The following is a 57,277-nucleotide window of genomic DNA, read 5'->3' on the forward strand; positions in this document are numbered from 1 at the left end:
CCGCAAACTGGCGCAGGATGGTGGTCTCGTACAGCGCTTCCTCCATCGCCGGGTCGCTGTAGCCAAACCAGTTCTGCATCAGATGAACCCGCAGCATCGCCATCAGCGGATACGCCGGACGACCGCCTTCGCCCTTGGGATAATGCGGGGCGATCAAGGCAACCAAACCCTTCCACGGCACCACCCGATCCATCTCGATCAGGAACAGCTCTTTGCGGGTCTGTTTGCGCTTGCCGGCGTACTCGGCGTCGGCGAAGGTCATCTGCTTCATCGGAAAACTCGGCGGGTGGAGTCCGGGCATTTTGCCAAAATAAGGAAGTCTTCTTCAGAGTTTCCCTAAACCAAAGGAGCAGTCACGATGCAAGTGATGAAGTGGAGCACAATCGCCCTGGCAGTAGCCGCGGGCTCGACGCAGATGGCTTTCGCCTCTAGCCAATCCGAATCGAACGGTTTTATCGAAGACAGCAGCTTCGACATCTTCAACCGCGTTCTGTACATGAACCGTGACCTCCGCAACGGCGCTAGCAACACTGCTGGCTCTGGTAATGGCTACCGCGAAGAAACTGGCTGGGGTCTGCGCACCCTGTTCGAATCTGGCTTCACTCAAGGCACCATCGGTGTAGGCTTTGACGCTCACACTCTGAGCAGCCTGGCACTGGACAGCGGCCGTGGCCGTTTCGGTACTGGCCAGTTCGATCAGTCGAGCGACGGCAGCGCTGAAAAAACCCAGACCGAAGTTGGTGGCGCGATCAAGTTCCGCGTTTCCAACACCGGCCTGAAATACGGTAGCCAGTTTGTTGGCAGCCCAGTGTTCAGCACTGACGACAGCCGCATCCTGCCAGAAGTTGCAACCGGTACTTACCTGGTCAGCAACGAAATCGAAGGTCTTGAGCTGTCTGGCGGTCGTTTCACTGCAATGAGCAGCCAAACTTCGACTGACCGTGACACATTCGAACTGAAAGCAGCCAACATCTACGGTGCAAACTACGCCTTCACTGATAACCTCAGCGCTGGCCTGCACTACTCTGACGTTGAAGACTACTGGAAAAAGACTTACCTGAACGTCAACTGGAACCTGCCGATCGCAGAAGGCCAGAACCTCAACTTCGACGTTAACGGTTACCACACCAAGGGTGACGGCCAGGAACTGGGCGCTACTGACGACGGTAAAGGCGGCCTGTCTACCGATAACGACCTGTGGAGTATCGCAGCAGCTTACGGTATCGGCGCTCACACCTTCACCGTTGCTTACCAGCGCTCTACTGGTGATGCATCCCTCTACAACTACGGTGTAGACGGCGGCGGCACCATCTGGGTTGCCAACTCGGTTCAGTACTCTGACTTCGTAAGCCGTGACGAGCAGTCGTACCAGGCTCGCTACGACCTGAACATGGCTGAATACGGCGTTCCAGGCCTGAGCTTCATGGCTCGTTACATCTACGGTGACAACATCGACACTGGTGTTGCTGGCGAAGAAGGTAAAGAGCACGAGTTCGACTTCGAAACCAAATACGTGATCCAGAGCGGCGCAGCTAAAGACCTGTCGTTCCGTATCCGTAGCGCGATCTACCGTGCCAACGATGCACAGAATGACTTCTACTCTGCTGACGTGAACGATTTCCGTTTCATCATGGACTACCCGCTGGACGTGATGTAATTCAGTCTTGACTGAATAGCAGCACACAAAAAACCCGGCTTCGGCCGGGTTTTTTATTGCTCAAAATTTAAACAAACAGCAATTAAACAGGATTAAAGCGGCAGTGCATAAGTCCCTGTTACATGCGCCACTAATTCGCCTTCATTGCCTGCGCTGTAAAGCAGAACTTCACAAACTGCCTGACGCTTACTTAAGCGCAAGATGCGTGCATCGGCCAATAAGTCTACCGGCTGAGGCTTGACCAGAAAGTTGATATTCAAATTAGAAGTGACTGCCATTTCGACTCGCCCCAGTCGTCCCATCACCACGGCATACATGGCCGCATCGGCCAGCGCCATCATGGTTGGCCCTGAAACAGTGCCACCGGGGCGCACCAATCGGGTGCTGAATGGCACACGCGCCAACACCCCTTCCGAATCCAGCCGCTCAATGCGTAAATCCAGATCCTGCGCCATCGGCAAACCGGCATGAATTACGTCTTGTACTTCTTGTGCTGTTAACACACGCCCCTCCCTATGCCCATCTATAAGCTGCATCCTATACGCAACCGAATCATCACCGTACAATGCCGACCTAATAAAGTCTTTGCAATCGGTAGACCCGCCAATCATGCGTACCAGTCAATTCCTGCTCTCGACCCTGAAAGAAACCCCTAGCGATGCCGTAGTTATCAGCCACCAGTTGATGCTCCGCGCCGGGATGATCCGCAAACTTGCCTCCGGCCTCTACACATGGCTGCCGATGGGCCTGCGCACCCTGCGCAAGGTCGAGAAAATTGTGCGCGAAGAAATGGACGCAGCAGGCGCCCTGGAAGTATTGATGCCCGGCATTCAGCCTGCCGAACTGTGGCAGGAGTCTGGCCGCTGGGAACAGTACGGCCCAGAATTGCTGCGCATGAAAGACCGTCACGGCCGTGATTTTTGTGCAGGCCCGACTCACGAAGAGGTGATTACCGACCTCGCGCGTAACGAGCTGAACAGCTACAAGCAGCTGCCGCTGAACATGTACCAGATTCAGACCAAATTCCGCGACGAAATCCGTCCGCGTTTTGGCCTGATGCGTGGCCGTGAGTTCATCATGAAAGATGCCTACTCTTTCCACGCCGACCAAGCTTCGCTGCAAGTCACTTACGACCGCATGCATCAGGCTTACTGCAACATCTTCAGCCGCCTGGGCCTTGATTTCCGTCCAGTACAGGCTGACACCGGCTCGATCGGCGGCACCGGCTCGCACGAATTCCATGTACTCGCAGACTCCGGCGAAGACGACATCGCGTTCAGCGACAGCTCGGATTACGCCGCCAACATCGAGAAAGCCGAGGCCATTCCACGCGAAACCAGCCGCGGCGCTGCAACCGAAGCCATGCGCCTGATTGATACGCCGAACACCAAGACCATCAGCGCTCTGGTTGAAGGTTTTGATCTGGCCATCGAAAAAACCATCAAGACACTGGTCGTGCATGGCGCCGAAGAAGGCAAGCTGGTTGCGCTCATTGTGCGTGGCGATCATGAGCTTAACGAAATCAAGGCTGCCAACCTAGAGCAGGTCGCCAGCCCGCTGGTTATGGCCAACGAAGATGAAATTCGTGCAGCGATTGGTGCCGGTCCTGGCTCCCTTGGCCCGGTCAATCTGCCAATTACCTGCATCATTGATCGCTCGGTCGCGATGATGAGCGATTTCGCGGCCGGTGCGAACATCGAAGACAAGCACTATTTCGGCGTTAACTGGGAGCGCGATCTGCCGCTGCCGGAAGTTGCCGACCTGCGCAACGTACTGGCCGGTGATCCGAGCCCGGATGGCCAGGGCACACTGGTTATCAAGCGCGGCATCGAAGTCGGCCACATCTTCCAGTTGGGTACCAAGTACAGCCAGGCCCTCAACTGCCAGGTGCTGGGCGAGAACGGCAAGCCCGTTACCCTGACCATGGGTTGCTACGGCATCGGTGTTTCCCGCGTGGTAGCAGCAGCTATCGAGCAGAACTTCGACGAGCGCGGCATTCTCTGGAATGACACACTGGCGCCGTTCCAGATCGCGCTTGTGCCACTGCGTTACGAAACCGAAGTGGTACGCGAAGCAACCGATAAGCTGTATGCAGACCTCACCGCAGCCGGCTTTGAAGTTTTGCTCGATGACCGTGACAAAAAGACCAGTCCGGGCATCAAATTCGCAGACATGGAACTGATCGGCATTCCGCATCGCATCGTGGTCAGTGACCGCAGCCTTGCCGAAGGTAACGTGGAGTACAAGAGCCGTACGGAAACCGAGGCTCAGGTGATCCCCGCCGCAGACATCATGGCGTTTATTCAGGCCCGTATCAGCCGCTGATTTCAGCACCATTACCAAGAGTCATCATGCTCAAGCGAAACACCTTGCACCTGGGCGGCGCAGCACTCTGCTGCGCCCTCTTCCTCAGCGGCTGTGCCAACCAGCTCCCGCAACGCAGCGAACACGAGGAACGCATCGAGCGTAAGTTGCTCGATCACAGCCTGCTAATCGATGCCGGCGAACCCAAGACACTGGGTTTGCCGCAACGGCGCGTGCGTGTGCACGAACAAAAAACCTTTGAGGTAACCGCCTTCGAGGTCACCCGCCGTTATGATCGCTACACGCCTTATCAACCGTGGCGCGAACTGTACGAGATCCCTCTCGGTGCGGTAGCAGTCGTGGCCGGCGTGGGCGCCAACGTATTGAATGTGGTGCTGCTCGGCAGCCTGCCGGATACGGTCACCAAGGACTGGATCAGCTACGGCTTTGCCGGGCTCAACCCGTTCATCAATGCCGAATCCAATGGCCGCTCACAGCAGAATCTGGCGAGTATCGACGAGCAACGCCTGGATACGCGCATGGAGTACACCAGCATGCCGTGGGCTGAGCGCCCGGTCACAGTCACCGCTGCCGGCAAGGATCACGAACTGCTCACCGACCGCAACGGTATCTTGCGCATCAACTTGCTCGACAATCCCTTTGCCGATCAGGACAGCGCTCGCCTTGGCACACTGCTGCTCACCGTCACCGACGAGCAGAGTGATACCAGTGCGCACGCCAGCCTGATTGTCAGCCATACCTTGCGCGGCAAATTGGATGAGGCGCACCGCCTGATCTACGACGACCTCGAAGGCGATGACACCGCTGAATGGGTGCATCGGGTGAAGCGGCTATCCGAACTGGGATTGGAAGAAGAAGCCAGCGAGCTTGAACAAAGCCTGATCGAGCTGACACGCAACGACCCTGAACTTCAGGAAGGCTTTCTGAGAGCCCTGACCCAGGATGCCGGCCGCCTGGTTGCGGACCCTGCATCGCTGTAAACAAGCCAACGGCCCGCGTATCCAGCGGGCCGGTCTCGGTATTATCGACGCACAATGAAGCCGGCAATGCCTTGCAGCGGTTGCTCTGTAAGGCTGACCTCGCTGACGTCAGCTGCTTGCGGCCCTTGCTTAAGCCACTCGACAAACGCCTCGACAGCGTCCTGCTCGCCCTCACATAAAACCTCAACGCGTGAATCTGCAAGGTTACGCGTCCAGCCGTTAAGCTCAAGTTCTTCCGCCTTTTCAGCGGTTGCCTGGCGATAGCCAACGCCCTGCACAAGACCGCTGACAAATCCATGCATACAGATTTGCGTCATACCTTATCCCTCGTCACGCAGTGCTTGCAGGCGCTTGGTAATGCCCGCAGCTGTTTGTTCACCCAGCAGCCGTTCGCGCATCTGGCCCTTATCGTCGACTATATAAGTGACAGGTAATGCCTCGGCGCGCGGCAATTTGAAGCGTGGCGCCGGGTCTTCTTCAAGAACCGTGAACTTGATACCCATTGCATCACTCGCCGTGCCTAGCTCTTTACCGCGCAAGGCATCAAAATTAACCCCCACGACCTGCACGGATTCCTTTGCCAGCTGACTGCTCAAGGCATTAAGCTCGGGGATCTCGGTGCGGCAAGGTGCACACCACTCGGCCCAATAATTAATAACCAGCCACTGCCCTTGCAAACGTTCAGCCGCGACCTTCTGACCGTGTTGATCAAGCCCGACATCGTCGCTGCAGGCGATAAGAATAAGACAAGCAAATACCGTTATGGATGAACGTAGAAACGTCTGGAAAGCATTACCCATGCATTCGATCCTCGTGCGCTCGGGGGTGGCATGACACTCGATGCCTTGCGTCTGGAAGTGGCGGAGATAAGTGAGCAAAACGCCGACTCATTGACTGATCTTAGCCTGCAACTGGCGCAAGCTCGGGAGATGCCGATTGAATCTGCCCTCAGCAGCATCACGCGCTTACTGCACCGCCATAATCGCAGCCCGATGACCTTACTAGAAAGGCAAAGGGCACTGCAAAGTTTCAGTGACGCGTTCCGTCACTACTCCAGCCAGAACTCAAGCCAAATCCGGCTTGGCCAAGCCTTCATCCAACTCTGCGAAGAACTGGCTACGGGCTTTAAAAGACTGCTGTTGCAGATACTTCAGAGCAAGCACCCTTCACGCCCGCATCTGGCGTGGTGCCTGTACATGACGCTGCAATTTCTTGCTCAGAAGATGCTGCGTAACCACCAGCTGTATCAGGAACCGCATCCCAACTTGTGGCGTGACAGTCACATAATCTACTGGCTTGGCGAGCATCAGCAGTGCCTCGACGATCCCATTGCGGCGGCATTCGTACCAACTCCGGCCGACACCTTGCGCGGCCTCTACCAGCAAATGCTGCTTGCCGCGCTGAGCAACCCTTTCCATCTGGCCGAAAACCAGTGCCTGGAACTGTTCAGTGCACTCGCACCGTTAGCTCAACATGCTGTGCTATTGCCTTGGGAGCGTGAAGACGAACCCAGTGGCCCGACAATTGATCTGACTGAATCACAGCCTTATCTGACGCTCACACAAACGCCAGAAGGCAGCGTCGAATATTTGCGTCGCTTTGAATTGGGCGCGCTGTTAATCGCCTTGCAGGAGCCTTCCCCCCTGCAAAGCAGCAAAGAGCACGCATTACTTCAGGAGGTTCAGCAGCACTGGCTGGGCCGCCAGCAACGTCGCCACCAACGCCTTGAGCACGAGCAGACCTGCCATTTGGTCGCCGGTTTGCAGGCTATTCATGCGCAGTTGTTAGAACAACGACCTTTGAAAATTCCGGGACTGATTCAGGATGCCAGCCCAGGCGGCGCCCGACTGCTGTGCAGCGCCGAGCAAAAGACCAAGATCAGCGTCGGCCAATTGGTCATTTTACTGACTGACAGCGTGATCCCGACGCTGGCACTGGTGCGCTGGCGTCACATCAACGCCGAGGGCATGCACTTCGGGCTGCGCTACCTAAAAGGGCTGCCCAAGCCCATCTGGCTGCGGCGCACGCCCAGCGCGCAAACCCATCCGGGCATTTTGCAAAGCACACCGGCGCAAGACAGCGCTTGGCATCATGGTTTATGGCTGCCGACCGGGCAATTTGTCGAGGGCGAAAACGTCTGGCTGCAAATGAACAACATGCATCACCAGAAAATACTGCCGCTGCCAACGGCGAACCTCGAAACTGTTTGCGTCACGCGCTACCCAGTAGTGCTCTGAGGCTCACCTTGTAACCAACTGCTCAGGCTGTCATCAAACAGACGGCCCTGCTCCTCATCAAGCTTGAGCAATGCCTGACGAAATGCCGGATACCAAGGCTCGTCGAGGTTTTCCGGCAGCTGCTCCGGGCGCGGCAACGGCCACGGGCTGTGGTTAATCAGGCGCTGCATGCTGTAGGTATTGATATCGCGGCTCAACAACCAGCGCCCGGCCCCGATTGGTGCAACCAGATGCTGGCGTTCCAGATACTCCAACGCCTCCTCCCATTCATGCTCAGGCAAATTCCAGCCTTGGCGCTGAACATCCCGCAGACGCACCTTCAGGCCGGACTGCTGACGATCATGAAAAACCCGCAGGATACCCAGCACAACCAACAGCTTGGGCATGGCCAACTTGCGCCACTGATACGAGGATGACAGGTTGCAGACCAACTCTGCACCGATCAGCACAATCAGCCAGGACAAGTAGATCCACAACAAAAACAACGGCACGGTGGCGAACGCCCCGTAGATAAGCTGATAACTCGGAAAGATCCGCACATACAAACCAAACAGCGATTTGGCCACTTCGAACAATACTGCCGTGAACAGCCCGCCAATCAGAGCGTGCTTCAACGGCACGCGCGCATTCGGCACTGTGGCGTAAAGCAAGGTGAATGCCGCCGTACTAAACAATAACGGCATAAAGCGCCAGAGCAACTCGGCGTTAATCAACGCATCAGGTCCGGAGAGAAGCGCCAACGAACCCACATAGGTACTGATCGCGAACCCGGCACCGAGCAGGATCGGCCCCAGACTCAAGATCGCCCAATACAGCAAAAAACTCGAAACCCCGCGCCGTGGCTGACGCACGCGCCAAATGGTGTTGAAGGTTTTCTCGATGGTGACCAGCATCAAGAACGCCGTGACCGCCAGAAAAATCACCCCGACCCAGGTCAGCTGCCTGGCCTGTGTAGTGAAGTCGCGCAGATAGTCCTGCACCATCTCGCCGGCGGAGGGTACGAAGTTATGGAAGATGAAAGTTTGTATTTGCTCACTCATGCCCTGAAACGCTGGCACGGTTGAAAGCATCGAGAAGGTCACGGTCATCATCGGCACCACCGCAAACAGCGTGGTGTAGGTCAGCGCGGCGGCATTGTTGGCGCCCCGATCCGCCAGAAATCGCTGAATCAGAAACCGCCAGAATTCGATCCAGTTTTTAAAACGCTGAAGCATGCCCTCTCCTTAGCCAACAGCCATAGCGTTTAAGACACGCAATGCGCCGAGGTGTTCAGACTTACACCCCTCATGAGGTTAGAATAGCCGCCACCTGATGCAACATGCGAGCCCTCTCATGACCGATCTGACGCTATATCACAACCCGCGCTGCTCCAAATCCCGCAGCGCCTTGCAGATACTTGAAGAGCGCGGCCTGACTCCGGCCATCGTGCGCTATCTCGAAACGCCGCCCAGCGCAGATGAACTGACAGCGCTGCTGCGCAAGCTCGACATGCCGGCCCGCAGCCTATTGCGCACCGGTGAAGAAGAATACAAAGCCCTTAATTTGGCTGATGCCACGCTCACCGAACAGCAGTTGATTGACGCTATGGTGGCCAATCCCAAGCTGATCGAGCGACCGATTCTTATCGCCGGTGATCGCGCCATCGTCGGCCGACCGCCAGAGCGGGTTCTGGAGATTCTAGCGTGAGCACACCTTACGTACTGGTGCTGTATTACAGCCGCCACGGCGCAACCAGCGAGATGGCCAAGCTAATCGCCCGCGGCATCGAAAAAGCCGGCATGGAAGCCCGCTTGCGCACCGTGCCCGCAATCTCGACCGAATGCGAAGCGGTTGCCCCGGCAATTCCTGAAGAAGGCGCGTTGTATGCAAGCCTCGACGACCTGAAAAAATGCTCAGCACTGGTGCTCGGCAGCCCTACGCGCTTTGGCAACATGGCCGCGCCACTCAAGTACTTCCTTGATGGCACCAGCAGCCTTTGGCTAACCGGTGAATTGGTCGGCAAACCTGCTGGGGTTTTCACCTCAACCGCCAGTCTGCACGGCGGTCAGGAAACAACTCTGCTGTCGATGATGCTGCCGCTGCTGCACCACGGCATGCTGATAACCGGCCTGCCTTACAGTGAGTCTGCCCTGCTCAACACCCAAGGCGGCGGCACACCTTACGGCCCAAGCCACTATGCCGGCGCAGATGGCAAGCGCGCGCTGGATGAGCACGAGAAAACCCTGTGCCGCGCACTGGGTGAGCGTATAGCCCGTACCGCAATGAAACTGGAGGCCGGTCGTGGCTAAAGCGAAAAAACCACTGCCGAGCCTTGAGTGGCTACAGCCACGTGTGCAAGCCAGCCGCATCATCAGCCTTGTGCTGTTCGTCGCATTGGCGCTGCTCATCGCAGTGTGGAACCTGGGTTTCGCCGATCTGCACGGCGCCCGCACCTGGGTGGTCATGTGCATCCAGTTACTGCCATTGTTGCTGCTTGCACCCGGTATGTTTCTGGGCCATGCACGCGGTCATGCGTGGACCTGCTTTGTGATCAACCTGTACTTCATTCAGGGCATCCTCGCGGCAATCGACCCAAGCAGGGCCGTGTTTGGTGTGCTGGAAACCATCATCAGCTTCAGCCTCTTTTGCAGCGCCCTTCTATACACCCGCTGGAAGTTTCAACAAGATCGCAAGCTTTCTGGTGAGTGATGTAGGAGCCACGGTGAAGGGCTGCGCGGCGCGATTGCGGCGTTAAAAAGCTGCTCAAAATGCTCATTTACTTTACGTAAACTCCGCGTTTGAACAGCTTTTTGCCTTGCACTCCCACCGCTCGCACCTACACAGAGGCTCACCCGAAGACCGCGTGAAGCTGGAAGCTTAATTAAGGGCAGAGGCTTTGGTTAAAAGCAGAGCTTTGGGGTTTAGAAGCTTTCGCATTCTTTTCTTACTGCGAGAACTCGCTGCCGTTTACCGTTATCTCATCCCCAAGCCATTTCCCCCAAAGCCCGCCCTGCTCTGCTTCATAGCTCTCAACCAAAAGCCCTCCCGCTCTCCAGCCCTACGGGGTTTTGTGACGGGGAAAATCTGGTTTTCTGGCGAGGCGAGCGTAGGCTAGGCAAGGCCGATTCGTGGGCGGGGCGCGAAGCTTACTCATGTAAGTGAGCGTTCCGAGCGCTAATCCAACGCAGCATGGCGCAAAGATGGCGCGAGTGCTGCGCCCCCACCAAAAAATCGCGCTTTTGCCTTGAAAGCTCTTAACCAAAAGCCCTCCCGCTCCCCAGCCCTACGGGGTTTTGTGACGGGGAAAATCTGGTTTTCTGGCGAGGCGAGCGTAGGTCAGGCAAGGCGGATTCGTGGGAAGGGCGCGAAGCTTACTCATGTAAGTGAGCGTTGCGAGCGCTAATCCAACGCAGCATGGCGCAAAGATGGCGCGAGTGCTGCGCCCCCACCAAAAAATCGCGCTTTTGCCTTGAAAGCTCTTAACCAAAAGCCCTCCCGCTCCCCAGCCCTACGGGGTTTTGTGACGGGGAAAATCTGGTTTTCTGGCGAGGCGAGCGTAGGTCAGGCAAGGCGGATTCGTGGGCAGGGCGCGAAGCTTACTCATGTAAGTGAGCGTTTCGAGCGCTAATCCAACGCAGCATGGCCAAGCGCAGCCGCCAGAAAACAGATTTTTACCAGCCGAGGGTTTCTTTTAGGAAGGGAATGGTCAATTTGCGCTGGGCTTGAAGGGAAGCATGGTCCAGGCGCTCGAGCAAATCGAACAGCGAGTTCATGCTGCGCTCGCCGCGCGTGAGAATGAAGCGCCCTACTTCATCACTCAGGTGCAGCCCTCGGCGCGATGCACGCAACTGCAGGGCGCGTAATTTGTCTTCATCCGAGAGCCCTTGCAGCTGGAATACCAGCGCCAGGGTCAGGCGAGATTTCAGATCGGGTAGTTTGACAGCCAGTTCACGCGGCGAACTGTTCGCGGCCAGCAGCAACTTGCGGCCACTGTCGCGCAGGCGATTGAACAGATGGAACAGCGCCTCTTCCCAATCCTTGCGCCCAACCACACACTCCAGATCATCAAGGCAAACCAGCTCGCAACGCTCGAGGTTGTCGAGGAGCGACGGGTTGAAGTCATCGACCTGACTGAACGGCAGATATACCGCCAACTCACCACGCTGCTCGAAACGCAGGCATGCAGCCTGGAGCAAGTGACTACGGCCAACACCGTTATGCCCCCAGAGATAGATAAGACTTTCCGCCCAGCCGGCTTCAGCCTCACAAAGACGTTCGACATAGCCTAGCGCCGCAGCGTTAGCTCCGGGATAGTAGTTGGCAAAGGTGGCGTCATCACGTAGACGCACACCGAGTGGCAGCTGAATTGGGTTCATGCGGATTTTGGCGGTTCCTCAGAATCGCCAGCAGGCTCTCCATAAAGTAGTCAAAGTTTATAGGCTTCGGAGGGCTGTGTCATTGCTGAATTTTTCTGCTCGATTCAAAGGCTTAGGCTCTCTAGCTAGCTCAAACTTGGACTATAGCCCCACCGGTTTTAGACGGCCGCCCTCTCAAGAAGGCGACCAGTCAAGCTGCCTGTCGATACAGCAATTAACCCGCCTAAACTCATCCCAATCAGTCGATTGACTCTTCGACTCCATAGGCGCGTGAGTGCTTATAAAAGACATGGGCATGACGTAGCAAAACCATGATAACGGCTGCTGCAGGCAGGGCTAAAAGTACGCCGGTGAAACCAAACAGCTGACCTCCGGCCATAATTGCGAAGATGACCGCCACCGGATGCAGGCCGATACGGTCACCCACCAGCCAAGGTGTGAGCAGCATGCCCTCCAGCATTTGCCCGACAATAAACACGCCCGCGATTGCCAGCAGCGGATAGAGATCAACGCCAAACTGGAATAACCCGGCGGCCATTGCCGCGCTCACACCGACTGCAACGCCCAGATAAGGCACGATACTTGCCAGACCGGCGAGCAGGCCGATCAGTAAGCCAAGCTCCAGGCCGATGCTCATCAGGCCGATCGCATAGATAGTGCCCAGCGCCAGCATGACCATTAACTGGCCGCGCAAGAAAGCACCGAGTACTTCGTGACACTCGCCCATCAAGCCAACTACGCGCTTCTCGCTGGAGCGTGGCAGCATGCCGCGAAGTTTTGCCATCATCACGTCCCAATCGCGCAGTAGATAAAACCCCACCACCGGAATCAGGAACAGATTTGCCAGCCAGGCGACTACTGCCACGCTTGAGGCAGTAACTTTCGACACGATCAGCCCAACGAAATCGGTGGTCTTGCCAAGATTGCCCGACAGCGCCTGCTTGAGTTTGTCGAACTGCCAGAAATCATCGGATAGCCCCAGTTTAAGCTGCAACCACGGCAGTGCGCTGTGCTGAACCCAGTCGATAATCTGGGGAAGTAGTTCGTAAAGGCGCATCAGCTGCTTGCCCAGAAGCGGAATCAGCACTAAAAGCGCGACCATCGTGACCAGCGTGATCAACGCAAACACCACAACTACGCCCCATGTACGGGACATTCCCCAGCGTTCGAACCGGTCGACCAGCGGATCGCCGAGGTAGGCGATAAACATGCCGACGACAAACGGCGACAGGATCGGCAGCAGCAAGTACACCAGCCAAGCCGTCAGTAGCAGCCCAGCCAACCATAGCCAACGTGTTGATTCCTTCATGCAAGCGCCTCAACCGAGTATTAAGAGAAAAGATCATACGACTATAAAAGAAACAAACCGCCAGAGGCTTTCTGGCGGTTTGGGAGAGTCATCACTGAAAACAGTGAATAAGCTGGAAACGACTTACCAACTAAAGCGCAGCACATCGGAGCGCGGCACAATTTGCGGAGCCGGCGCTTCAGGTTGGCCCTGTTTAGCGGAATCTTGCGACGGCTCTTGCACCTCGGGAGCCACTTCATCCGCAGATACTTCGCGCAAATCGAGCAGGCCCAGTTGAGCGCGGAGTTGATCGGCATTGGCCTTGACCCGGTAGATCAGACGATCGCCTTCAACCTTGCTCAACGTGGCGTCGAAAGGCTCAAGTGCCTGTTGCAGTTCGGCATAACGTGAAAGATTGGCGCCTGATATCTCAACTGTCAGCGAGCTTGAAGCACTGGCAGCCACCGCATAGCGTTTGGCCAGACGCTGACTGACTTCAAGCAGCACAGCATCACTCAGTGACGCGAGATCTTGCCCACTGGCATTGCCCTGCTCACGCTCAGTACCGACCCAAAGACTCCATTCGGCGCTCCACTTGTCGGCACTTTGCGTCGCGGTCACCGCCAGTAGAGAATCGGCACCGTAGCGCTCGGAGATCGGCTCTAAGGCATCGGGCTGACTGGCCGCGAGGTTTTCAGGGGTTGCCACCAGTTGCTCGCTCAAATCAGCCAGCGGCATGCGTACCGGCAAACCGCGATGCTGGGCGGACTGGCGAATCGTTTCAGCGCTCTCTATGCCGTCGCCGACCAGCGTATTGCCGTATTCGTCCTGATTGAGCCACCAGATCAGAATCAGCGGACGGTTACTGCCCCACAGCGAGAGGCCGGCCTGACGCAATTCGCGATCGGTGCTGACCGGGTCGAAATCGACCTGCAGACTGCTGCCCTCATAACCGTAACGGCTGATAATTTGCTGCGGGTCTTTCTTCAGCTCCGCCAGAGCCGGTTTCTGCGCAGCATCGGCCTGGCCGGTCAAGCGCAGAACCAGCGTATCGAATGCACGGCCGATGGCTTCATCGCGCTCGGCAGGCTGCTGACTTCTAACCGGCTCAAGGACCTGATAAAGGTCGGTCACCGTTGCAGCAACACCTGTGAGGCTGAACAGCGAACAACTCAGAAGGAGCAAGCGGGCAGTCAGTCGCATGAATAAGGCTCTCAATTGGCGGGTCACGGGTATCACACCGGAATAGAGGATAGTTGGGAACCCGTGAAAAAGTACTGCGCGGGATGCTGGCCTGCGCCGCAACAAGAGCGGCTCAATCTGCACATTGGCATGGGCATGAATCGCAACCGCCTGCTTTACAATCCGTCGCTCGTGACCTTTTCAAGGACTCCATGATTTTTGGCACTTGGCGCGCCGATATAACTTAAAACAGTATCTGGGCTGCTGATTGACCCTCACAACGGCTTTTTGTTCGAGTCTGCAGAAGTAACGTTAGCGACTAAAATTAACATTTTGCCCGACGATATGCAGGCTAAAGCTAAAACAACCACTCGCCCGCTGGCAACCATAGCTGCGCGTGGGTGGCCGCTAGGGGGCAAGCCTGATAAAATCGCGCGCCTCGAAGAGCGGTAGCATCTGCTGCCTGAGCTTATCCGTATTTTCCTTTAAAGGCCTGGATCTATGAGCAAGCAACCCTCCATCAGCTACAAGGACGCAGGTGTAGACATCGACGCGGGCGAAGCCCTGGTTGAACGCATCAAAAGTGTCGCCAAGCGCACTGCTCGTCCGGAAGTCATGGGTGGCTTGGGCGGCTTTGGCGCCCTTTGCGAGATCCCGGCTGGCTACAAGCAACCGGTGCTGGTTTCGGGCACTGACGGCGTGGGCACCAAGCTGCGCCTGGCACTGAACCTCAACAAGCACGACAGCATCGGCCAGGACTTGGTCGCAATGTGCGTCAACGACCTAGTGGTATGTGGCGCCGAACCGCTGTTTTTCCTCGACTACTACGCCACCGGCAAGCTCAATGTTGACGTTGCCGCGCAAGTGGTTACCGGCATTGGCGCAGGCTGTGAACTGGCGGGTTGCTCGCTGGTGGGCGGCGAAACGGCCGAAATGCCTGGCATGTACGAAGGCGAAGACTACGATCTGGCCGGTTTCTGCGTCGGTGTTGTCGAAAAAGCTGAAATTATCGACGGTTCGAAAGTCGCGACTGGCGATGCGCTGATTGCCCTGCCGTCTTCCGGCCCGCACTCGAACGGCTACTCGCTGATCCGCAAGATTATCGAAGTGGCTGGTGCCGACATCGAAAACATCCAACTCGATGGCAAACCGCTGACTGAACTGCTGATGGCGCCGACGCGCATCTACGTCAAGCAACTGCTCAAGCTGATCAAGGACACTGGCGCGGTCAAAGCCATGGCCCACATCACCGGTGGCGGCCTGCTCGACAACATTCCGCGCGTTCTGCCGGAAGGTGCTCAGGCCATCATCGATATCGCCAGCTGGAATCGTCCAGCGGTATTCGACTGGCTGCAAGAGCAAGGCAACGTTGACGAGCACGAGATGCACCGCGTACTCAACTGCGGCGTTGGCATGGTCATCTGCGTAGCGCAGGATCAGGTTGAAACCGCACTCAACACCCTGCGCGCTGAAGGCGAGCAACCTTGGGTGATCGGCCAGATCAGCACCGCAGCTGAAGGCGCTGAGCGCGTTGTACTGAACAACCTGAAAAGTCATTGATGCCAAGTACCTGTAATGTAGTCGTACTGATATCGGGGTCTGGCAGCAACTTGCAGGCCCTGATTGATGACACCCAAACAGGTGACAACCCAGCCCGAATCAGCGCGGTCATCTCCAACCGCGCTGACGCATACGGCCTGGAGCGAGCCAAGGCGGCGGGAATCCCCGCTTTCTCGCTGGATCACCGCCAGTTTGCCGACCGCGAAGCCTTTGACGCCGCCCTGATCGAGCTGATCGATCAAAACAGCCCGGATCTACTGGTTCTGGCCGGTTTCATGCGGATACTTACCAGCGGTTTCGTGCGTCACTATCAAGGCCGACTGCTCAACATCCACCCTTCTCTGTTGCCCAAATACAAGGGTTTGCACACGCATCAGCGCGCGCTTGAAGCCGGTGACGGCGAGCACGGCTGCAGCGTTCACTTTGTGACCGAGGAACTCGATGGCGGCCCATTGGTCTTACAATCAGTACTGCTGGTTAATGCCGATGACACTCCGGCCAGCCTTGCAGAGCGTGTACACGTACAAGAGCATGTAATTTATCCGCTTGCAGTTCGTTGGTTTGCACAAGGCCGCTTGCACCTTGGCACGCAAGGGGTAATGCTTGATGATCAGCCACTGCCTGCCAGCGGCCACCAGATTCGAACCTAGGAGACAACATGCGTCGAGCCTTACTGTTCGCCCTCGCACTTTTCAGCACCTCGGTGTTTGCTGGTGAGCTGAAACCTTTCTCTGCCAGCTACACCGCTGACTGGAAGCAGCTGCCTATCAGCGGCTCTGCTGAGCGCAGCCTCAAAACCCGCGATGACGGCACCTGGCAACTCAGCTTCAATGCATCCATGCTGGTGGCCAGCCTGAATGAGGAAAGCACTTTCCGCATGGATGAGGCCGCAATCAAACCGCTGAGCTACACCTTCGAGCGCAGCGGCTTGGGCAAAGGCAAGAAAATCGAACAGACCTTCAATTGGGAAGCCAAGCAAATCACCGGCTCAGATCGTGGCGACCCGATCAAACTGCCGCTCAATGCTGGCCTGCTTGATAAGTCGACCTATCAGATCGCTCTGCAAAATGACGTGGCTGAAGGCAAAAAGACCATGAGTTACCAGGTGATCGACGGCGACGAAGTTGAAACCTATGACTTCCGCGTTCTGGGTCAGGAGGCCGTGAATACCAAGGCTGGCATGATCGACGCGATCAAGGTTGAACGCGTGCGTGACCCGACTCAAAGCAAGCGCAAAACCACCCTGTGGTTTGCCAAAGACTGGGGTTATCTGCTGGTCGCACTCAACCAGGTTGAGAAAGACGGCAAGGAATACCAGATCATGCTGCAAGAAGGCACAGTTGAAGGCAAAACGGTCAAAGGCAAATAATCTTTGGCACATTAAAAAACCGGGCATCGCCCGGTTTTTTAATGCCTGAAACTTGAATCTGAAATGGTGTGATACCCGCAAAAAGCACTATCTGGGTGTTCGGCTTGCGGCTGTGTTTGCCATCATCACCCTTATCAGCGCAATGAAACCACCCAAAAACGCCCCTAACACTAACCCCAATGTGACGATCAACAGCTTCTTGGGCTTGATCGGTGCAAGCGGCTCGATGGCTGGCTGGTCAACAATGACCAAGTCTTGCAACAGCAATTCCGGTTTCAGTTCGGTTAAGAATGAGATTTCCTCGTTCCACTTGGCCAGCTTCTCCAGGAACAGATCATCATTATCACGCTTGAGCAGCGCCTCAACCTGACGGTTTTCCTTGAGCATCCGCAACTTCATTTCAATCTCACCAATACGCTCCCCGGTAAAATCATCGGATTCACGCAGGCTCAATGCTTCACGCTCAGCGCTAAGGGCTTCTGTACCCATGAAATACAACGGAATCCGTTGATTATTGACTTCGGTGCGGATCGTATTGCCCTGCGACTGATGACTTTCATCGCCCATGGATGAGGGCGTGGCGGGTTTATGTATGCCCAGCTTCTCAGCGATCATGATGGCTTCGCTGAGCTGCTTGATACGATTCTCACGCTTGAGATTTAACTCCTGACGCACGCTTGCCAATTCATCATTCAAATTGGCGCGCATGATGCTGTCAGCCTCCAATAACTCGGCAACCTTCGACTGTTTGGTTGTTTCATAGCCTTTTCGCGCAGAAACGATTTTACTTTGCAGCTTATTCAGGCGGTTTGCGATCAGCGTATTAATCTCCGACGCAATGCGCTTACGCACATCGGCGGTTGCAAAGCTGATCATGCCATTGACCACAGCCGGCCCATCCACGCCTTGTGGGTAGACGAAACTCAAGCCGACATAGTTGAACAACGAATCAGGCTTTTTTAAATCCGGCTTGAGTATCTTAAATGCAGTTTTATTCAACTGTTGAAAAGCCTGCTCCAGCGACTCACCTGGCCGCTCAACCGCTTTGAAAAGCCCAGGGTTTTCCTGGAAAAACGCATAGCGAGTGGAATATGACTCTAGCGCTCCACCTATACGCTTGAGCACTTGATCGCGATCAATTTCATGTACACCGGTGAGATTGAGTTGATCGAAGCTTTTGAGGGACGCAGCTTTAAGCACACTCTGCGTCTGATAATAAGGCGTGGCTATCTGTACATAAGCAACCGCAGCCAACCCAACCAACCCCATAACGCCGAGAATGATCAGGCGTTGTTTCCATAGATCCTGGACCAGGGTGACTAAATCAATTTCATCGTTTTTATATTCAACATCCTGGCCTGCATTAGCACTCATAAAGCTTCCATACTGTAAGTGACGTAGACATCCTGATCTACAAAGCCTGAGGCAGGATCAGCAATCGCTGATACAAGACACCGAGCCGTCAGGAGACGCCACAAAACATATAGCTAATACTGTTATTCAGCCCGCATAAAAGCTGCTTTTCCGTATGGAAAAATAACTACTAGCAGCTTTCAATACTAAGGGCTGGCAGGGCCACGCTGCGCATAAAATCACTGCCGCAAGCGGTGTCACCCCCAAAAAAACACCCCGCACGAAATTGAAATTCGTGCGGGGTGTTTTAACCTCAAGCGCTGATTTAGCGCAGGGTCACCACATCAGGTCATCCGGGACTTGATAGGCCGCGTAAGGATCATCGGCGTCTGGTGCTTCGGTTGGGGTGTTGAGCAGGATAATTCGATGCGGGTCGCGCTCCTGAATTTTCAGGGCGGCTTCGCGCGGGATCACTTCATAGCCGCCACCATGGGTGACGATAGCCAGCGAGCCGCTGCTGAGTTTGTTGCGCATCAGTTCATTTACCGAAATACGTTTTACCTTTTTGTTATCAACAAAATTGTAATAGTCCTCGGTTGTCAGCTTCGGCAGGCGCGACACTTCGATCAATTGCTTGACCTGCGCGGCCTTGGCCTTTTGCTCGGCCTTTTCTTTCTGCTGGCGATTCAGCTCCTGATCGCGAGCCAGCTTTTCCGCTGCAGCCTGCTGGGCGGCAAGCTGCTGAGTCTGGTCTTTTTCTACCTGACCTTTATGCTCCATGCGCTTTTGCTTTTGCTGCTGTTTGCTGACCTGCTTGGCCTGCTTCTCATTGACCAGACCGGCTTTGAGCAACTGGTCGCGTAGTGATAGAGCCATAACCTTCCCATACTCACAATCATTTGATGCGCAGTGACTCGCCACGCGCACCTGCAAAATTCAACTTAACAAGCGGAGGCAGAACCCAGCTTTTCGAGTTTCTTGGCCTCGCCCCAAAGTGCATCCAACTCTTCCAGATCGCAATTTTCAATGGCGCGGCCGGTTTCGCGCAATGCCTGTTCGATGAAACGAAAGCGTCTCTCGAACTTGTTGTTGGCCGCACGCAAAGCCGACTCAGGCTCAACTTTAAGGTGTCGGGCCAGGTTGGTCACGACAAAAAGCAAATCGCCTATTTCTTCGGCAATCGCATCCGGATCATTTTCGCTCATTGCCTCCAGTACTTCATCCAGCTCCTCGCGCACTTTATCCACCACAGGCAATGCCTCGGGCCAGTCGAAACCCACCTGCGCCGCGCGCTTTTGCAGTTTGGCTGCGCGGGTTAGCGCAGGCATTGCCGCTGGCACGTCATCGAGCAATGAGAGCTGTTGCGGCTCACTGGCACGCTCGGCGCGCTCCTCGGCCTTGATCTGCTCCCAGCGCTGTTTCACCTCAACGTCGCTTAACGTCACCGAGCCGGGTGTTGCATACAGATCGCCATCGGGGAACACATGCGGATGACGGCGCACCAGCTTGCGGGTAATCGAGTCGACGACATCGGCAAAGCCAAAGCGCCCTTCTTCGCCTGCCAACTGGCAGTAATAAACCACCTGAAACAGCAGATCACCCAATTCGCCGGGCAAGTGCTCGAAGTCAGCGGACTCAATCGCATCGGCGACTTCATAAGCTTCTTCAAGGGTGTGCGGCACAATGCTTGTGTACGACTGCTGCAAATCCCACGGGCAACCATGCTGCGGGTCGCGCAGACGGGCCATGAGGTGAAGCAAGTCAGTTAGTTGATACATCGGTAACTCCGTCATACGGCAAAGGGCTTTCAGCGCGGAAGGTGCGTACTCAGCGGTTGCAATCCGTAGCGCGACAACAAACGAGTCATACGACCGTCGCGCTGGAAACGCTGTAAACCGGCTTCAAAAATATCACGGTAGCGCTTGCTCGACTCCAGGGCTGGCGAAAATGCCAGATAAATGGGCAGCGAATTTGTCCGACAACCGACCTCTTGCAGTTGCTCATCTGCAGCTCTGTGACTGAGGTAATACGCCATGACCCAACTGTTCTCAATCGTGGCATCGATGCGGCCCATGCGCACTTTATCGACATTGATGGCCAAGGCGTTGTCACCCGAGGCGAGCTGGACTTTGCGCGAGTCTTGCTGATGGCTATGGATATAGCTGTCCAGCTCAGCGCCGTAGCTGTAGCTGTTAATGGCGCCGAACGAAATCGACGCCAATGACTCGACGCCGCCATAACGCCAGGCATTGTCGGAGCGGGAGAAAAAGCACATTTGAGAAATGCCGGGGGCGGTTGCGGTGAACACAAAGCCGGGGGCATCTTCAACGCCCGCACCAATCAGCGCGTTGAGCTTACCGCGACGCGTGTCGTGCACGGCACGGGCCCAGTTGATCACCCGGTATTCGACTTGAATTCCGGATTCGGCAAAAATCTGCTGCGCCAACTCGACAAACAGTCCGGGCTGTTCGGCATTTTTAGGGCAGTTGATCGGACACCAAACATCACCCGCGATAACCAGCTTCTCCGGGGCCTCGTCAGCATACGCAGCGCTGCTTAGCAGCAAACCCAACGCCCAGCCGAGGCGAACGGCAGAACGTGTCATCAGCGGTGTTTGTCCATGCTTGGCTAATCCACTCAGTCAAAGGGGCTCGCTGCGCACACGGCCTACCGCGTCCAGCCAACCTTTATACAAGCGTTCACGGTGTTCGAGGCTGATTGTGGAGGCGAAACGTTGCTGACAATTCCAGTGTTCAGCAATTTCTTCCAGGCTGCTGTGGACGCCCGCCTGCAAACCTGCCAGATATGCCACGCCCAACGCCGTGGTTTCGGTAACCTGCGGGCGCTCGACAGTCACACCAAGGATATTGGCGAGGAACTGCATCAGCCAATTATTTTCGACCATGCCGCCATCAACACGCAACGCACTTGGCGCAGCGGCGCCGTCCTGACGCATGGCCACAAGCAGATCCAGGGTTTGATAGCACACCGATTGCAAACCGGCGGTGACAATCTCTTTGATCCCGGTATCACGCGTCAGGCCGAAAATTGCCCCCCGCGCTTTCGGGTCCCAGTACGGCGCGCCCAAACCGGTGAAGGCTGGCACCAGATACACGCCGCACGCATCGCCAGTCTGCTCGGCCAGCGCTTCACTCTCGCGGGCATGACTGATCAGCTTGATTCCGTCGCGCAACCACTGCACGGCTGCGCCCGCGACAAAAATACTGCCCTCGACCGCATAAGTGACCTTGCCATCGAGGCGGTAGCCAACCGTGGTCAGCAATCGATGCTGTGATGACACGGCCGTGTCGCCGGTGTTCTGAATCATGAAACAGCCGGTACCGTAAGTGCTCTTGATCATGCCCGGTTTGAAGCACGCCTGACCGAACAACGCTGCCTGTTGATCACCGGCAACCCCGTAAACCGGAATGGCGGCGCCGAATAACCCGGCCTCGGTATTGCCAAAATCAGCGGCGCAATCCAGCACTTCCGGGAGCATATTGCGCGGGATGTCGAACAGCGCCAGCAGGTCTTCGTCCCACTGCTGGGTGTGAATATTGAACAACATGGTGCGCGACGCATTGGTCGCGTCGGTCTTGTGCGACTTGCCGCCTGTGAGATGCCACAGCAGGAAACTGTCCACCGTGCCGAAACGCAACTCGCCGCGTTCTGCCCGCTCACGCGCACCGGGGACGTGCTGCAAAATCCAGCGCAACTTGGTCGCGGAAAAATACGGATCGATCAGCAAACCGGAAGCTGCCGCCACCATGGGTTCATGCCCGGCCTCTTTCAGTTCGGCGCAATAATCCGCCGTGCGCCGGTCTTGCCAGACAATCGCCGGATAGATCGCCTGACCATTTTCAGCGTCCCAGACCAGTGTGGTTTCACGCTGGTTGGTAATGCCGATGGCAACGATATCCGCCGCTTCAACGCCGCCTTGCGAGAGTGCCTTGCGACAAACATCCAGCGTGGTTTGCCAGAGCGCCTGCGGGTCATGTTCGACCCAGCCATCCTCAGGGAAGTATTGTTTGAACTCCTCCTGTGCACTGGCAACGGCCTTGCCCTGCTTGCTGAAAACAATGGCGCGACTGCTGGTCGTGCCCTGATCGATGGCTAGCAGGTACTCAGGCATGTTCATCCCTTATTGTGATTGTTGCAGCGCCAAACGCGCGTCTTACTCGCGGCCAATACTGGCGAATGCGGCCTGCGTGTGTAGCGCGAGAACGGCAGCGGCCAACTCAACCTCAAGTCCACGCCGCCCAGCACTGACATAGATGCTCGGATAATCCTGCGCGGTCTGATCGATAAATGTGCGCAGGCGTTTCTTTTGCCCCAGCGGGCTAATGCCGCCCAGTAAATAACCGGTTGCCCGTTGCGCCGCTTGCGGGTCCGCCATGTCGGCCTTTTTAACGCCAGCGGCATGCGCCAAGGCTTTCAAATCGAGGCTACCCGCCACCGGCACGACAGCAACCAGCAACTCGCCCTTTTCACTGGCGGCCAGTAGCGTCTTGAATACCCGTTCCGGCTGCAGGCCAAGCTTTTCAGCTGCCTCAAGCCCATAAGAGGCCGCTTTGGGGTCGTGCTGATAGCTGTGAACCGTGTGCGCGGCCTTGGCCTTTTTCAGGAGATCTATAGCTGGAGTCATGTTCGATTGTGAAAAAGTAAGCTGAAGTATGCTTACATTAGGGTCTGATACGGTTTTAGTGCAAGCCGATATGCAAGCTTCGTGAGGCTGAAATCAGTTTGCAGCCGCCCACAGTGATGCGATCCGAGGGATCATGCGAATGAGTCTGACGCCCCGTCAAAGCGAGATACTCAGGATTACTCAGGCGCAAGGCTACGCCAGCATTGATGAGCTGAGCCAAGCGGTTAGCGTGACCCCGCAAACCATCCGCCGCGACATCAATCACCTGGCAACGCTGGGCCTTTTGCGGCGCACCCACGGCGGCGCAGCCAGTGAAGCCTCAAGTACCGAGAACACGGCGTACACCATGCGCGCCCAGCAGATGCGCGACGAGAAACGTCAGATCGGCGAAGCCCTCGCCGCGCATATTCCCGACCACTGCTCGCTGTTCATCAATATTGGCACCACCACCGAAGCAGTTGCGCGGGCGTTACTCAAACACAAGGGTTTGAAAGTTATTACCAACAACCTGCACGTCGCGGCCCTGATGAGCTGCAAGCCGGATTTCGAAGTGTTGCTGGCCGGAGGAACAGTGCGCGCGGACGGCGGGGTTGTCGGGCAAGCCACCGTGGATTTCATCCGCCAGTTCAAGGTCGATTACGCCCTGGTTGGAATCAGCGGGATTGATCATGACGGCAGTCTGTTGGACTTCGATTACGAGGAAGTGCGCGCCTCGCAAGCCATTATCAACAATGCAAGACAGGTGTATCTGGCTGCCGACTCCAGCAAGTTCGGACGCAATGCGCTGGTGCGCCTCGGCGGAATAGAACTGCTGGACCGGATATTCACCGACGCCAAGCCCAATACCGAACTAATGAAACGCCTCAAAGCGCAGAACGTACAGGTTGATTGGTAACCATCTTCTGGTATGTATGGGGTTCTGACGGCTGGCCTGGTTAATCACAGAGGGTTCAACTAGGCTAAGTTCGAAAGTGAACATTTAAAGTTCGATTTCGACCACAGGTGTTGCCATGCTCCCGCATTCTCAGCCTCATCCTCCTTTTGCCGAGGTCTACGATCTGGCGGTAATCGGCGGCGGTATCAATGGCGCCGGCATTGCTGCTGATGCAGCGGGCCGCGGGCTGAGCGTTTTTCTGTGCGAGAAAGACGACCTTGGCGAGCACACCTCCTCGGCCAGCAGCAAACTGATCCACGGCGGCCTGCGCTACCTTGAGCACTACGAATTCCGACTGGTGCGTGAAGCGCTGGCGGAGCGTGAGGTGTTATTGGCCAAGGCGCCACATATCATAAAACCCATGCGCTTCATCTTGCCGCACCGGCCTCACCTGCGGCCCGCATGGATGATTCGCGCCGGTTTGTTTCTGTACGACCATCTGGGCAAGCGAGAGAAACTGGCAGGCTCGAAAGGCCTGCGCTTCGGTAGCCAAAGCCCGCTTAAAAACACCATCAAACGCGGCTTTGAATACTCCGATTGTTGGGTCGATGACGCCCGCCTGGTCGTTCTCAACGCACTGGACGCCCACGAGCATGGCGCGCATGTGCACACTCAAACCCGTTGCATCAGCGCCCGGCGCACCCGCGGTGTATGGCACATTCACCTGGAACGCAAAGACGGCACGCTGTTTGCGATTCGTGCGCGCGCGCTGGTCAATGCCGCCGGCCCCTGGGTTGCGAAAGTGTTGAGTGAAGAACTGAAACAGCAATCGCCTTACGGTATTCGCCTGATCAAGGGCAGCCACATAATTGTCGAGCGCCAGTTCGAGGGTGATCAGGCCTACATCCTGCAAAATGAAGACCGTCGTATCGTCTTCGCCATTCCGTATCTGGGTGCATTCACGATGATCGGCACCACCGATGAGGAATATCACGGTGACGCCAACCATGTGAGCATCAGCCCCAGCGAGACTCAGTATTTACTGGACGTGGTGAATGATCACTTCAAGCGCCAACTAAGCCCGGAGGACATTCTGCACAGCTTCTCCGGCGTGCGGCCGCTGTGCGATGACGAGTCGGATGACCCTTCCGCTGTCACCCGTGACTACACGCTGTCGATATCGGGCAATCCCGGTGAGGCGCCGTTGCTGTCGGTGTTTGGCGGTAAGCTCACGACCTACCGGCGACTCGCCGAATCGGCGCTGGAGTTACTCGCGCCGTTCTTCCCCAAGGCTGGCCCCGAATGGACCGCCAAGCACCCGCTGCCGGGCGCTGAAAACATCACAGACGCCAACGAACTGGGTGAACAATTGCACCGTGAGCACGAATGGCTGCCCATCGCAGTGGCCCAGCGCTGGGCGCACAGTTACGGCAGCCGGAGTTACTCACTGTTGAGTAATACCCAAAACATTCGCGATCTCGGCCAGCATTTTGGAGCCGGGTTGTATCAACGCGAAGTGGACTATTTGTGCGAGCACGAATGGGCTATCACCGCGCCAGACATTCTCTGGCGCCGCAGCAAACTGCAACTGTTCATGAGCCCGCAAGAGCAAGCGCAACTGAGCGCCTACCTTGAGGCCAAGCTGGCAGTCGCCGCCGAAAGCGCGCTGATCAGCTAAGGCGTCGCGAACGATGTTTAGAGATTGGCCAGGTGATCGTCTTCCATGCGTTGCTCTTGCAGATACGGGAGCACCGCCGACAACAGCGGCGCCTTGAAAGCCTCCTGAAAGCGGTGCGCAAGCCCTGGAATCAGACGCAACTGACTGCCCTTGATATGCGCAGCAACATGCACACCATGCATCACCGGCAGCAGCGGATCGGCAGTGCCATGCACCACCAGCGTTGGCACCTGAAGTTTGTTGAGCATGTCCACGCGGCTCGGCTCGGCCAGAATCGCCAGTATTTGCCGCTCGACACCTTGCGGATTGAACGCACGGTCGTAAGAAACCTGCGCTTCGTGCAATAACGCCTGACGATCATCAGTCACCGACGGGCTGCCCAAGGCTGCGAGTAAATCCGCCTGCTGCTCCAGCGCGGCCTCGCGATTGGGCGCTTCACGGCGCGCCAGTAATTCGAGTAACTTCGCGCTGGGTGCCGGTAATCCCGCCGCGCCAGTGCTGGTCATAATCAGGGTCAGGCTCTCGACCCGTTGCGGCGCTATATCAGCCAGATGTTGAGCGATCATGCCGCCCATGCTCGCACCCAGCACATGGAAGCGCTTAACCCCGATGGCATCCATCAGGCCCAGTGCATCGCCGGCCATGTCACGCAGACTGTAAGGTGACGCCACTGTCAGACCCAACCGATAGCGCAATGCCTCGTAGGCCAGATTAATGTCCGGCGCTGGCTGACCAATCCAGGCACTCAAACCGACATCGCGATTGTCAAAACGGATCACCCGAAAGCCTTGTTCACAAAGCGGTTTTACCACTTCATCGGGCCAGTGGATCAACTGCCCACCCAGGCCCATTACCAACAGCAAAACCGGATCACGCTCGCGACCAATGCTCTGATAGGCAAGGCGCACATCACCGACATCGACCATCTCGGTCGGCACGCTGGTATTGCAACGGTCTGCTGCCTGAACTGAAAAGCCGCAAAAGAGTGCGACCAGAAAAAATACAACACGCATAAAACACCCGAAACGCAGAACCCCATTAGGACGCGAGTTTGATGTTATTCAGGCGAGCGCGCTGCCACACTTCGATGACACTTTAATGAACCCTGCCCAGCGGTCATCGCTTAAACCGAAAAAACCCGCCCAACCGTTAAACGGCGGGCGGGTTTGGGCTTAAGCGCTCAGCGCCGCCCGCAGTTGCCGGGCAGCGGAGACCATGTTGATCAGCGCGGCTTCGGTTTCGGGCCAGGCGCGGGTTTTAAGGCCGCAGTCCGGGTTTACCCACAGGCGCTCGGCGGGAATGCGTTTCACCGCCTTGCTCATGAGTTTGATCATCTCGCGGCTGTCGGGCACGCGCGGCGAGTGAATGTCATACACGCCGGGGCCAATGTCATTGGGATAGGCGAACGCCTCGAACGCATCCAGCAACTCCATGTCGGAACGCGAGGTTTCGATGGTGATGACATCCGCGTCCATGGCCGCAATCGACTCGATTACGTCATTGAACTCGCTGTAGCACATGTGGGTGTGAATCTGCGTTTCGTCACGCACACCCGAAGCGCACAGGCGAAATGCCTCGGTGGCCCAATCGAGGTAGCCTTGCCACGCAGCCTTGCGCAGCGGCAAGCCTTCACGGAAGGCCGCCTCATCGATCTGCACGATGCGAATGCCTGCCGCTTCCAGATCTACAACCTCATCGCGAATGGCCAGTGCCAACTGCCTGGCCTGCACTTCACGGCTGACATCCTCGCGCGGGAACGACCACATCAGCATGGTGACCGGGCCGGTGAGCATGCCTTTCATCACCTTGTTGGTAAGCCCTTGGGCGTAGCGAATCCAGTCCACGGTCATCGGCTGCGGACGGCTCAGATCTGCGACAATGATTGCAGGCTTCACGCAGCGCGAGCCGTAGCTTTGCACCCAACCGAAGCGGGTAAATGCGTAGCCATCGATTTGCTCGGCAAAGTACTCGACCATGTCGTTGCGCTCGGCTTCACCGTGCACCAGCACATCCAGCCCGAGGTTTTCCTGAATCGTCACGGCGTGGCGGATTTCGCTGTACATGGCCTCGGTATAGTCACTGCGCGAAAGCTTGCCCTGCTTGAATGCCTGACGCGCCAGGCGAATCGCCGGGGTCTGCGGGAACGAGCCAATGGTTGTGGTCGGGAACGCAGGCAATTGCAAGCGGCTGCGCTGCAGCTCGATACGCTCGGAAAACGCCGAAGTACGCTGGCTGTCGGCGGCGGTGATGGCAGCGAGACGCTGATGCACAGCCTCTTTATGGATACGTGTCGAACTGGCGCGACTGCGCTGAATCTCGGCGCTGTGCTCAAGCACACGGATAACTTCAGGCGATTGCGGGTTGTTCAGGGCCTTGGTCAGAACCGCAATCTCTGCACATTTTTGCACGGCAAACGCCAGCCAGCCTTTCAGCTCATCATCGAGTTGGTCTTCACGACGCAGATCGACCGGGCTGTGCAGCAACGAGCAAGAGCCAGCCACCCAAAGATTGCCTGCGAAGCGCTGTTCAGCCTGCTGCAATTGCGACAAGGCAGCCTCAAGGTCACAGCCCCAGACGTTGCGACCGTTAACCACGCCCAGCGACAGCACTTTATAGGCTGGCAGACGATCGAGCAGCATCGGCAATTGCTCTGGCGCGCGCACCAGATCGACGTGCAAGCCATCAACCGGCAAGTTGACTGCCAGGCCGAGGTTGTCTTCAAGGCCGCTGAAGTAGCAGGCCACCAGCTTTTTAAGCGGCGCGTGCTGGATCAGGTTGTAGGCGCGTTCGAAGGCGTTCTTCCAGTCCTGCGGCAAATCGAGGCCCAGAATCGGCTCGTCGATCTGCACCCACTCCACGCCCTGAGCGGCCAGACGCGTGAGAATTTCACCGTACAGCGGCAGCAATCTGTCGAGCAGCTCAAGCTTGTCGAATGCCTCGCCCTTGGCCTTGCCCAGCCACAGATACGTTAACGGACCAATGACCACCGGCTTGACCTTGTGGCCCAGCGCATGGGCTTCGTCCACTTCCTCAAACAGCTGCTCCCAACTCAGTTGGAATTGCTGATCGGCAGTGAATTCCGGCACCAGATAGTGATAGTTGGTGTCGAACCATTTGGTCATTTCAAGCGCATGTCCGGCGCTGTCATGCTGGCCGCAGCAGCGCTGGCTCACACCACGCGCCATGGCGAACAAGGTGTCGAGACCCGGCGCGCCCGATTGCGGCTTGAAGCGCTGAGGAATAACCCCGAAGCTCAGCGAATGAGTCAGTACCTGGTCGTACCAGGCGAAGTCGCCGACGGGCAGCAGGTCTAACCCGGCGTCTTGTTGCAGCTGCCAATGCGCGGCGCGCAATTGTTTGCCGGCCAGGCGCAGGCCAGCTTCGTCCAGTTCACCCTTCCAATGGGCCTCCAGGGCTTTTTTTAACTCTCGGTCAGCACCGATGCGCGGAAATCCGAGGGAATGTGACACGGCCATGTTTAAACGCTCCTGTGTAAGTGATGGCGCTATTGTCGACAAGGCTCCCTCATGAAACAAACTCAAGATATTCGTTTTCATCTGTAATATTATTCATGATTGTATCAATCGCTATTGCGCCACCCGTTCGCTCACCCGCTTTACTGCCGAGGCCACCATGCTTGAATTACGCCACTTGAAAACCCTGCACGCGCTGCGCGAATGCGACAGCCTGGTGGAGGCTGCCGAGCGCTTGCACCTCACTCAGTCGGCGCTTTCGCATCAGTTCAAGGAGCTGGAAGAACGCCTCGGTATGCAACTGTTCGTGCGCAAGACCAAGCCGGTGCGCTTTACCAGCGCCGGTCTGCGTTTACTGCAATTGTCCGACGCGGTGTTGCCCATGCTGCGCAGCGCCGAGCGCGACTTGTCGCGACTGGCCGGCGGCACGGCAGGCCGCCTGCACATGGCGATTGAATGCCACAGTTGCTTTCAGTGGCTGATGCCAACCATCGACCAGTTCCGCGATGCCTGGCCGGAAGTTGAACTGGACCTGGCCTCCGGCTTCTCGTTCGCCCCTTTACCGGCGCTGGCCCGTGGCGATCTCGATCTGGTTGTAACGTCCGACCCGCTGGAGTTGGCTGGGATTACCTACGTGCCGTTATTCACTTACGAGGCCATGCTCGCAGTCGCCAACCAGCATGCACTGGCGGGCAAGCCGTGCATCAACCCGCAAGACCTTGAGAACGAAACCCTGATCACCTACCCCGTCGAACGCGACCGGCTGGATATTTTCACCCGCTTTCTGGAGCCAGCAGACGTCGAGCCGGCGCAAGTGCGCACCTCGGAACTAACGGTGATGATGATGCAACTGGTCGCCAGCGGCCGGGGCGTTTGCGGCCTGCCCAATTGGGCCCTGCATGAATACAGCTCACGTGGCTACGTGACTGCCAAACGTCTGGGCGAAAAAGGCCTGTTTGCCACCCTGTACGCAGGGATCCGGACCGACATGCTCGATGCGCCCTTTATGCGCGACTTCCTGCTGACCGCCAAAGACACCTCGTTCTCCAACCTCGAAGGCGTCAGCGTCGCACGTTGATAGGTGGCGTCTGGTTCGAGGCTGTGTCGAAATCTGGGTGGTACGGCCAATGCGCGTGCGCACTGATGGATAAAGCGAGCGGGCAGCTTGTCCGGGCAGTGAATGCCCGTGCCGAGAATTGAAAAGCGGGTCTGAATCTGTGGATTTGGCTGCGGGCCGCTACTCACCTTGCCCACGGGTCATAAGTGCCAAAGCTCCAGACATGCCCTTCCGGATCGCGGCAAGTGAAACCCCTGCCGCCATAACCTTCATCCTTGATGTCGATAACGATTTCAGCACCCGCGGCCACCGCGCGGCGGTACAGCACATCCGCATCATCCACCAGCAGATACAGGCTTTGCGTGCAACCGCCTGCATGCTCGGGCGAGCGCATCAGCCGACCGTATTCCGAGTCCACCGTTGAGCCGAGCATCAGCATGCTGTTGCCCAGCGTGAGTTGTGCATGAGCAATGCCGCCGTGGCGATCGCTGACGACCAGATGCCGGGTAAAACCGAAGTTCTCACACAGCCAGTCGAGCGCAGCGGGGGCATCCCGATAACGTATGCAGGGAATCAAACAGCTCTGTTGCACCATCATTGCCTCCTCGTCCGCCGCAGTAGCTAAACACAAAACCGCTAATACTCTGCGCTCACTTGCCGTCGGCAGACTCAAGCAGGAGCAGCAGCGACGCCGGATGTTCACTGTCTGCAACCTGAGGTTGTCTTAACCAGTGTAGTTGCCAGCCGCTGCCGGCCAATAATTGCAGCCACGATTCGGTTGTTCGGTAGTACCACGGCATGGGCTGCACAAAACCACCGGCCAGGCTTGCGAATGTCTCAATCTGCCAACCGTCGCTATAGCCCCAGGCTGGCATTGCCGCTTTTGGATGCAAGGTCTGAATCAGCAACTTGCCCTGCTTCGCCGTCAGCCCGTGCAAGGCCTGTAACAAGGGGCCCAATTGTTCTTCGAGCAATGCAAAATTAGCCACCAGCAAATCAAAGCGGCCTAACTCGGGCATGCCCGCTGCAAGCTCGGCATAACTGCACAGCTGATAACGGCCAGTATTGGGATCTGCACGGCGCGCCGCCTCGATCAGGGCGGGCGAACCATCGATGCCGACCGCCTCAATGCCTTGCTGGCTCATCGCGCGGCACAGCCAACCTTCGCCGCACCCGATGTCGAGTGCGCGCTGCGGCTGCACTTCGCCAATAGCCAGAACAATTGCTGCATCGGTGGCCAAACGCCGGCTGGCAATGCGGTGCCCGCGCACCGCATCAGTCCACGCCTGCGCGTTGGCTTGCCAGCTCGTCTGCAACTGCAAGGGATAGTGTTCGCAAGGTTGTTTGGGCATTTATCCACCACCCAGCGCCAGGTTATTTTGCAGCTATTATTGGCTCATGGGTTGGCGGCTGCCACTGCTTAATGTGCTGGCTGAGCTGGCTGAGCTGGACCAATTAGCGCCTGGCGGATGAAGCACAAGGGGCAGTCATGTTATCGTTCGCTATTGGCTGAAGCAGCCCTGTGGAGCGGTCCATGAAATTTATACACCAGCGCGAGCATTTGAATGAAGATGACATCGTCGTCATTGAATGCTCGCAAACCTGCAACATCCGCCTGATGAGCGATGCCAACTTCCGCAGCTTCAAAAATGGCGGTCGCCACAGCTATCACGGCGGTGCGTTCGACAAGTTTCCGGTGAAGATCAATGTGCCCAGCACTGGTTTCTGGAACATCACGATCGATACGGTCACGCGCAAAGCCATTAGCGTAACGCGCAAACCGACACTCACGCACTCGATCAAGTTTGTGCGTCGCTCACCCTCGAAAATGAGCTAAAGCCGAACCCAGCTCGCGGATCTTCGTGATCCGCAGCCAGTTCAAGCTTGCAGTTCTACACGCAAATTCATCACTGCTTGCCGCGCCCTGGCGGCGAGCCCATCACCCTTCGCCAGCACCGAATCGCCCCTGTGCGAGGTTTTCGGTTGTTGGCTGCAATTCAGGTATGCAATCGACCCAATGAACAGCGACGCCATCAGCACTTTGCAGCAGCAACTCAGCAGCGCCTTGAGCAACCCGCCCAGCGAAACCCGCCGGATATTCCATGGCCGCGGTTTATGTTGGCCAGGCCTTGAACATGTCACCGCAGACTGGCTGCAAGGTATCGTAATGGTCGCGTTGTTTCGCGAGCCTGCTCCCAGTGAAATGGCGGCGCTCAAGCGCATGCTCAGTGCGTTGATCGAAGCGCCCGAATGGCAGCACAGTGGCGCTCATACGCTGTTATTGCAGCATCGTTACCTGCCCGACAGCGCCACCGAGTGGATCTGTGGTGAGCTGACAGACACCTGGCAGATCACTGAAAACGGCTTGCGCTACCAGCTCGACATCGGCAAGAAGCAAAACAGCGGGCTGTTTCTCGACATGCGCTATGGCCGTCAGTGGGTTCAGCAGCAGGCCAGCGGCAAGCGCATTCTTAACTTGTTTGCCTACACCTGCGGTTTCTCGGTCGCCGCCATCGAAGGCGGTGCAGAGCATGTGGTGAATCTGGACATGGCGCGCTCAGCCCTGAGCCGTGGGCGTGACAATCACCGGCTTAACGGCCACGATCTGAGCAAGGTCAGCTTTCTTGGCCATGAGCTGTTCAAGTCGTGGGGCAAGGTTAAAAAGTACGGCCCGTATGATTTGATCATCATCGACCCGCCCTCTTTCCAGAAAGGCAGCTTCGCACTGACCCGTGACTATCAGAAGATCCTGCGCAAGTTGCCAGAACTGCTCACCGCAAACGGCACTGTGCTGGCCTGTGTCAACGATCCGGGTATCGGCCCCGACTTCCTGATTGAGGGCATGGCGAATGATGCGCCAGCGCTGCAATATGTCGAGCGTCTGGAAAACCAGCCTGAATTCAATGAGAGCGACCCGCAAGGTGGCCTCAAGGCGCTGGTATTCAAACTCGGGGCTTAAACAACAACGGCGCTGTTTGCAATCTGCAAGCAGCGCCGCTGAGCAACCGGGTATCTGCACGCGAAGTCAGAAGCTCACCGCCAGCCCCAGCGAGTAACCGGACACGTTGTCACCCAGAACGTGACGCAAAACCAGGCGGGTGCGGGTGATGAACAGGTCGTAGGCGCTTGAGTCGAACTCAATACCAAGGCCCACTGTTGAAAGCCGGTCGAAGCCCAATGCGCCGCGCTGATCGCCCAGATACTCGGAGTGCGAAAACTCCAACACATAGCGCAATGGCCGTTGCATCACCACAAAGCCGGTCGGGGCGCGATAGCGTGACCACAGGTTAGCGGTCTCAGCGTTGGCCTCGCCGTCAACCACGTCATCGCCAGACAGCGTTTTCAGGTGCACGTAGCTGTAGCGCAGTTCGACATCAGCCTCGTAATCCGTTCGCACCCGCTCCCAGTCCAGCATCAGCGAGCCGCCCAAACCACCGGCCGCCAAATGACCGCCGTCGAGAAAATCAATCTGCCGATCGAGTTTGCGCTCAATCAGCAACCTCCCGGCGTTGATATCGCTGGTCATGTAGCCTAATGCAAAGTTGGCAATGGGGCGGATCACCACCTCTTCGCTCAAAGGAAAATCCCAGCCGATGCCACCTGTGGCTGAGATCGTATTCCATTTCACCGGCAACACCCGTGACTCGTTACCGCCACTGGCAACGAATTTCGGGTCATAACGGCTGTAGCCCAACGCACCTTCGAGATACAGCGGTATCTCTTTGCTCAGGGTGGCGCCGCCGCCTAACTGAGTCATGCTCAGATCAGGATTACCGCCCTGCTTGTCGTTAATCTGCAACGAGCTGGAGGCCAGATCCGGAGTGATCGAGTACGCCATCAGGGCCAGTACGCCGTTGGTTCGCTCTTCAAGATCAATATCCTGAAGTACCAGCGGCAAGGCGTAAGCCGAATTAACGCCACACAAAGACAGCAGCAAAAACGAGGATGTTTTGAGCATTTTGCGTCGTTCAGTAGTTGGACGAGAGCAGTCTAGCGTGCCGCAAACATTTGCGGCAGTGGCTTTTTCAGCGCCAAGCGCGCACCCCGAAAGCGGACTAGCGGCGCTGTTGCTGCACATACAACGCCTCGACTTTTTCCCTAGCCCAAGGCGTGCGGCGCAAGAAGGTCAGACTGGACTTGATACTCGGGTCGCTCTTGAAGCAGCGAATATCAATGCGCTGGGCGAGGCCGTCCCAGCCAAGTTGCTCGACCAGCTGATTCAAGATGGCTTCAAGTGTTACGCCATGCAGTGGGTTTTTCGGTGTTTGCGTCATGGCGAACCTGATAATCAAAGAAATAAACAGCGCCACATTAGCCAAGTGCGCCAATAAGCGGAAGACCACGAATTACCCGGTCACGAAAAAAAAACCGGCCCACATCAGCGACATGGACCGGCTAAAAAATCGTGCTTAAGCTGTTTCGGTGTGAGTGCAAGCGTGTTCAGCACCCGCACCGAATGGCGTTGATGAGTTGATCAGGCGTCCTGATACTCTTTCTCAGCTTGGGCGAAACGCGCCTGCATGGTCTGCGACGGGCCTTTGCCCATCAGGCTGAAGACCACGATTGCCAGTGTTGCGAGAATGAAGCCAGGAATGATCTCGTAGATACCCAGACCAACGTAGTTCTTCCACAGAATCACGGTCAGAGCACCGACCAGCATACCGGCCAGCGCGCCGTTGCGAGTCATGCGGCTCCAGGTAACCGAGAGCAGAACAACCGGGCCGAATGCAGCGCCAAAACCAGCCCAGGCGTAAGAAACCAGACCCAGTACGCGATTTTCCGGGTTGGCCGCCAGTGCGATTGCAATCAATGCCACCAGCAGAACCATGCCACGACCTACCCAGACCAGCTCGGTCTGCGAGGCGTCTTTACGCAGGAAGGCTTTGTAGAAGTCTTCGGTCAGTGCGCTCGAGCAGACCAACAGCTGGCAGCTCAAGGTACTCATTACAGCAGCCAGAATGGCCGACAGCAGAACACCGGCAACCCACGGGTTGAACAGCAGCTTGGCCAGTTCAATGAACACGCGCTCCGGGTTTTCAGTCACAGGACCGGCAACTTCCGGGTGAGCGGCGAAGTAAGCAATACCGAAGAAACCAACAGAAACGGTACCGATCAGGCAAAGGATCATCCAGGCCATCGAAATGCGACGGGCTGCAGGAATAGTCTTCACCGAATCAGCGGCCATGAAGCGCGCCAGGATGTGCGGCTGGCCGAAGTAGCCCAGGCCCCAGGCCATCAGCGAGATGACGCTGATGAAGGTCATGCCCTTGAGCATGTCGAAGTTGGTCGGGTCTTGCAGCTCGATGGCCGCAAAGGTCGCATCTGCGCCGCCAGTCGCGATCATCACCATGACTGGGGTGAGGATCAGGGCGAAGATCATCAGAGTGGCCTGTACGGTGTCAGTCCAGCTGACCGCCAGGAAGCCACCGATAAAGGTGTAGGCGATGGTTGCCGCAGCGCCAGCCCAGAGTGCGGTGCTGTAATCCATGCCAAAGGTGCTTTCGAACAGGCGTGCACCGGCTACCACACCAGAGGCGCAATAGATGGTGAAGAACACCAGAATGACCAGTGCCGAGAAGATACGCAGCACGCGGCTGTTGTCTTCAAAACGGTTGGTGAAATAGTCCGGCAGGGTCAGTGCATTGCCGTTGTACTCAGTTTGCACACGCAGGCGACCGGCAACAAACAGCCAGTTGAGGTACGCACCGATAACCAGACCAATTGCGATCCAGCTTTCGGAAAGACCTGACATATAAACAGCGCCAGGCAAACCCATGAGCAGCCAGCCGCTCATATCGGAAGCACCAGCCGACAACGCGGTTACGTAACTGCCGAGGCTACGGCCACCGAGGATGTAGTCAGAAAGGTTCTTGGTTCGCAGGTAGGCGAATAGGCCGATGCCTATCATGAGCGCGATGTACACCACGAAGGTGACAAGCATTGGAGTGTTAGCGGTCATTGGGGTGTTCCCCTTCGGTTGTTGTTTTTTCGGCAACGGGTTGTGCCCGTGCCCTGCGTGGCAGTTGGCAACTCAGGTGTCAGTCGCCAGATAATCCATGGTACCAAACAACCTGCGCGCACTCGTTTAGAGAGCTGGCGCGAGGTTGAAGTGCAGTGTACGGCTCACACATTGATGGAGCGCAAAGCCCTGCACAGTCAAATGGATGGCGGAATTTAGTGGCAGAGCCCCCCACACTTCTTATCTGAACCTCTGGAGTTTTTACAAAATACTACGATCAATGGAACTACCTGCTGGGTAAAAAGTCGCTGAAATCTTCTGAATATCAGTTAGAGGCCCGAACTAGAAGGCTTGCTGAAACACGCGCAAGCGTAAACCTGACTGAACCGACAATTGCTGATATTCAGCAAATCCCATGCTTTAACCCTAGACGACCACCCACTGATCGCCCAATTGAATCAACGGGCCAGCACATGGGCAGTCGCAAAACCCTAATATTGATGGGGGTTTCAAGCTAATTAGTGGCGTGATGATGGTGCGCAGGGTCATGCTCCATGGCCGACATTTCGGCCGCTTTAGTTGGCAGAGGCTGCACCCGTTGTGTCTCGTCCTCCAGGTATCCCAGCAACGCTGCAATCGCCTCGTCGCCAAGGCGCAGGTTGGGCATCGCGACTTGGTTGTACTGCTGATAAAGCTCAGTGGCGATTGGATCTGACTCGGCAAGCATTTTGTCCGGTTCTCTCAACCAGCGCTGCAACCACTGCGGGTCACGTTTGCGGGTTACGCCGATAAGATCCGGGCCAATTTCACGCAAACCTGCTGCCACGCTATCGGCACCGCCAAGCGTGTGGCATGCGGCGCAGCGGGTACGGAAAATTTCCTCGCCGGTTGATGGCGGGCGCACCTGCGGCGCATCTGCATAGTCGGTGGTTTTGGTGCTGTGCTTCCAGTTGTGCAGGGTATTACCCAGTTGATAGGCCAGAATGTAGGGATTTTCGAAGGGCGATGTTTTCATCCAGCGTCCAGTCTGTTGATTGCCCACAATCAAGCTGAGGTTATGATCGTTATTGCCCTGATCATCGACCCCTTTGAGAAACAGCCCGAGCTTTTCGCGCAACGCATCAATCTCATCCTTGTTGCCCGTGAGAAACAGCCAGCCGGGCGCTACGTGGAATTTCTCCGCGTAGTGTTTGAGTACCTCTGGAGTGTCGGTTTGGGGGTCAATACTGATCGAGTAGAAGAACACATCTTTGCCGACCCGGTCGCCCAGCAACTGCTGCACCCGGCGCAACCGCGCAGTCTCCAGCGGGCAGGAGTCGGTGCAGGAGGTGAAAATAAAGTTGATCGCGACGACCTTGTCCTTTATCAGGTCATCATAGAAATGCACGGTCTTGCCGTCCTGGGTAATCAACTCAGTATTGGGGAAGTAATCCTGTGCCCAGGGCGAACCACTGTCGTCTGCGCTTGCAGCGTGAAACCAGCACGCCATGCTCAGCGCACCCGTGCAGCGCAGTAGATGATTGGCAAATCTATTAAAGGTGATCATGGTCGGGACTCCTGATCATATCTTTCGGGCTATGAGAGTGAGGGAGCCGTACAGCGGCAGGCTCCCTGCATTGGGTTCAACGGTTTTTACCGCTGCCCTTTCCTCCTCCACTGCTGCCTCCACCACTGCTGCCTCCACTGGCGCCGCTGCCTCCACCGCCACCCGAGGTACCGCTGCCGCCAGTGTTGGTGACCACAACGCTGAGCGGGCCTGTGCCATCTCCGTCGCGGAAAGTAGGCAGCGCCGCAGACGCCACATACTCGACACCGTCCCAGGTCGGTAGCGGGGTTGGCATGAGTTGGAACTGCCCCGGATGCTCGATATCCCAGCGCAGCAGCATGGCGTTGTCCTCATGCTGAGTGTTGTGGCAGTGCTCCATATAGGTGCCGGCAAACTCGCGGAAGCGCACGGCCACCTCAACGTTATCGAGGCTCTCGTCATCTGAGCCGATGCGATAAACATCCTTGCGCGCCCACTTTTCCCACTCGGGCGGCGCCTTGCCGCCACGACTCAGAATCACCCCTTCCTCGAAATGCACATGCACCGGGTGGCTCCAGCCATTGCCGCCGTTCTGAATTTTCCAGACTTCCAGCGTACCCAGGCCCTGCCATCCGGCATCGGTCGGGCCATTAGCCAGTTGGATCGAGCTGGATATCCTGCGCGGATCCATGTTGTAGCCAAACCCGCCATCCGTCTTCACCGTCCATGGGGCTGAGTCTGTGCCATCCGAACGCCCGAAGATGAACGAGCGGTGACGGGCCTGGCTGAGCGCCAGTTTGTCGGTCGCGTTGTCCAGGTGAATAGTCAGCGGGATCATGGTTTTTCCCGCAGCTTTGCCCGGCTTTGCAGGTTCATAGGCCACCGGGTCCATGCTCAGATCCTGACCAGTGTATGGCTGCACGTTAAGCTGCATGAACGCCCCGACAACAGGATCGCCCTTGTCCCATGCCGGGCCTTTGCTGGTTTGCTTGATTACCGGCTTGTAGGTTTCGCTGAGCACATCGGCCAGGGCTATGTCGCCTTTTGGGCCTTTACCAGTGTCGTGCGCCATGACGTTGACGAAGTAAATCTTGTCGCCCGGTTTGATGCCGTTCTTGGCAAAGTTGATGATGATGTCGTAGCGCTCGGCAATCCCCTGCATCGGCAGAATCGCGAAGTTGTCCTTGGTGTCACCATCGGCATCAAGATCCAGGGTGCCATCGAACGGAACGGCGTGCTCCATGATGTTGCCGTCGTTGGCGATCATGTGAAACGGAACACGTGCGTAGGAAATATTGGAGTTTTTCGGCCCCTGAAACTCCCCGCCCTTACCCTTGATCTCACGCACCACGGCAAACTTGAAGTAGCGAGAAACCGAGCCGTTGAGGATGCGAAAACGATAACTGCGTGCCCGCACATTCATCGTGGGTTTGTATTGCCAGTTGACGAGTATCTGATCTCCCAGGAAACCATCGGTATTGAACGGGTTGAACCACAACTGGCCGTTCTGATCCCAGGCCTTATCGGCGATAAGCAGGTTGACGTCATAGTCACGATTGCCCCAGGACATGTCTGCACCACTGGGGAAACGCAAGTTGACGCCATCATCGATGGCCTCATTACCCCGATCAATCGCGCTGTAGTAGTTCATCATCGCGGCGTTGCCCTTGTAGACATTCTGCGCGGTGAAATCGAGCATATGATCGTGGAACCAGTGGGTGCTCATGGTTTCGTGCCAGTCGCCACGAATCTTGATCGTGCCGTTGTCACAGGTTTTCAAACCGGGATTGCGGTCATTCACCCACAGGGTTTCACCTGGCGAACAGGGGAATGCCGCGCGCGGGTCTTCAGCCGCCGTATTAATGGTGTCGTAGCCGGCCAACTGCATCGGCCAGCGGTAGTCGTAATACTGGCCCGGGAAGAAATACGCATTGGCGTAGCCGTCACTTTCAGCTGGTGTGTGGCCGTTGTGCTCATGCGTACTGATGGTGTGCAAACCGAAACCTTGGTTGGCCGCCGGATCAATCGGCAACGCATTGTAATGACGCATAAGTACCGGTTGACCATAACGCACCATGAGCAGCTTTGGCGGCATGGTGCCGTCGAAGGTCCAGACTGAATTGTGGTCCTGTATGGGCATGCTCGGGTGGAAGCGCACATCGATGCCTTTAGTGCTGGCTGTCGACGCGTCATGGCCATCGGGATGGTAGTAAAGGCCGCCTGGCCCATACTCGCCATGGCCGTACTCATGGTGTTGCCAACTGTCACGCAAACCAGAGTTGGTTCTTGCCCCGGCCTGCACGGTTTTGTAGGCCACTTGCGGGTAGAACTCATTCCAGCGCTGATGCGACCAGCCTTTGCCGCCAGGCCGTCCCTCAGCAGGTGAATCGACCCGGCGATTGAGAAATGCCTCGATCAAGCTCTGCCACGGATTATGGTCCAGCACATTGGCATACTGGCTGGGGAATGGCGTCAGCCCCGGCTGCTTGAGGAAGGCATCCAGCTCGGCCCCGTCCGGGCCACTGCGTGCCACATTATCAGGGTCCTGCGCAGGCGCTGGCCCGACTTTGGCAAGCGGGAACATCATCGGCGCGGGTGGAGTCGCAGGGTCCAGCTTGACTGGGCCAAATTCCTCGAACATCAACAGTTGCTGGGTGTAGGGCTGCGCGCCGAATAAAGGGCTCGGCAAGCCGTTGGTGGGGTAGTTGAACGAGGTTTGCTGCGCGGGTTGCAGAATATTCTCAACCAACGGCGTCGACTTATCGCCCTTCACCTCGTCAGGCAAGTCAAATGAGCCCTCGTTGGCGTCCGGCATTGTCAGCAGGTCGCTCAGGGCCTGGACCGGATCATCAGCTGGATCGGTATACGCGGATGGATCAGTTACCGGCGGTTGGTCCACATCATCGATGGGGCTTGCGTGCGCACCGGTGATGCCCAATATCAGGCACAGGGCCGAGGCAATTCTGGTCAGTTTGAAGGGCTGCCCGCAGATGGCTTTGTACGGTGTTAGCGTGTTCATTTTGATCACCGTAAACACAATTAATGAAGGGTCTTATCGTGTTATCGGAGTCACCCAGCGGACCGTATAACCTTGATTGCGAGACAGCAAAAACCCTTCGAACCCTGGCTACGGTCGAATACATGCGCAAGAACAGCGCTGGACTGAATCCGTGATTAAGCCGGATCGCTTGAAGTGGGTGGCCCGCAGCAATGCCAGCCGGCGTGAATCGGCTGAAAGAGATGCAGCGTTTGAATATGGGCCAGAACAACTGACTTCTGAGGCACGCTGCAAAGGCGGAACGAGTTGCCGTTTGGGCTCGATGTTGATCGACTCATTCGGTTAGCCCTCAGCTGGTGCTGAATTGAACCCGCAAGCGGGGTTAATCAGTAATCAGCAAGGGCCATGCCAAAATGTTTCAATACATTTCAAGAACAAAGATACTGGCCTCTAGCCATATTTAATGGCACTTCAACGTGTCATTTGCCCTGCCACCGGCTTGCTATTAAGCCTTGCGGGGATACGTCCCCACTATCGGGTGGGGCCATCACCCCGGGACTGGGCGCGTCTATTGACGACCCTGGATGGTCTGAACAGGAAGCCGGGCGTTACTGGTCGATAACTTCGCCGCGCATCGGCGCCAATTGCGCGAGTAAACGGTTCTGGGCTCGCACCGGAACGTCCAGCGTATCCATTGCGTCTTGCAGGTCTTCGACCAGCGCGTTGAAATCACTCGGCGTCAGATTCTGGCCTTTGTGGCTCTCGGCCATGCTGTCCCCGGTGTACTCGCATGGCCCGCCGGCCTCAACACAGAATTGCTCAATGAGCTTTTCGCGCAGGCGTTCGATATCGACGTTTTCAAAGTGCTCAACAATGCGTGAGTCGCGGGCAATATTGAGCAGCATGCCCTCAACGATCCGGGTAATGCCTGGCAATTTACCCAAGTCTCGGTAGAGGCTGTCATCCTTAACCGGTGACTGCACGCAACCAGCCAGCAACAACACGGCGACCCAACCGCTTAGATGTCTCATCAAAAACTCCCCTGAACCGACAGGTACACGGCGTCCTGATTATCCAGCGTGGCAATCTCGCCCAGTCGCGCATAAGCCAGCACAACGGCCGCATGCTTGTTGGGGAAATAGCCGACGAAGACATCGGCCCAGTCGCTCTCACCGGCAAAACTCAGGTTGTCCGGTTTCTCCCGGTACTCCACGCCTACCGCCCAATGGCGATCCGGCAGCACGGCAACCGAGCCCTCTTTGAGCACCGAGCGACGGTCACGGCGATCACCGCCAAAGCCGAGAATCCCCAATTCATTGGCCCGGCTGTAGCGCAGGCCACCATTCAACAGCAGGTTGTAGCCAAATGCGCCACCGAGAATCAGCCGGCTGGCAGTGAGATAGCCTTCTACATCTTCATCGCGCTGCGCGCCGATCAGTTGCGGAATCAGAAAATCGCGGTTCTTTTTGTACTGCACACCCAGCGCTACTTGTGGAAGCTGGTCGTAGATCAGGTCCCCGAAGAGACGCACTTTTAGGCCGAAAATATCCTGGCTCAGGCTGTTTTCCGGCAAATTCAGGTCGCGCGCCAAAGTGCCAAGATCAAAGCGCTGGCGGGCGTACGACAACTCCACACGGTTATCAAACGAGGCCGCCACGCCGACAGCGTCGAGCCGGTAGTCGGCCGTTTCAACCCGGCTGGCAAATACATCCGCGCCCCACTCGCCGCGCTCACCGTAGCCAGCCAACACTGCCCAAGGCGTAATCCCGCCGCCTGCTGCGCCTTCCAGACTGGTTGCGCCACCCGTTGCGAGTAAACGCCCGCCATCTGCCGTGGCCAATGCCGGCGCCAACGCAATGCAGGCTGCGCCAAGAAACTGCTTAACACCCATGACTCAGAGAACCGTTTCAGCGGATTGAACAGGCGCCTGCTCAAGCCACGCCACGAAGGCCTGCGCGGTCAGGGGCTTGCTGATCAGATACCCCTGAATCACATCGCATCCCCAGCGCTTGAGCAGATTGAAACTACGTTGATGCTCCACCCCTTCGGCCACAACCTTGAGGCCGAGACTGTGACTCATCTCGATGGTTGAACGGACGATTACAGCATCCTCGCTCATGTCGTTGAGTTCGCGGATGAACGACTGATCGATTTTCAGCTCTTGCACCGGCATACGCTTAAGCTGCGCCAAAGAGGAATAGCCGGTGCCGAAGTCATCCACCGACAGCGATACACCGCAATCGCGCAACCCGTAAAGGACTTGCAGCGCTACCTGCGGATTGAGCATCACCCCGCTTTCGGTTATTTCAAAGGTCAGCTGCGCCGGGTCGAGCGCATGCTGCACCAGCAGGGATTTAATCCGTGACGGCAGTTGCGGATCGAGCAAATCTTCGGTCGAAATGTTCAAGGACAAATCAACTTTCAGCCCTTCCTGCTGCCATTCGGCCAATTGACGCATCGCCTCGCCGATAACCCAATTGGTGAGCAATTGAATGCTGCCGCTGCGCTCAGCCAGTGGAATAAATTCTCCGGGAGAAACCATGCCGAACTGCGGGTGCTGCCAACGCAACAGCGCCTCAGCCTGGATGATCGAGCGATTGGCAATGTGGATCTTGGGCTGAAAGTGCAGGCACAACTCGCCCTGTTCGGCGGCGTGGCGCAGGTCGCGAATCAATTGCATCTGGCGCTGATGCGCAGTGTCGCGACCGCGCTCATAGACCTGAACCCAGCCGGGCGACTGCCCTGCATCGGTACAGGCAAGACGCGCCCGGCGAATCAGCTCATCGGGCGTGTTGCCATCGCCCGGATAGCTTGCGATGCCGATGCGCAGCGCCAGCGAGACTTCATTACCGCCCAGCACCAGCAGGTTTTTCAGCTGTGGCTGAATACGGTCTGCAAACGCCACCGCACTCTCACTGTTGGCGTTTTCCAGCAACAGCAGAAACTCATCAGCAACAATTCTCGCCAGGCTGTCGCCCGGGCGTAACACCGCGCTCAATCGCTGCCCCAATTGCTGCAAGACTTTATCGGCATTCGCCGGGCCCAGCGTTTCATTGAGGGTGCGAAACTCGACGATGCTCAGGTACAACAATGACACCGGACGCTCGGCAGTTAGGGCGCTGCCAAGGCGCTCTGCGGCCAGAGTCCGGTTGGGTAAGCCGGTTAATCCATCGTGCAGAGCATTGTGCGCAAGCTGGCGTTCTCGCTCAGCGATGCCGGACTGCATCTGCTGGAACGACTTTGCCAATCGGCCCAGCTCATCGCTGCGCTGCACCTGCAGCGGCACCTGATAATCGCCACGCCCAATGCGCTCGGACACCTCGACCAACTCACGGACCGGCCGCGAGATATTGCGCGCCAACAACAGCGCTCCCACCAGCGAGGCCAGCAAGGCGGCCGAGGCAATCAGCAATATGTGATTATCCAGCGGGGCAAACGCCTGCTGAGCATGGCTCAGGGATTTATACAGCAGGGCTTGCACCGCATAGCCGTCACCGCGGGCCAAGACCAACTGCTGGCGGAGAAAATGCTGGCCATCGAGCATGACCCGGTCTTCGCGGCTGGCCGCGCTTGCCAGTGAATCCGCCGGGGAAAAGTCATGCATCGCATCTGGCAAGGTACTCACCCAAATATCCGGCAAGCCGTCCTGGCTGCCTATAAGCGACAGATCAAGGTGGGTGAGCGCTTGCAAATCGCGGGTAAAGTTTTCATCGACCCGAAAACCCATCAGCACATTGGCAATCGGCACGGGCGCTTTGACCACTGTCTCGACCAGCAGGTAGATCTGCCCCGCAAGCGGCATCAGATAAGTGCGCAAGGCTTCATGCATCTGCACCGCGCTGTTGGTGCTTAAACGCCGACTCATCGCCTCGTTGAGCTCAGGCTGGGTACTGACCTGAATCGCGCCGTCGAGGTCGAGCAACATCACCACTTCTGCGTGAATGCGTGCACCGTGATTGGCCAAAGCCGAGCGAATGGTGGCCGCGTCTTCACTGGCCACCGCCTGCTTGAAGCCGAAGTCGGCAGTGAGCACGTTGACCGCATCACTGAGCTGTTGCTCACGCACCTCAAGTAACTGCTGGAAAACCCGCGAGCCAATTTCCAATTGCTCACTTGCCTGAGCGCGCACGGCCACACCTGTGGCTTTTTGCACGGCCAGATACAACGAGCCAATGACCACCAGCAACAGCAGGACCAATACGCTGGCGATACGCGCCTGAAAACTACTGCGCAGCATTGCGTTTGGCTTTATTGAATGCATCGCCGAAGCTGCTGACAGGCGCTTCAGGAGCAACTGCGGCCGAAGCGGCAACATCAAAGTTAAAGGTTTGGCTAAGCCCCTTCGCCCCCAGCTCTAGCTCGCCTCCCGCCACCGGCAGCATCTTGGCGTTCTGCGGATGCCACAGCGTGGCCTCGTAACGCCCCTCGGGCAGGTTCTCAAGGCTGAGCTTGCCCTGTGCATCACTGACCGCGAACCACGGATCATCAGTGATGTAGACATAGCCCACCATCCAGTCATGAATGTTGCAGCCCAGCACCACAACGCCTGGCGTATCAAACACCACCGGCTCGCTTGGCGTGCCCTGATAGAGGCGCAACTCAAAACGCTTGGCCGGCGAGAAACTGTAAACGTGATGGCGGATGTTATCGCTGTTGGGGAACTTGACCGCCTCGCCCGTGCGCACCACCAGCACGTTGGGCACAAACTGCCGGTCGACCTGATCCATGACATCGGTTGAGACCGAGTGCGCAGCGCCAGCAGCTCCGCGCAGCGTCAGCACCGCATTGGCCAACGGCTTGCCCGCTGCGTCCAGCATTTGCGCCTGCAGGGTTGCGGCCGCCGCTGGGGTAACACTCAGGCACGCGCAAGCCGCCAGCAATACCGGCAATTTAAAGGCAAAAACAACGCAGTGATTAAAAACTCTGAGCAGGTGCAAACCTGTCTTCCCCCAAACAATCCCGGTACTCACCGAAGTTAGTCCCCCGATGAGGGCTGATCTCGTCACCCAAGCAACTGCGTCTGAACAGTGGATATCGACTGGCGGAGGGAAAACTTGAGGGGCGTCAGGCTTCGTCTGTGCGCAGGCGTTTTGGGGTCAGGCCCATGTACCGGCGCATGGCGGTGGTCAGGGCGCTTTGTGATGAGAAGCCGCATTCTTCGGCGATTCGGATCAGCGGTAAGTTGGAGCTGCGCAGCAATCGCGCCGCACGATCGAGGCGGTTCTTCAACAGGTACTGATGCGGGCTCATGCCCACAGCGTCCTTGAACTGCACATGGAAGTGGCTCGGGCTCAGACAGGCGACCTGCGCCAGTTCGGCAACGCTGATACGTCGGGCCAGATGGGTGCTGATGTAGGCATCGATTTTCTGCATATCCAGCGCCGCATGCACCCGCGTGCGCTGCTCGCCAAACACGCGCAAATGCAGGGCGCGCAGCAACACACCGCCCAATGAACGCGTGAGCATTGGATCACTGCCGTAGCGCTCAAGCTCGGCGCCGGCGTAACTCAACAGATTTTGGAAATCGGGATCAAGCTGCGGATAACGCGGCGCATCGAACAGATGAGTGAGCAGTTGCAGGTCGTTGGCGCTGATTTCCGACTCATGCAGGTCGACGATCAGCATGCGGTTGTCACCTACCCCGGCAAACTGATGGTCCGCATCACCCGGCACCAGACAGGCGCGCATGCGGCACACCTCACCGCCACAACCATTAACCTCGAATTCAGCACGCCCAGAGAGCGACAACACCAGTTGGTGGTGGTCGTGGGTGTGTTCATGCGCTTGGTTATCGAGGCAGGTAAGACGGGCGTTAAACATGGGCACAAAAAGGTAATAATCTGCAAAAGCGGAGTTTAACTGTTTGCAGGCGCAAACAGCAGTACCTGCGATCAGCAGAGTTGGGTTTGCAGGTGTTATGCCGTGCCCCCGATTGAAAACGGCAAAGTCGTCCCCCATGTTGTTTCTATACAGAAATCACAGGTGCCGCATGAACGATCAACCCGATATCGAAATCGTTGAAGAGCAAGACGCCCAGTCAAGCAACAGCCTGGCCCTGCCGCAGCACCGCTTGCCCGACAAGCTTTATGTCATCCCGATTCATAATCGCCCGCTGTTTCCGGCGCAGGCGCTGCCGATTATCGTCAACAAAGAGCCCTGGGCCGAAACACTGCAGCGTGTGGGCAATACCGAGCATAAAAGTCTGGCATTGTTCTTTATCGACAATCCGCCCACCGACGGCAGCCTGCTCGACCCCGACGCTCTGCCCGAGCACGGCACGCTGGTGCGCATTCATCATGTCGCCGAAGAGGCAGACAAACTGCAATTTGTTGCCCAAGGCGTCACCCGTGTTCGCGTGCGCGGCTGGTTAAGCCGCAAACCGCCGTATCTGGCCGAGGTCGAGTACCCCAAGATCAACCTCGACTCGCGTGACGAGATCAAGGCCTACGGCATGGCGCTGATCAACGCGATCAAGGAGCTGCTGCCGCTTAACCCGCTGTACAACGAAGAGTTGAAGAACTACCTCAATCGTTTCAGCCCGAATGATCCGTCGCCGCTGACCGACTTTGCCGCCGCGCTGACCACAGCGCCAGGTGTGGAGTTACAAGGCGTGCTGGATACCGTGCCAATGCTCAAGCGCATGGAAAAGGTGCTGCCGTTGCTGCGCAAAGAGGTTGAAGTAGCGCGGCTGCAGAAAGAAATCTCCGCCGAGGTCAATCGCAAGATCGCCGACCATCAACGCGAGTTCTTCCTCAAGGAGCAGTTGAAGATCATTCAACAGGAACTGGGCCTGAGCAAAGATGACCGCAGCGCCGACATTGAGCAGTTCAATCAGCGCCTCGAAGGCAAGACCGTGCCGGAATCGGCGCGCAAACGCATTGATGAAGAACTTGGCAAACTGGCCATTCTGGAAACGGGCTCACCCGAGTACGCCGTGACCCGCAACTATCTGGACTGGGCAACCGCGCTGCCCTGGGGGATTTACAGCGAAGACCAGCTGGACCTCAATCATGCCCGCCAAGTGCTGGATAACCACCACGCGGGCATGGATGACATTAAATCGCGGATCACCGAGTTCCTCGCTGTTGGCGCGTTCAAAGGCCAGATTGCTGGCTCAATCGTGTTGCTGGTCGGCCCGCCCGGCGTGGGTAAAACCAGCATCGGTAAATCGATTGCCGAGTCGCTTGGCCGGCGGTTCTACCGTTTCAGTGTCGGCGGTATGCGCGATGAAGCCGAGATCAAGGGCCATCGCCGCACCTATATCGGCGCCATGCCGGGTAAGTTGGTGCAGGCGCTGAAAGATGTAGAGGTGATGAACCCGGTCATCATGCTCGATGAAATCGACAAGATCGGCGCCAGCCATCAGGGCGATCCGGCCTCGGCGCTGCTCGAAACCCTGGACCCTGAACAGAACGTCGAATTTCTCGACCACTACCTCGACCTGCGCCTCGATTTATCCAAGGTGCTGTTCGTATGCACGGCCAACACCCTCGACTCGATCCCCGGCCCACTGCTGGACCGCATGGAAGTGATTCGCCTGTCCGGCTATATCGCCGAAGAAAAACTGGCGATTGCCAAGCGTCACCTGTGGCCCAAGCAGCTTGAAAAAGCCGGCGTGCCGAAAAATCGCCTGAGCATCACCGACTCGGCCTTGCGCGGCGTCATCGAAGGTTATGCCCGCGAAGCCGGTGTGCGTCAGCTGGAAAAACAGCTGGGTAAACTGGTGCGCAAGGCGGTGGTGAAACTGCTGGAGTCGCCAGACAGTAAAGTGAAAATCGGCAGCAAGGAACTTGAAGAGGCGCTGGGCAAACCGATGTTCCGTAAGGAGCGGGTGCTTGCCGGCGAAGGCGTCGTGACCGGTCTGGCCTGGACCAGCATGGGCGGCGCGACGTTACCGATTGAAGCCACGCGGATTCACACGCTCAATCGCGGCCTGAAATTGACCGGGCAATTGGGCGAAGTGATGAAGGAGTCGGCCGAGATTGCCTACAGCTACATCAACTCGCACCTCAAGCAATTTGGCGGCAAATCCGGCTATTTCGATGATGCCTTTGTCCACCTGCATGTGCCTGAAGGTGCGACCCCGAAAGATGGCCCAAGCGCAGGCGTAACCATGGCCACTGCCCTGCTCTCTCTGGCTCGTCAGCAGGCACCGAAAAAAGGCGTGGCCATGACCGGCGAATTAACGCTTACCGGGCAAGTGCTGCCGATTGGTGGTGTGCGCGAAAAAGTCATTGCGGCGCGCCGCCAGAAAATCAGCGAGCTGATCCTTCCGCAAGCCAATCAGGGCGACTATGAAGAGCTGCCCGAATACCTGCGTGAAGGCCTGACCGTGCACTTCGCCACACGTTTCAGTGATGTCGCTAAAGTCATGTTCAAGTAACCACCCGCCTGTTGCTGCAGCCGCGACACCGCATGTGCGCGGCTTGCAGCAATCACCGAGATAAATCCACTGAGGGCTTACTTAAAGCCCCAATCACCCGCTATGCTGCTGGCCATTGCCAATTGTCGGAGTTGCCAATGTCCGCGCCAAATCGCCTGTTAATGCCCGTAGTCCTTGCGATGCTTGCAGGGTGTGCAAGCCAGCCGAGCAGTATCAATCTGCAAAAAAGCAGCCAGTGCCCAATCGAGTTGAGCAGCAATCAGCAACTCATCCTGACGCTGCCCAGCAACCCAACCACCGGTTTCCGCTGGGTCGTCCAAGACGCTGCGCCAAGCGTACTCAAAAGCCTCGGCCCTGAGGTTTACAGCAACCCGGAAGAAGCCGGCCTGGTCGGCAGCGCCGGTCAATCGACCTGGCGTTTTAGCGTTCTGCAGCCAGGCACAGGTCGCCTGCTGCTGACTTATCAACGTCCGTGGGAAGCCGACGTAGCCCCGGAAAAAACCTTCGACTGCGAAATACAGACTCGCTGATACTGGCCGCGCGCCGCTAATGCGCGCAGTAACGTCTATCGCTCTGCAAGGTGGCTGCTATGCGTTGGTTAATACTCGGTCTGATTGCCAGTGTTGTGTTCATTGTCGCCCGGGCAACCGGTTCGGCCGAGCTTGCGTTGTTCAGCAAAGGCGTCCCGGTCATTGCCATGTTTTTCTGGCTGGCGAACGCACCGGCGGGCCGTTACCGGCGCTGGATTCGTATTGGTCTGCTGTGTTCGCTCGCAGGCGACGTGCTGCTCGAATGGCCGCACGATCTTTTTGTGTTTGGCCTGGGCGCCTTTCTGCTAGCTCATCTGGCCTATTTGCGCGCCTACCTGACTGACTGCAAACAGCCTGCGTGGCTGGCACTAGTGCTCGCGTTAGCAGTTGGCGGCTCGATGTTCAGCGTACTGGCAAGTGCGGGGCTGGGGCCGATGCTGATTCCGGTTGCCTGCTACGCAACGGCGATTGGCGCAATGCTCTGGCGCGCACTGGCACGCCTGACAATGCAGCCCAAAAACCGCAACAACGCCCTGCTCGCTGCGGTCGGCGCCTTGTTGTTTGTGTTCTCCGACAGTCTTATCGGCATCAACCGTTTCGTCGCCCCATTCGACTCCGCCGGTTACTGGATCATCGTCAGCTATTGGCTGGGGCAATGGGCAATAAGTGCGTCTGCACTTCACATCTATGCGCAGAATCCGCAGCAAACCTGCGCAACTTCGACTATAGAAACTAGGCAGGCCTGAGTCTTTAAACGCCGGCCTGTAGAACCTCTGGAAAAATGCCAACTAAAACAACAAAAGGGCAATAGCGCCTGCGCTTGAATTGCCTGCAACCTCATCGACGTCGTGTGGTTGATTATGAAAAAACTGCAATTGTTGGTAGCGCTGGTCCTGCTCGGTTTATTCAGTGGCTGCGGCAGCATGCTTCCCAGTGAGCGTTCCGAGGCGCGTTCACCGTTCACCGACTATCTCGACGCGGAAGCGAGATACAACCAGGCCGTTACCGGCAAGACAACCCGCAGCGAGCTGTTCGCCCTGGGCTTCGATCCGCTGGCGCAAGGTAACGGCAAAATGCTCTCGTTCATCGACATCCGCCAACTCTTTGTGCAGGCCAACATCCCGATTGAGTACCTGCCCGAAGGCCTGGTCGAATGTCTGGAGGCCAAAGACCGCTGCATTGGCTACTCATTCGATTTCACCAAAACTGACTCGGCGCGCGTTGGCAGCTTCTGGGCAGACGTTTTGAACTTCAAGAAAGAACGGGAAATTCAGGGCTGGTCGTTTCGCGCAATCTTTGTGTTGATCGACGACACGCTGGTGCACAAGGTCAGCAATGGCGAGCCGAACATTCGCCGCCTGGAGGTCAAACGCAATCCTCTGGGGCCGCTGCAGGGTGCAGGCGAGTACTTTTCCGACCAGTTGAAGTAGCCATGCGTCGCCTGTACAGACGCGCAAGCGCTGCAAACAGCGGCTTTACGACGCAGTAACACGCGGTGCAGTACTTTTTCACAGCCTGCTTCGCTAAAATGTCCGGCTTTGCAGACCTTTATCGGTATCGCCGTGAACAAACAGCCAGATCGCATCTTTGCCCAGCCCTTGGAACAGGTGCCCGATTTCACCTTCAATGAAGACGTGGTTCGGGTTTTTCCTGACATGATCAAGCGCTCGGTGCCCGGCTACCCGACGATTGTCGAAAACCTCGGTGTAATGGCCAGCCAGTTCGCCCAACCGCACAGTGTGCTTTACGACCTGGGCTGCTCACTGGGCGCGGTCACTCAGGCGCTGCGCCGGCATGTGCAGATTGAAGATTGCCGGGTGATTGCGGTCGATAACTCCAGCGCGATGGTCGAGCGTTGTGGCGAGTACCTGCATGCACAGGACTCGATGTTTCAGGAGTTGCTGCCAGTCGATGTGATCGAGGCGGATATTCTCAATCTCGATTTTCAGCCGACGTCACTGGTGGCGCTGAACTTCACCTTGCAGTTCATCAAGCCGGAACAGCGCCTGGAGCTGCTCACCCGGATTCGCCAGGCGCTGATGCCCGGCGGCGCCCTGCTGCTGTCAGAGAAGCTGTGCTTTGCCGATAGCGAACAACAGCAACTGCTGACCGATCTGCATATCGCCTTTAAACGTGCCAATGGCTACAGCGAACTGGAAATTGCGCAGAAACGCAGCGCAATTGAAAACGTGATGATTCCCGACAGCCTTGAACAGCACCGCGAACGCTTGCTGGCGGCCGGTTTCAGTAAAGTCATTCCCTGGTTTCAATGCCTTAATTTCGCCTCGATGATTGCCCTGCCATGATCCGCAAACTTGACCTAGACGCGCTGCAACAACACCTTGCCGGCACCCCGTTACAAGAGTGGAGCGCTGATCTGCCGGGGCAAATAGACGCCAAGCTGGCCATTGGTCACGGCGACTTGCAGCGCTGGCATAACGCCGTGGAGGCCTTGCCTGCACTCAGCGTTGAGCAGCTTGAACTGGTGAAAAATTTCAGCTTCAACGGCCCCTGTGACGAGCCAACCCGCGCACAGCTGAAAAGCGCCTTGCAGGGTTTGATTCCCTGGCGCAAAGGCCCCTTCCACCTGTTCGATGTGCATGTCGATACCGAATGGCGTTCAGACTGGAAGTGGCAGCGTGTGGCGCCGTATCTCGACCTCACCGGCAAACGCGTGCTGGATGTCGGGTGCGGCAATGGCTACTACATGTGGCGCATGCTTGGCGCGGGTGCGGCCAGCGTGGTCGGGATCGATCCGAACTGGCTGTTTCTGTGCCAGTTTCTGGCGATGAAAAACTATTTGCCAGACCAACCGGTGTGGCATCTGCCGCTGGGTTTCGAGGAGCTTCCGGCCAAGCTGCAAGGCTTTGATACGGTGTTCTCGATGGGCATTCTGTATCACCGTCGCTCGCCGATTGATCACCTGTTCGACCTCAAGGATTGCCTGGTCAAAGGTGGCGAGTTGGTGCTGGAAACGCTGGTGGTCGAAGGCGATGCGCAGCAAGTGTTGCTGCCCGAAGACCGTTACCAGCAAATGCGCAACGTGTGGTTCCTGCCCTCGGTACCGGCACTCGAATTGTGGCTGCGCCGCGCCGGCTTTACCGACGTGCAGTGCGTGGATGTCAGCACCACCTCGGTTGCCGAACAACGCTCGACCGAATGGATGCGTTATCAGTCGCTGCCCGAGTTTCTCGACCCGGCCGACCACAGCCGAACCATCGAAGGCCTGCCTGCGCCCATGCGCGCCGTTTTCACCGCGCGCAAGCCGTAACTGCAAGAGGTGCGTGGCAATCGCGCGCACCTGCACACGCCACGAGTCGATAAAAACCGACAATCTGTAGCTGTCCGCCGTCTGCCAGCATTTGCTTGGCCGGACGATTGCGGTAGGCTCTACGCTTCATTGAAAGGAGGTATTTCCCCATGGCTAAAGCCACTGCCCGCCACATCCTGGTTGCAAGCGAAGACAAGTGCAACGAACTGAAAGCAGCCATCGAAGGCGGCGCTGATTTCGCTCAGATCGCCAAAGAAAACTCCACCTGCCCATCCAGCCGTGATGGCGGCAACCTGGGCTCCTTCGGCCCTGGCCAGATGGTTAAAGAATTCGACACCGTGGTCTTCAGCGCTCCGGTAAATGTCGTTCAGGGTCCGGTGAAGACTCAGTTCGGTTATCACCTGCTGGAAGTTACCAGCCGTCAGGACTAAGCCTGTCGCGTGGCGCATAGCCATGCACGGACTCGCTCCAGACTAAAAAACCCCGGTTTGCTCACCTTGCGGCGTTGCCAAGACGCCAGGTGAACAACCGGGGTTTTCTTTTGACTGTGTTACGCACTAATGCTGGCGGCCGGGTCGGGTCAGCCCCAGACGCTCGATGCGATAGCGCAACATGTCGCGGCTCAAACCGAGAATCCTCGCCGACTTGGTGACATTCCAGTCGGTTTTGTTGAGGGTTTTAATCACCATGTCGCGCTCGACTTCAGGCAGATTGAAGCCATCCATTTCCTCCTCACCCGCCTCATTGTGCGTGGCCTGAACGACAGACTCGCGGCACTCCGGCTCCATCAGGCTCGAACAAATAACCAACTGGCTGGGGCCGATAATCGTGCTCTGCGCCAACAGCACACTTTGCTCAAGCATATTGCGTAGCTCGCGCACGTTGCCCGGCCAGCTGTATCGCTTGAGCAGGCTCTCGGCCTCGGCGCTGAATTGCAGCCCCGGCTTGCCGTAACGCTTGCAATGCATGGCCAGGAAGTGGCGTGCCAACAACAGCACATCATCCCCACGCGCATACAGACGCGGCACCTTGATGGAAATGATGCGCAGCCGGAAGAACAGATCACGGCGGAACTTGCCCTGCTGAACCATCTGTTCAAGGTTGCAGTTAGTCGCACTGATGATGCGCAGATTGACTTTGCGCTCCTTGACCGAGCCCACGCGGCGAATGGTCCGGTCCTCAAGCAGCTTGAGCAATTTGGCTTGCAGGCTCAGGTCCATCTCACCAATTTCATCAAGAAACAGCGTGCCGCCGTCTGCCGCTTCGACCAAACCCAGCCGACGCTCCTTGGCGTCGGTAAATGCGCCTTTCTCGTGACCAAACAATTCGGCCTCGATCAGATGGGCCGGAATCGAGGCGCAGTTGAATTCGATAAATGGTCCGCTGCTGCGGCCGCCGCCAAAATGCAGTGCCCTGGCGATCAACTCTTTGCCCGTACCGGTTTCACCTTCCACCAGAACCGCAGGCAGCTCGGCATCGGTCATGCGGCTTTCAGCGTCGAGCAATTGCTGGATAATCGACTTCAAGGCCTTCATCGGCTCTGAATTACCGATAAGCGCCTGCTTGCTCGACTCCTGAGAATCACGCAGCTGATAAAAAGACAGCTTGTGTTCGAGCCGCTGCGCATCGAGGGCCTTCTCGATTAGCAGTTTCAGCTCGACCAGCGCAACAGGCTTGGTCAGGTAATGAAATGCACCGGCCTTCATCGCCTCAACCGCGTCATCAATATTGCCGTAGCCGGTCATCATGATCAGTTTGATCTGCGGCGCACTCGCGTGCACCTTGGCCAGCAACTCGATGCCGCTGATGCCGGGCAATGAATGATCGGTGAGCATGACATCGGGTTGCAGCGTGGGCAGAAGCTCAAGCGCCTCTTCGGCAGAATGGCAGACATGCGCCTCGAAATTCTTGCGCTGCAAAAATGTCTGAATATTTTCGGCCAACATCTCATCGTCTTCGACGATCAAAATGCAATGTTCCATATCGCCTCCCCAGGCTCAAATTGATTCATCTAAAAGGGCGACCTGCGACTACCCGCGGCGTCACGCGTTCAAGCCCGCCTGCCTGAATAACGCCCGCATCCAAACTGCAAATCCGCGCTTGTGCGTACTCTGTTTACTGGTTAAGTATCTCTCACGCCGCCTCAGCAGCCCGATGCTGCTGACCCTGCGAGGCAACCTTGAAGTCGAGCACCACGGTCGTGCCGTGCTGCTCTTTGCTCGACAACGAAATCTTGCCGCCAAAGCGTTCCATTATTCGTTTAGCCATCACCAGCCCCACTCCCAGGCCGCCTTGTTTGGTGGTGTAGAACGGTTTAAAGGCCATTAACTCCTGCTGGCGCGACATGCCTTTGCCGGAGTCACTCACGGTCAGAGTCAGCCGACGACCCAACTCAACCACCTCAACCTTGGCGCGGAGCACCCCGCCCTTGAGCATGGCCTCGATCGCATTGGAGATAAGACTATTAAGCACTTGCCGCAGCATCATCCGATGACTGACCACAAAAGCGGATGAGTCGATCGTGATCTCTGCCTGAATATTGGCCTGACGTAATTGCAGCTCAAAGCTGCTCAGGCAATCCTTGAGCACCGCTGCAGGATCAACCACCTCGATTTCACCGCTCAGCGGGCGTGAAGAAATCAGCAAATCGCGCACCCAGTTCGACATCCGGTCGACCTGGCCAATAATGTCGGCGAGATTTTTCGGTGGTTTACCGTCATACATTTCCTGCGCCAATTCCGCACTCGAACGAATGGTCGCCAGCGGGTTGCGCAGGCTGTGAGCCAGTGCCGAAGACATTTCACCCAGTGCCACAAATGACTCATTGGAAACCAGTTGTTGGCGCTGCGAGTCGAGCAAGATCGCGGCGCGGCGCACAATCCAGAACAAACCAAAGTAAATCAGCGCGCCGCCAATCGCTGTTGATATCCAGATGACCCGGTAGCCGCGCTGCAAACGGGCGATCAGGTCTTGCGGCTCCTTGTAGACCTCGACCATCGTAACAACGGAGCCATTGTGATCCAGCATCGGCACGTAGTTCTCGATAAATAACTCTTGCGGGGCGTGAGGAAACTGTTGCTCGGCATGCGATTCGTCCGCGTGGTTGTAGCTGGAAACGACTGACTCACGCGTTGCAAAGGCCTTGTCTAAATCTTGGTTAATAATGGTCTGGCCAATTAGTGAGGGATTGCTCGACCAGATGACCACATGGTCAGCAGCATAAATATTGGCTAAGAGGGCGTCGGGGAGATTGGCGATATGGTCGAAGAACTCGGATCGAGCCCGCTGTCGCTTTTCGGCCACAGCTTGCGAGTAGTTTTTGTCGTTGCGTGGATCAATCACCTCGGACATCACCATGTTACCCAGCCCATGATGGCGGATTTCGGTGGCCCCGATTGCGCGGATGAATTGGGCGGTGAGCATGGCGTCACGCTCAATGCTCTCTTTAACCACGAACTGAGTGGAGATAATCCCTAATCCAACCGCCACTGTGCCGACGATGACCAAACTGATCAGGGAAAACCAGCGCAGCAAATTGAATGAGCGACTGCTCAGTTTCTCATCCCTCCAGGGCGTTAATTTGCTCAGATCGAAGGCAACGCACATGGGGAATTCCGGCTGTTTTTTATTGTCCTGAGTTGTTTATAGCTCATGTTTTGAGAAATATTTAAATCATTATTTGGTATTAGGCTTTAAGTAGATATAACCGGCTCTGGCACAGTTGATCGCCGGTTTTTTAACGCCAAATAACCTTCCAGTTTTCCCAGCTCTCAGCCCCCCCCCGCCAAAACCCAACTTTGGGGAAAGCCCCCCTATTCCCCAGCCCGGCAAAACTCGCCGCCTGCAAACACCAAGGCCTTGCAACCACCGTTTTAGAGCGGTCAGTCGTTGGTTTTTGATACATGGTATGGATGTTGCGGTACGGCTTGCAGCGTGTCGGTGGCCCCATCAAGCCGCATGAGACACGACACACTGCAAGAGGACGCACTCATGCACACCAAACTGAAGGTACCTGTGTCTGCTCTATGCCTTGCCTTAGCTGCAAGTCAGGCAGCGCAAGCTGATTTGTTTGCGGTAGATCCTGGTACTCCTGCTGGGGAGTACTTGGCGGAAAATGGCTTTTTCGCTGCTTGGTATCAAGACACTCACGGTCGGACCCTTGACCTGTGTTTATCCAAAAATCTCAGTTCACGCGTACCGTCAACGCCGGACGCGCCCTCTTACATGTGCTCGCTATTGCCCAACCCGGGCATTTTCGATGACACCCAACCGATGGTGTTTCCGAATAATTTCCCGGATGAAGCATTCTGGTTCACCGGCGATGCCGCAATCGTCGACGCCGCATCCGGCATAGACCTGGCGTACATATCGGCGGTCGAGGCGGCATTTGGTGGCGGCGATCCCGCGCCTGGCGACCAGATCAGCTTTGCCCGCATCCGGATTCGGGTCGATGTGCCCACCCCCGGTACTTACACCATTACCCACCCCTACGGCGTCGACATTTTCGATGTAACCGCTGACGACTTCGGCACCGACGGTAATCGCGCCATCAACATGACCCGCGATGTCGGTATTGGC

53 protein-coding genes (1 of these 53 cut by a window edge) are annotated in these 57,277 nt (G+C 56.9%); 23 read left to right on the top strand and 30 right to left on the bottom strand.

Annotated elements, in window-relative coordinates:
- Positions 1-271: transposase (locus tag BM395_RS14955; protein ID WP_141124100.1), on the bottom strand; the 271-nt coding region annotated here is incomplete at its 3' end.
- An 87-nt stretch (positions 272-358) separates the two neighbouring features.
- Here BM395_RS14955 and BM395_RS14960 point away from each other — a divergent pair.
- Positions 359-1,657 (top strand): OprD family porin, encoded by a 1,299-nt coding sequence (locus tag BM395_RS14960; RefSeq protein ID WP_090513201.1) that lies wholly within the window; start codon positions 359-361, stop codon positions 1,655-1,657.
- A gap of 92 nt (positions 1,658-1,749) precedes the next feature.
- Here BM395_RS14960 and BM395_RS14965 read toward each other — a convergent pair whose 3' ends face one another.
- Positions 1,750-2,193 carry a PaaI family thioesterase gene (locus tag BM395_RS14965; RefSeq protein ID WP_090513204.1) on the bottom strand — a complete coding sequence of 148 codons (444 nt, stop codon included), beginning with the start codon at positions 2,191-2,193 and terminating at the stop codon, positions 1,750-1,752.
- 73 nt (positions 2,194-2,266) lie between these two features.
- On the opposite strand from BM395_RS14965, the gene BM395_RS14970 reads away from it, so the two are divergent.
- Together BM395_RS14970 and BM395_RS14975 are read left to right on the top strand one after the other, a co-directional pair.
- Positions 2,267-3,982 (top strand): proline--tRNA ligase, encoded by a 1,716-nt coding sequence (locus tag BM395_RS14970; protein WP_090513206.1) that lies wholly within the window; start codon positions 2,267-2,269, stop codon positions 3,980-3,982.
- A gap of 26 nt (positions 3,983-4,008) precedes the next feature.
- Positions 4,009-4,962 (top strand): hypothetical protein, encoded by a 954-nt coding sequence (locus BM395_RS14975; protein WP_090513209.1) that lies wholly within the window; start codon positions 4,009-4,011, stop codon positions 4,960-4,962.
- Positions 4,963-5,003: 41 nt separating this feature from the next.
- On the opposite strand, the gene BM395_RS14980 is transcribed toward BM395_RS14975, so the two are convergent.
- Positions 5,004-5,279: an acylphosphatase gene (locus tag BM395_RS14980; protein ID WP_069901614.1), complete on the bottom strand. Its 276-nt coding sequence runs from the start codon at positions 5,277-5,279 to the stop codon at positions 5,004-5,006.
- Positions 5,280-5,282: 3 nt separating this feature from the next.
- On the bottom strand, positions 5,283-5,762 hold the full coding sequence (locus BM395_RS14985; protein WP_090513212.1) for a TlpA disulfide reductase family protein: 480 nt from the start codon (positions 5,760-5,762) through the stop codon (positions 5,283-5,285).
- 30 nt (positions 5,763-5,792) lie between these two features.
- On the opposite strand from BM395_RS14985, the gene BM395_RS14990 reads away from it, so the two are divergent.
- On the top strand, positions 5,793-7,199 hold the full coding sequence (locus BM395_RS14990) for a PilZ domain-containing protein (protein ID WP_090513215.1): 1,407 nt from the start codon (positions 5,793-5,795) through the stop codon (positions 7,197-7,199).
- On the opposite strand, the gene BM395_RS14995 is transcribed toward BM395_RS14990, so the two are convergent.
- Positions 7,181-8,413, bottom strand: a complete 1,233-nt coding sequence (locus BM395_RS14995; protein ID WP_090513218.1) for a virulence factor BrkB family protein — start codon at positions 8,411-8,413, stop codon at positions 7,181-7,183. The genes BM395_RS14990 and BM395_RS14995 overlap by 19 nt on opposite strands.
- A 118-nt stretch (positions 8,414-8,531) precedes the next feature.
- Between BM395_RS14995 and arsC the strand changes: the two genes are divergently transcribed.
- The 3 genes from arsC to BM395_RS15010 are packed head-to-tail and all read left to right on the top strand — an operon-like array spanning position 8,532 to position 9,887.
- Entirely contained in the window at positions 8,532-8,885 is a 354-nt protein-coding gene (gene arsC, locus BM395_RS15000; protein ID WP_090513221.1) for an arsenate reductase (glutaredoxin), read from the top strand.
- Positions 8,882-9,487, top strand: a complete 606-nt coding sequence (gene wrbA, locus BM395_RS15005; protein ID WP_090513223.1) for an NAD(P)H:quinone oxidoreductase — start codon at positions 8,882-8,884, stop codon at positions 9,485-9,487. Before arsC ends, wrbA begins: the two co-directional genes overlap by 4 nt.
- The gene (locus BM395_RS15010) at positions 9,480-9,887 is read left to right on the top strand and encodes a DUF2069 domain-containing protein (RefSeq protein ID WP_069901608.1); all 408 of its coding nucleotides are present in this window, start codon (positions 9,480-9,482) and stop codon (positions 9,885-9,887) included. The genes wrbA and BM395_RS15010 overlap by 8 nt, the downstream gene beginning before the upstream one ends.
- A 962-nt stretch (positions 9,888-10,849) precedes the next feature.
- Here the strand turns inward: BM395_RS15010 and hda are convergent.
- The 3 genes from hda to BM395_RS15025 form a co-directional block, all read right to left on the bottom strand.
- A complete protein-coding gene (gene hda, locus BM395_RS15015; protein WP_069901607.1) occupies positions 10,850-11,554 on the bottom strand; it encodes a DnaA regulatory inactivator Hda in 705 nt (234 codons plus the stop codon).
- Positions 11,555-11,792: 238 nt separating this feature from the next.
- Positions 11,793-12,863, bottom strand: coding sequence for an AI-2E family transporter (locus BM395_RS15020; protein WP_090513226.1), 1,071 nt, complete (start codon positions 12,861-12,863; stop codon positions 11,793-11,795).
- 123 nt (positions 12,864-12,986) lie between these two features.
- Positions 12,987-14,045: a DUF2066 domain-containing protein gene (locus BM395_RS15025; protein ID WP_090513230.1), complete on the bottom strand. Its 1,059-nt coding sequence runs from the start codon at positions 14,043-14,045 to the stop codon at positions 12,987-12,989.
- Between the two features lie 480 nt (positions 14,046-14,525).
- Here BM395_RS15025 and purM point away from each other — a divergent pair, with 480 nt between their 5' ends.
- Genes purM through BM395_RS15040 form a run of 3 tightly spaced genes read left to right on the top strand, consistent with a single transcriptional unit; the run spans position 14,526 to position 16,953 of the window.
- Complete coding sequence (gene purM / locus BM395_RS15030) at positions 14,526-15,584, top strand: phosphoribosylformylglycinamidine cyclo-ligase (protein ID WP_069901604.1); 1,059 nt, start codon at positions 14,526-14,528, stop codon at positions 15,582-15,584.
- Entirely contained in the window at positions 15,584-16,234 is a 651-nt protein-coding gene (gene purN / locus BM395_RS15035) for a phosphoribosylglycinamide formyltransferase (RefSeq protein WP_090513232.1), read from the top strand. Before purM ends, purN begins: the two co-directional genes overlap by 1 nt.
- A gap of 8 nt (positions 16,235-16,242) precedes the next feature.
- Entirely contained in the window at positions 16,243-16,953 is a 711-nt protein-coding gene (locus BM395_RS15040) for a DUF3108 domain-containing protein (RefSeq protein ID WP_069901602.1), read from the top strand.
- Positions 16,954-17,040: 87 nt separating this feature from the next.
- Here the strand turns inward: BM395_RS15040 and BM395_RS15045 are convergent, their stop codons facing one another.
- The 6 genes from BM395_RS15045 to ybaK all read right to left on the bottom strand — a co-directional run bounded on the left by BM395_RS15045 (position 17,041) and on the right by ybaK (position 22,951).
- Complete coding sequence (locus tag BM395_RS15045; protein ID WP_090513235.1) at positions 17,041-18,327, bottom strand: Wzz/FepE/Etk N-terminal domain-containing protein; 1,287 nt, start codon at positions 18,325-18,327, stop codon at positions 17,041-17,043.
- Positions 18,328-18,642: 315 nt separating this feature from the next.
- Positions 18,643-19,182 carry a DUF2058 domain-containing protein gene (locus BM395_RS15050; RefSeq protein WP_069901599.1) on the bottom strand — a complete coding sequence of 180 codons (540 nt, stop codon included), beginning with the start codon at positions 19,180-19,182 and terminating at the stop codon, positions 18,643-18,645.
- Positions 19,183-19,247: 65 nt separating this feature from the next.
- Entirely contained in the window at positions 19,248-20,084 is an 837-nt protein-coding gene (mazG, locus tag BM395_RS15055; RefSeq protein ID WP_090513237.1) for a nucleoside triphosphate pyrophosphohydrolase, read from the bottom strand.
- A gap of 29 nt (positions 20,085-20,113) precedes the next feature.
- Positions 20,114-20,911 (bottom strand): substrate-binding periplasmic protein, encoded by a 798-nt coding sequence (locus BM395_RS15060; protein ID WP_090513240.1) that lies wholly within the window; start codon positions 20,909-20,911, stop codon positions 20,114-20,116.
- Positions 20,912-20,947: 36 nt separating this feature from the next.
- The gene (gene glpK, locus BM395_RS15065; RefSeq protein WP_090513574.1) at positions 20,948-22,438 is read right to left on the bottom strand and encodes a glycerol kinase GlpK; all 1,491 of its coding nucleotides are present in this window, start codon (positions 22,436-22,438) and stop codon (positions 20,948-20,950) included.
- Between the two features lie 42 nt (positions 22,439-22,480).
- Complete coding sequence (gene ybaK / locus BM395_RS15070) at positions 22,481-22,951, bottom strand: Cys-tRNA(Pro) deacylase (RefSeq protein ID WP_090513242.1); 471 nt, start codon at positions 22,949-22,951, stop codon at positions 22,481-22,483.
- A 139-nt stretch (positions 22,952-23,090) separates the two neighbouring features.
- Between ybaK and BM395_RS15075 the strand changes: the two genes are divergently transcribed.
- Both BM395_RS15075 and glpD read left to right on the top strand, forming a co-directional pair.
- Positions 23,091-23,846 (top strand): DeoR/GlpR family DNA-binding transcription regulator, encoded by a 756-nt coding sequence (locus BM395_RS15075; RefSeq protein WP_090513245.1) that lies wholly within the window; start codon positions 23,091-23,093, stop codon positions 23,844-23,846.
- A gap of 115 nt (positions 23,847-23,961) precedes the next feature.
- Positions 23,962-25,503 (top strand): glycerol-3-phosphate dehydrogenase, encoded by a 1,542-nt coding sequence (gene glpD, locus BM395_RS15080; protein WP_090513248.1) that lies wholly within the window; start codon positions 23,962-23,964, stop codon positions 25,501-25,503.
- Positions 25,504-25,520: 17 nt separating this feature from the next.
- Here the strand turns inward: glpD and BM395_RS15085 are convergent, their stop codons facing one another.
- Positions 25,521-26,516, bottom strand: coding sequence for an alpha/beta fold hydrolase (locus tag BM395_RS15085; protein ID WP_090513251.1), 996 nt, complete (start codon positions 26,514-26,516; stop codon positions 25,521-25,523).
- 159 nt (positions 26,517-26,675) lie between these two features.
- A complete protein-coding gene (metE, locus tag BM395_RS15090; RefSeq protein ID WP_090513254.1) occupies positions 26,676-28,979 on the bottom strand; it encodes a 5-methyltetrahydropteroyltriglutamate--homocysteine S-methyltransferase in 2,304 nt (767 codons plus the stop codon).
- A gap of 157 nt (positions 28,980-29,136) precedes the next feature.
- Between metE and metR the strand changes: the two genes are divergently transcribed.
- On the top strand, positions 29,137-30,054 hold the full coding sequence (gene metR, locus BM395_RS15095; protein ID WP_090513256.1) for a transcriptional regulator MetR: 918 nt from the start codon (positions 29,137-29,139) through the stop codon (positions 30,052-30,054).
- A gap of 163 nt (positions 30,055-30,217) precedes the next feature.
- Here the strand turns inward: metR and BM395_RS15100 are convergent, their stop codons facing one another.
- Positions 30,218-30,631 carry a VOC family protein gene (locus BM395_RS15100; RefSeq protein ID WP_170860606.1) on the bottom strand — a complete coding sequence of 138 codons (414 nt, stop codon included), beginning with the start codon at positions 30,629-30,631 and terminating at the stop codon, positions 30,218-30,220.
- A gap of 52 nt (positions 30,632-30,683) precedes the next feature.
- The gene (locus tag BM395_RS15105; protein ID WP_090513261.1) at positions 30,684-31,385 is read right to left on the bottom strand and encodes a class I SAM-dependent methyltransferase; all 702 of its coding nucleotides are present in this window, start codon (positions 31,383-31,385) and stop codon (positions 30,684-30,686) included.
- A 182-nt stretch (positions 31,386-31,567) separates the two neighbouring features.
- On the opposite strand from BM395_RS15105, the gene BM395_RS15110 reads away from it, so the two are divergent.
- Entirely contained in the window at positions 31,568-31,870 is a 303-nt protein-coding gene (locus tag BM395_RS15110) for a DUF1883 domain-containing protein (RefSeq protein WP_069901588.1), read from the top strand.
- A 180-nt stretch (positions 31,871-32,050) separates the two neighbouring features.
- Positions 32,051-32,992, top strand: a complete 942-nt coding sequence (locus BM395_RS15115) for a class I SAM-dependent methyltransferase (RefSeq protein ID WP_090513264.1) — start codon at positions 32,051-32,053, stop codon at positions 32,990-32,992.
- Between the two features lie 66 nt (positions 32,993-33,058).
- On the opposite strand, the gene BM395_RS15120 is transcribed toward BM395_RS15115, so the two are convergent.
- The 10 genes from BM395_RS15120 to BM395_RS15165 form a co-directional block, all read right to left on the bottom strand.
- Positions 33,059-33,991, bottom strand: coding sequence for an autotransporter domain-containing protein (locus BM395_RS15120; RefSeq protein ID WP_090513267.1), 933 nt, complete (start codon positions 33,989-33,991; stop codon positions 33,059-33,061).
- Positions 33,992-34,088: 97 nt separating this feature from the next.
- Complete coding sequence (locus tag BM395_RS15125; RefSeq protein ID WP_069901585.1) at positions 34,089-34,307, bottom strand: VF530 family protein; 219 nt, start codon at positions 34,305-34,307, stop codon at positions 34,089-34,091.
- A 200-nt stretch (positions 34,308-34,507) separates the two neighbouring features.
- Positions 34,508-35,992 carry a sodium/proline symporter PutP gene (putP, locus tag BM395_RS15130; protein ID WP_090513269.1) on the bottom strand — a complete coding sequence of 495 codons (1,485 nt, stop codon included), beginning with the start codon at positions 35,990-35,992 and terminating at the stop codon, positions 34,508-34,510.
- Positions 35,993-36,506: 514 nt separating this feature from the next.
- A complete protein-coding gene (locus BM395_RS15135) occupies positions 36,507-37,481 on the bottom strand; it encodes an SCO family protein (protein WP_244528992.1) in 975 nt (324 codons plus the stop codon).
- A 133-nt stretch (positions 37,482-37,614) separates the two neighbouring features.
- Positions 37,615-40,536 carry a multicopper oxidase domain-containing protein gene (locus BM395_RS15140; protein WP_090513274.1) on the bottom strand — a complete coding sequence of 974 codons (2,922 nt, stop codon included), beginning with the start codon at positions 40,534-40,536 and terminating at the stop codon, positions 37,615-37,617.
- Positions 40,537-41,123: 587 nt separating this feature from the next.
- Entirely contained in the window at positions 41,124-41,546 is a 423-nt protein-coding gene (locus tag BM395_RS15145; RefSeq protein WP_090513277.1) for a group I truncated hemoglobin, read from the bottom strand.
- The gene (locus BM395_RS15150; protein ID WP_090513279.1) at positions 41,546-42,406 is read right to left on the bottom strand and encodes a DUF3034 family protein; all 861 of its coding nucleotides are present in this window, start codon (positions 42,404-42,406) and stop codon (positions 41,546-41,548) included. Before BM395_RS15150 ends, BM395_RS15145 begins: the two co-directional genes overlap by 1 nt.
- A gap of 3 nt (positions 42,407-42,409) precedes the next feature.
- Complete coding sequence (locus BM395_RS15155) at positions 42,410-44,752, bottom strand: putative bifunctional diguanylate cyclase/phosphodiesterase (protein ID WP_090513282.1); 2,343 nt, start codon at positions 44,750-44,752, stop codon at positions 42,410-42,412.
- The gene (locus BM395_RS15160) at positions 44,739-45,452 is read right to left on the bottom strand and encodes a methylamine utilization protein (RefSeq protein ID WP_425287624.1); all 714 of its coding nucleotides are present in this window, start codon (positions 45,450-45,452) and stop codon (positions 44,739-44,741) included. The genes BM395_RS15155 and BM395_RS15160 overlap by 14 nt, the downstream gene beginning before the upstream one ends.
- Positions 45,453-45,579: 127 nt before the next feature.
- The gene (locus BM395_RS15165; RefSeq protein WP_069901905.1) at positions 45,580-46,335 is read right to left on the bottom strand and encodes an AraC family transcriptional regulator; all 756 of its coding nucleotides are present in this window, start codon (positions 46,333-46,335) and stop codon (positions 45,580-45,582) included.
- 169 nt (positions 46,336-46,504) lie between these two features.
- Here BM395_RS15165 and lon point away from each other — a divergent pair, with 169 nt between their 5' ends.
- The 7 genes from lon to BM395_RS15200 all read left to right on the top strand — a co-directional run bounded on the left by lon (position 46,505) and on the right by BM395_RS15200 (position 53,130).
- Positions 46,505-48,898 carry an endopeptidase La gene (gene lon, locus BM395_RS15170; RefSeq protein ID WP_090513285.1) on the top strand — a complete coding sequence of 798 codons (2,394 nt, stop codon included), beginning with the start codon at positions 46,505-46,507 and terminating at the stop codon, positions 48,896-48,898.
- A 137-nt stretch (positions 48,899-49,035) separates the two neighbouring features.
- Positions 49,036-49,428 (top strand): protease inhibitor I42 family protein, encoded by a 393-nt coding sequence (locus BM395_RS15175; protein ID WP_069901577.1) that lies wholly within the window; start codon positions 49,036-49,038, stop codon positions 49,426-49,428.
- A gap of 59 nt (positions 49,429-49,487) precedes the next feature.
- Complete coding sequence (locus BM395_RS15180; RefSeq protein WP_090513287.1) at positions 49,488-50,174, top strand: lysoplasmalogenase; 687 nt, start codon at positions 49,488-49,490, stop codon at positions 50,172-50,174.
- 114 nt (positions 50,175-50,288) lie between these two features.
- Positions 50,289-50,858, top strand: coding sequence for a hypothetical protein (locus tag BM395_RS15185; RefSeq protein WP_090513290.1), 570 nt, complete (start codon positions 50,289-50,291; stop codon positions 50,856-50,858).
- A 132-nt stretch (positions 50,859-50,990) separates the two neighbouring features.
- Entirely contained in the window at positions 50,991-51,734 is a 744-nt protein-coding gene (gene cmoA / locus BM395_RS15190; RefSeq protein WP_090513580.1) for a carboxy-S-adenosyl-L-methionine synthase CmoA, read from the top strand.
- Positions 51,731-52,699: a tRNA 5-methoxyuridine(34)/uridine 5-oxyacetic acid(34) synthase CmoB gene (cmoB, locus tag BM395_RS15195; protein WP_090513292.1), complete on the top strand. Its 969-nt coding sequence runs from the start codon at positions 51,731-51,733 to the stop codon at positions 52,697-52,699. Before cmoA ends, cmoB begins: the two co-directional genes overlap by 4 nt.
- A 149-nt stretch (positions 52,700-52,848) precedes the next feature.
- Entirely contained in the window at positions 52,849-53,130 is a 282-nt protein-coding gene (locus tag BM395_RS15200; protein WP_069901573.1) for a peptidylprolyl isomerase, read from the top strand.
- A gap of 126 nt (positions 53,131-53,256) precedes the next feature.
- Here BM395_RS15200 and BM395_RS15205 read toward each other — a convergent pair whose 3' ends face one another.
- Positions 53,257-54,681 (bottom strand): sigma-54-dependent transcriptional regulator, encoded by a 1,425-nt coding sequence (locus tag BM395_RS15205; RefSeq protein ID WP_090513295.1) that lies wholly within the window; start codon positions 54,679-54,681, stop codon positions 53,257-53,259.
- 151 nt (positions 54,682-54,832) lie between these two features.
- Positions 54,833-56,305, bottom strand: coding sequence for a sensor histidine kinase (locus BM395_RS15210; protein WP_090513299.1), 1,473 nt, complete (start codon positions 56,303-56,305; stop codon positions 54,833-54,835).
- Positions 56,306-56,689: 384 nt separating this feature from the next.
- Between BM395_RS15210 and BM395_RS15215 the strand changes: the two genes are divergently transcribed.
- Positions 56,690-57,277, top strand: partial view of a hypothetical protein gene (locus BM395_RS15215; RefSeq protein WP_090513303.1) — the 5' end (the start) only. It continues 780 nt past the right edge of the window; 588 of the gene's 1,368 nt are visible here — the first part of the coding sequence; it begins with the start codon at positions 56,690-56,692; its stop codon lies off the right edge, out of view.

Origin of the sequence: Pseudomonas marincola (assembly GCF_900116605.1) — a bacterium.
GTDB lineage: Bacteria > Pseudomonadota > Gammaproteobacteria > Pseudomonadales > Pseudomonadaceae > Aquipseudomonas > Aquipseudomonas marincola.

Excerpts from the sequence above, each read along its gene's own strand:
- BM395_RS15040 (WP_069901602.1), top strand. The coding sequence starts at position 16,243 with ATGCGTCGAGCCTTACTGTTCGCCCTCGCACTTTTCAGCACCTCGGTG.
- BM395_RS15185 (WP_090513290.1), top strand. The coding sequence starts at position 50,289 with ATGAAAAAACTGCAATTGTTGGTAGCGCTGGTCCTGCTCGGTTTATTC.
- BM395_RS14980 (WP_069901614.1), bottom strand. The coding sequence starts at position 5,279 with ATGACGCAAATCTGTATGCATGGATTTGTCAGCGGTCTTGTGCAGGGC.
- lon (WP_090513285.1), top strand. The coding sequence starts at position 46,505 with ATGAACGATCAACCCGATATCGAAATCGTTGAAGAGCAAGACGCCCAG.
- purN (WP_090513232.1), top strand. The coding sequence starts at position 15,584 with ATGCCAAGTACCTGTAATGTAGTCGTACTGATATCGGGGTCTGGCAGC.
- BM395_RS14990 (WP_090513215.1), top strand. The coding sequence starts at position 5,793 with ATGACACTCGATGCCTTGCGTCTGGAAGTGGCGGAGATAAGTGAGCAA.
- cmoB (WP_090513292.1), top strand. The coding sequence starts at position 51,731 with ATGATCCGCAAACTTGACCTAGACGCGCTGCAACAACACCTTGCCGGC.
- BM395_RS15045 (WP_090513235.1), bottom strand. The coding sequence starts at position 18,327 with ATGAGTGCTAATGCAGGCCAGGATGTTGAATATAAAAACGATGAAATT.
- arsC (WP_090513221.1), top strand. The coding sequence starts at position 8,532 with ATGACCGATCTGACGCTATATCACAACCCGCGCTGCTCCAAATCCCGC.
- BM395_RS14960 (WP_090513201.1), top strand. The coding sequence starts at position 359 with ATGCAAGTGATGAAGTGGAGCACAATCGCCCTGGCAGTAGCCGCGGGC.
- BM395_RS15060 (WP_090513240.1), bottom strand. The coding sequence starts at position 20,911 with ATGACACGTTCTGCCGTTCGCCTCGGCTGGGCGTTGGGTTTGCTGCTA.
- BM395_RS15210 (WP_090513299.1), bottom strand. The coding sequence starts at position 56,305 with ATGTGCGTTGCCTTCGATCTGAGCAAATTAACGCCCTGGAGGGATGAG.
- BM395_RS15155 (WP_090513282.1), bottom strand. The coding sequence starts at position 44,752 with ATGCTGCGCAGTAGTTTTCAGGCGCGTATCGCCAGCGTATTGGTCCTG.
- BM395_RS14965 (WP_090513204.1), bottom strand. The coding sequence starts at position 2,193 with ATGCAGCTTATAGATGGGCATAGGGAGGGGCGTGTGTTAACAGCACAA.
- BM395_RS15115 (WP_090513264.1), top strand. The coding sequence starts at position 32,051 with ATGAACAGCGACGCCATCAGCACTTTGCAGCAGCAACTCAGCAGCGCC.
- BM395_RS15120 (WP_090513267.1), bottom strand. The coding sequence starts at position 33,991 with ATGCTCAAAACATCCTCGTTTTTGCTGCTGTCTTTGTGTGGCGTTAAT.
- BM395_RS15145 (WP_090513277.1), bottom strand. The coding sequence starts at position 41,546 with ATGAGACATCTAAGCGGTTGGGTCGCCGTGTTGTTGCTGGCTGGTTGC.
- BM395_RS15200 (WP_069901573.1), top strand. The coding sequence starts at position 52,849 with ATGGCTAAAGCCACTGCCCGCCACATCCTGGTTGCAAGCGAAGACAAG.
- purM (WP_069901604.1), top strand. The coding sequence starts at position 14,526 with ATGAGCAAGCAACCCTCCATCAGCTACAAGGACGCAGGTGTAGACATC.
- BM395_RS15205 (WP_090513295.1), bottom strand. The coding sequence starts at position 54,681 with ATGGAACATTGCATTTTGATCGTCGAAGACGATGAGATGTTGGCCGAA.
- glpK (WP_090513574.1), bottom strand. The coding sequence starts at position 22,438 with ATGCCTGAGTACCTGCTAGCCATCGATCAGGGCACGACCAGCAGTCGC.
- BM395_RS14975 (WP_090513209.1), top strand. The coding sequence starts at position 4,009 with ATGCTCAAGCGAAACACCTTGCACCTGGGCGGCGCAGCACTCTGCTGC.
- BM395_RS15140 (WP_090513274.1), bottom strand. The coding sequence starts at position 40,536 with ATGAACACGCTAACACCGTACAAAGCCATCTGCGGGCAGCCCTTCAAA.
- BM395_RS14995 (WP_090513218.1), bottom strand. The coding sequence starts at position 8,413 with ATGCTTCAGCGTTTTAAAAACTGGATCGAATTCTGGCGGTTTCTGATT.
- ybaK (WP_090513242.1), bottom strand. The coding sequence starts at position 22,951 with ATGACTCCAGCTATAGATCTCCTGAAAAAGGCCAAGGCCGCGCACACG.
- hda (WP_069901607.1), bottom strand. The coding sequence starts at position 11,554 with ATGAACCCAATTCAGCTGCCACTCGGTGTGCGTCTACGTGATGACGCC.
- metR (WP_090513256.1), top strand. The coding sequence starts at position 29,137 with ATGCTTGAATTACGCCACTTGAAAACCCTGCACGCGCTGCGCGAATGC.
- BM395_RS15175 (WP_069901577.1), top strand. The coding sequence starts at position 49,036 with ATGTCCGCGCCAAATCGCCTGTTAATGCCCGTAGTCCTTGCGATGCTT.
- putP (WP_090513269.1), bottom strand. The coding sequence starts at position 35,992 with ATGACCGCTAACACTCCAATGCTTGTCACCTTCGTGGTGTACATCGCG.
- glpD (WP_090513248.1), top strand. The coding sequence starts at position 23,962 with ATGCTCCCGCATTCTCAGCCTCATCCTCCTTTTGCCGAGGTCTACGAT.
- BM395_RS15100 (WP_170860606.1), bottom strand. The coding sequence starts at position 30,631 with ATGATGGTGCAACAGAGCTGTTTGATTCCCTGCATACGTTATCGGGAT.
- BM395_RS15085 (WP_090513251.1), bottom strand. The coding sequence starts at position 26,516 with ATGCGTGTTGTATTTTTTCTGGTCGCACTCTTTTGCGGCTTTTCAGTT.
- metE (WP_090513254.1), bottom strand. The coding sequence starts at position 28,979 with ATGGCCGTGTCACATTCCCTCGGATTTCCGCGCATCGGTGCTGACCGA.
- BM395_RS14970 (WP_090513206.1), top strand. The coding sequence starts at position 2,267 with ATGCGTACCAGTCAATTCCTGCTCTCGACCCTGAAAGAAACCCCTAGC.
- BM395_RS15075 (WP_090513245.1), top strand. The coding sequence starts at position 23,091 with ATGAGTCTGACGCCCCGTCAAAGCGAGATACTCAGGATTACTCAGGCG.
- BM395_RS15165 (WP_069901905.1), bottom strand. The coding sequence starts at position 46,335 with ATGTTTAACGCCCGTCTTACCTGCCTCGATAACCAAGCGCATGAACAC.
- BM395_RS15135 (WP_244528992.1), bottom strand. The coding sequence starts at position 37,481 with ATGGCGTGCTGGTTTCACGCTGCAAGCGCAGACGACAGTGGTTCGCCC.
- BM395_RS15105 (WP_090513261.1), bottom strand. The coding sequence starts at position 31,385 with ATGCCCAAACAACCTTGCGAACACTATCCCTTGCAGTTGCAGACGAGC.
- BM395_RS15050 (WP_069901599.1), bottom strand. The coding sequence starts at position 19,182 with ATGGCTCTATCACTACGCGACCAGTTGCTCAAAGCCGGTCTGGTCAAT.
- BM395_RS15110 (WP_069901588.1), top strand. The coding sequence starts at position 31,568 with ATGAAATTTATACACCAGCGCGAGCATTTGAATGAAGATGACATCGTC.
- BM395_RS15025 (WP_090513230.1), bottom strand. The coding sequence starts at position 14,045 with ATGCGACTGACTGCCCGCTTGCTCCTTCTGAGTTGTTCGCTGTTCAGC.
- BM395_RS15020 (WP_090513226.1), bottom strand. The coding sequence starts at position 12,863 with ATGAAGGAATCAACACGTTGGCTATGGTTGGCTGGGCTGCTACTGACG.
- BM395_RS15125 (WP_069901585.1), bottom strand. The coding sequence starts at position 34,307 with ATGACGCAAACACCGAAAAACCCACTGCATGGCGTAACACTTGAAGCC.
- BM395_RS15150 (WP_090513279.1), bottom strand. The coding sequence starts at position 42,406 with ATGGGTGTTAAGCAGTTTCTTGGCGCAGCCTGCATTGCGTTGGCGCCG.
- mazG (WP_090513237.1), bottom strand. The coding sequence starts at position 20,084 with ATGTATCAACTAACTGACTTGCTTCACCTCATGGCCCGTCTGCGCGAC.
- BM395_RS14985 (WP_090513212.1), bottom strand. The coding sequence starts at position 5,762 with ATGGGTAATGCTTTCCAGACGTTTCTACGTTCATCCATAACGGTATTT.
- BM395_RS15180 (WP_090513287.1), top strand. The coding sequence starts at position 49,488 with ATGCGTTGGTTAATACTCGGTCTGATTGCCAGTGTTGTGTTCATTGTC.